This is a genomic window from Neobacillus notoginsengisoli (assembly GCF_003515685.1).
Lineage (GTDB): Bacteria > Bacillota > Bacilli > Bacillales > Cytobacillaceae > Bacillus_D > Bacillus_D notoginsengisoli.
In genome coordinates this window covers 57,672-115,342 of the sequence record NZ_QWEG01000008.1, presented here as the reverse complement: position 1 = coordinate 115,342, position 57,671 = coordinate 57,672, and the positions used below count along the sequence as shown (strand labels likewise).

Sequence of the window (57,671 nt, the reverse complement as noted above, 5' to 3'; positions counted from 1 at the left end):
CGATCGCTGCAGCAAATGTAACCAAGCCGGACGGGACAAAAGGCAAAATGCGCAGGCCAATAATCATTAGGAAGGCATCCTTCCCGCGCGCAGTGAGCAACGTTTGGATCCAGCGTTTAGCAGGCAGCTGCTTTTCCGCCCAGCGTTTAAACCCTTTTCGGTAAAGGAAAAACGAAACAGCGGCACCAGCCGCTTCGCCGATCGCAGAAATCGCCGTCCCGCCTACCGGACCGAATACTACAATATTCGCCGCCGTCAAAAACACACTCGGCACCACGCCAAGGATGCTAATCCCGATATTCAGCAGGATGCTGATGAGCACCGCTGCTTCCCGGTAATTTTGAAAAAGCCCAACAACCCACTCCTGCATCACTTTACCCCATTAAATGAACTTGAATGCATCCTGCGGTAGTAAACCAGAATGAATTCGGATGCTTCCGGTGGCGGAAAATCGCCCGCCGGTAAGCCAAGTATACCTAAAAATGGGGGTGGAATGAAAAGAAATGGATTGAACAGGGTGGGGTTCTTGGCGCCTTTTCAAACGAAAATATATGCGAAAGGTAACCAAGATTGGTTCTTGATGCCTTTTCAAACGAAAAACTTAGCGAAAAGTAACCAAGACGGGGTCTTGGTGCCTTTTCAAACGAAAAACTTAGCGAAAAGTAACCAAGAGTAGTTCTTGGTGCCCTTTCAACCGAATTTTTTTGCAAAAAGTCACCAACAAATCCATTCGCTAACGAAAAACTTATTCCAGCCACACCAAAAAAGACACCGCTCCCTACGAGCGGTGCCTCCCTCCAAAATCATTTCCCATCAAACTTAATTTTCATCGCTTTTGCCATCAATACCGGCAGGTCTGTGTTCTCGTGCAGGCCATGGAACAAGTCAGAGCCTGGTCCGAATGCATAGAGCGGAACGTCCACCCCGGTATGGACGGTGCTTGTCCAGCCGACGCGGGCGCGTTCGGAAACGATTTCGTTAATCGCCATGTCCGGTTTGGAAGCAGTCTGAACCGTTTTGATTTCGGCGTCAGTCAAGTCAAGCCCCGTGTACTCCTTCACGACCGCTTTCACGTTGCTGCGGCTAGCATCAAGCTTGGTAACCATGTAATCTCCTGTCGCGGTTACGTTGCGTAGAATTTCAACATTGGCATCATACACGCCGTAGCCGCCGACGGACATGCCGCCAGTATCATGATCGCCAGCAACGACGACAAGTGTATGCCCGTCTTTTTTGGCAAAAGCAAGTGCCTTAGCGAGCGCTTCTTCAAACGCTGCGATATCGTTCATTGCCCAGGCTGCGTCATGGTCGTGTCCTGCCCAGTCAATTTGGCTGCCTTCGACCATGAGGAAAAATCCATCCTTATCCTTTTTCAACACATTGATGGCCGTATCCGTCATTTCTGCCAGTGTTGGCTCTTTCGTCTCGTCCCTGTCCAGAGAAGGGGCAAGAGCATCATCGGCGAACAGGCCGATTAGCTTATTCGATTTAGCGGCACCCTTAAGTTCGTCACGGCTTGAAATATAGCGGTAACCATCCTTTTTTGCATTGGCAATCAGCGAATCCGGGAAGTATTTTTTCCCGCCGCCAAGAATGACATCAACACCGTTTTCCAGCAGCTGGGGAGCAATTGAAGCTTCATCCGCGCGGGAAGCGACATGGGAAGCAAAAACAGCAGGTGTGGCATGAGTAATGGTTGAGGTCGCGACCAACCCGGTCGACTTCCCTTTTTCCTCCACCGTTTCAAGAATGGTTTTCAGTTCCTTCCCATCCGGGGAGGTGCTAATCATTCCGTTATTCGTTTTTACACCTGTAGCCATTGCAGTGCCGGCTGCGGCCGAATCTGTTACTTCAGAATCCGCCGAATATGTACGATGCATGCCGACGAGGATTTCGTCCATTTGGCTTTCCTTACCTTTAAACCAGCGATAGTTGGTTGCATAGGACGCGGAAAACCCGTCCGGTATAAGGAAGATGACGTTCTTTACTTTTCCGTGATTGTGATTGTAAGTCGAGCCGGCTTCTGCATGGGTGCCTGAAAAATAGGTGCCCGCAAAAGTCCCAATTGCCATTGCCGCGACTGCGGCCACCGCCAAAATTCTTTTCTTTAACATCTTCATTTTGTGAAAATCCCCTCCTGTTTTGTCATACGAACTCATTATAAGTAATACGTATTAAGTTCTTGTTAAAGTAGGGTTAACATTCCGTTAATGGTGGAAACAGGAAGAAACTCCTGCTCTATTTCGACAAATTGCTTCTTAAGGCTCAGATGATTTTGGCGAAATTTCAGCCGGTATCGAGCGTCGGTTTACTTTTGGCTTTGGCTTTCGTTATCACCTTCCGTTGGTACGATTCAGTCAAACTTTTTTTCCGTTAAATAATCAAATCCATCCCGTCATTCTAACAAAGACACCGCCCCCACCAGGGCGGTGCCTCCCATCCAGATTTATTTCCCATCAAACTTGATTTTCGTCGCTTTTGCCATCAGTACCGGCAGGTCGGTGTTCTCGTGCAAGCCGCGGAACAGGTCGGAGCCTGGGCCGTATGCATAGAGCGGAATGTCTACGCCAGTATGCACCTTGCTCGTCCAGCCGATGCGGGCGCGTTCGGAGACGATTTTGTTTATCGCCATGTCTGGTTTCGAAGCGGCTCGCACTTTTCCCACTTCATCATCGGTCAGGTCAAGGCCGGTATACTTCTTCACAACGGCTTTCACATTGCTCCGCCTAGCGTTAAGCTTTGTGACCATGTAATCGCCTGTTGCGGTTACGTTTCGAAGAATTTCGACATTAGCTTCATACAGATCGTAACCGCCGACGGACATGCCGCCAGTATCATGGTCGCCAGCAACGACGACAAGTGTATGCCTGTCTTTTTTGGCAAAAGAAAGTGCCTTTACGAGTGCTTCTTCAAACGCGGCAACATCGTTCATTGCCCAGGCTGCGTCATTGTCGTGGCCAGCCCAGTCAATTTGGCTGCCTTCGACCATGAGGAAAAATCCTTCCTTATTCTTTTGCAAAATATTGATGGCTGTTTCCGTCATTTCTGCTAGTGTTGGCTGATTCGTTTCGGCCCTGTCAAGTGAAGGGGCAAGGGCATCATCCGCAAAGAGGCCGAGCAACTTATTCGATTTGGCGGCACCCTTCAGCAGTTCATCACGGCTTGAAATATAATGGTAGCCACCTTTTTTTGCCTTGGTAATGAGCTGGGCCGGGAAGTATTTTTTCCCTCCGCCAAGCAGGACATCGACGCCGTTTTCAAGCAGTTGAGGCGCGATCAACGCCTCATTCGTACGGGAAGCGACGTGGGAAGCGAATACAGCGGGCGTGGCATAGGTAATCGTTGTTGTGGCGATTAACCCGGTGGCCTTCCCTTTTTCCTCCACCGTTTCAAGGATTGATTTCAATTTCTTGCCATCCGGCGACATGCTAATCATCCCGTTATTCGTTTTTACACCAGTGGCCATCGCAGTGCCTGCGGCTGCTGAATCTGTCACTTTAGTATCCGCCGAGTATGTACGGTGCATGCCCACAAGGATTTCGTCCATCTTGCTTTTCTTTCCTTTGAACCAGCGATAGTTGGTTCCGTAGGAAGCGGAAAATCCGTCCGGTATGAGAAAAATGACGTTTTTCACTTTTCCGTGATTGTCATTGTAGGTTGAATCCGCTTCGGCATTTGGGCCAGTAAAATATGAAACAGCAAGAGTCCCTAAAACTATTGCCGCTACCGCAGCCATCATCAAAGCTTTTTTCTTCAACGTTTTCATTTGTTGAAAATCACCTCCTGTTTTTTAGTATGAGCTAAATGAAGATACGTATTAATTTCGGGTAATAGGCCGCTCTCTTTCATTTTGCCGCCAAAATACATATCCCATTAATTTTGCGGGTATAGTTGGAAAGGAATCTTTTTTGGAGGTGGGTGTGTATGAGGGCTGTTACGTTTCAGGGGGCGAAGGATATTCAGGTGAAAAAGGTGGATGCTCCGCGGATTGAAAAGGATGATGATATTATTGTCCGGATTACGTCGACGGCAATTTGCGGATCTGATCTTCATATTTATCTTGGGGCGATGCCGACGCGTCCGGGTTATGTGATTGGGCATGAGCCGATGGGGATTGTTGAAGAGGTTGGCCCCGCAGTGACGAAGGTGAAGAAGGGTGACCGGGTTGTCATTCCGTTTAACGTCTCGTGCGGGGAGTGTTTCTTTTGCCAGCATGAGATGGAGAGCCAGTGCGACAATTCGAATCCGAATCCGCTTCTCGATACGGGCGGTTTCCTAGGATTTACGGAAAGGTATGGCGATTACCCGGGTGGACAGGCGGAGTACTTGCGGGTGCCTTACGGAAACTTCATGCCGTTTGTCATTCCCGAGTCATGTGAGCTGGAGGATGAGGCGGTGCTTTTCCTGTCGGATGTACTTCCGACAGCTTATTGGAGTGTCGAGAATGCCGGGGTAAAAGCTGGCGATACGGTGATTGTGCTCGGCTGCGGGCCGGTTGGGCTAATGGCGCAAAAGTTCGCCTGGATGAAAGGTGCTGAGCGCGTTATCGCCGTTGACCACGTCCCGTACCGTTTAATGAAGGCAAAACAGATGAACAAAGCGGAGATCTGCAATTTCGAAGACCATGATGATACCGGAAAATTCCTGCGCGAGCTAACAAATGGCGGAGCAGAGGTTGTGATTGACTGCGTCGGGATTGACGGGAAAAAGTCCGCATTAGAGAAGATTGGGCAGAAGCTGCATCTGCAGGGCGGAACGATTAGCGCAATCGAGATTGCCATGAATGCAGCCAGGAAATTCGGCACCATTCAGCTGACAGGCATTTATGCCGCCCTTTTCAACGCATTCCCGCTCGGCCATATTTGGGAACGGAACCTGACTCTCAAAATGGGCCAAGCGCCCGTCATCCACTACATGCCGCTTCTGTTTGACAAAATTGTCAGCGGCCAGTTTGACCCGACCGAAATCGTGACACATAAAATGCCGTTGGATGATGCGGCAAAGGCATACCAGATGTTCAACGATTTCGAAGACGATGTTGTAAAGGTTGTTCTGAAACCATAACCTTTCTTCCTACATCCCCTCATTGTTTTGGATGAGGGGATTTTTTGATTAAAAAATCCCATTTAACATATCGCGGCAATGTTACTTGAAAGTTAGGCATCGGAACCGTCCCGCTGCTTCTTTCGACACCCGAATGAAGCATTAGAACCGTCCCCTGCTTCACTGAAATTTTTAGTTGTTTTGCTGTTTGTTTGTGCTGGTTTTTTTGTTATCTGTGGTAGAATGGGAGGAGGATTATGGGTTAAGGGAACGATGTGGATGGGACCGTTTGCTGTTTCTTTTTTTGGTTCTGATATAAAGGATGGGAATGTGAGACTGGATTTCCGCCGCTATGCGGACGGGCTTGTTTTTGGGCGGCTTAAACTGGTTTCCCTGTTTCTGGTGTTAGCTTATCCACTATTTTTCTTCGTGGACCTTTTTCTTTTAAGGGATTTGGTCAGAATCGAGTATAGAATCAACTTGTTTATAATCCACACGTCTTGTTTCATCGTTTCGGCGATTTTTTTATACTTGCAAAAACGAGTCGACAAACTGCCGAAGAGGGCCATCAATTATACATATATTTCTGTTTATTTGCTTATCGGTGCGATTGCAACCCTGAACAGCCAATTGGTAACAGGGACAATTGCGGCATATTTAATCGTCCTGATCGCATCAGCAGCTACCTTCCCTATCAGGCCGCTTCACTATTTTATAATGGTTGCCGCAGTCCACGGCTTCTTTGTGATTGGCCTGTCGATTATTTTGGAAAATTCCTTTTTAGTTTTGACAAAGCAACTCAATGCTACCGGCGCTGCTGTGATTTCCTTATTGATCTGCTATAGTTTTTACAGTTTCCAAAAACAAAACTTCATCCATGAACACCGACTTAGGAGCAAGGAAGAAAGCTTCCGAAGGCTGTTCAGCATGAATCCGTCACCGCTCATCTTAGCGAATTTTGAAGACAATAAAATTATTTTAATGAACAGGCAGGCTACCGACTATTTTCAGACGGGTGATAAACCGATTTCCATGCTTAACACATCATTCATTTTTCCGAGCCCCGCGGAGCGTCTGACTGTCCTGAAGCAGCTTCAAGACAATGAAAGCGTTCAAAATTTCATCATGGCGTACGAGGATTCACGCTGGGCGGTGCTCAACTTCGAGCGGGTGGAGTATATGGAAGAGCCATGCATGTTAATCGGCGTCTCCGATATCACGGCATTTAAAAAGAAAGAAGAAGAACTTCACAGACACGCCTCCTTGGACGCACTGACTGGCATCATGAACCGGAGATGCGGAATCGAGATTCTTGAGCAGCTTGTCGCATCATCGGAAGGCCGGGCATTCACCCTTTGTTTTGTAGATATTAATGACCTGAAAATGGTCAATGATTTGTATGGCCATGCTGTTGGCGACGAAATGATTAAGCTGATTTGTACTGCCATCTCTGGCAAAATTAGCGCCGACGATGTTTTCTTTAGGCTTGGCGGGGATGAATTTGTGATTCTCTTTATGCAAAAGAACCTTGAGGAAGCCCGCAACGTTCTCGATTCGATTACTGTCGAACTGGAATTGATGAACGTCGATATGCAAAATGACTACCAGCTTTCGGCAAGCTATGGACTTTACCATTATCAGCCGGGCAGTCAGGCAACAGCCGACGAATTAATCGAGTTGGCCGACAAGGAAATGTACAAAGAAAAATCAGTCAAACCTATCTCCAGATAAAAAACTATACATGTTCAAGCCCTGTGTCCAAAGCGGAGCACAGGGCTTTTTGAAGGTTTTTAAGATGCTGCGAGGCTGGAAAACAGCCGCCCTCTTTTATTTTTCTACCCTTTCATGCCCCCGGCAGCTTGCAATGCAGCGGCGTAGCGAAACGGCGACTCACAAATCTTCAAGTAATTTTTTCGGCTAAGTGTTTTAAAGCCGTTAAAGGACGGCCTCGTATTCGCCTCAATAAACCAAAGCTTCCCGTTGACATCGAGGCATAAATCAAGGCCAAATTCGGCAAAGCCGTTTTCAGCTTTATCCATGGCCCGGCAGAACTTTTGGCAAAAATCGAGCAGTTCCTTCTTGAATTTCCGGATGCTATATTTATTCCCGTACATAAGCTTGAGCGCTGTATTAATGCGCAGCGCCCTGCCCCCGGTTGAAATGTTCGTCACGATATGGTCAGGAGCGGCGAGGCGGATTTCAATCCCATGGCACCGCCATTTTTTATCAGCGCCCTTCTGCATGACAACGCGTATGTCCCATGAGCTTCCGTTTATTTTCTTCATCTCGAGATGTTGCTGGACGATGTACTTTTTTGCAAAAAAATAATCCTTTTCCAAAAACTCTTCCAACAAATAAGTCGGGATTTCCATCATTAGCGGGAGGTGGCCCTTCCGATCTTGGTTCAAGGCGATCCGCACGATTCCCGGGTTGATTTCTTCAATGACCATGATGCCGCGTCCGCGCGATAGATCTGCCGGTTTCAGGATGACTTTGCGATGTTTCCGGAGGAACAATAGGAGGGTTTCTATCGTCAACAACGCGGTATCCGGTAAGCATTCCGCAAGCCTCGCATCATTTTGCAAAAGCATATGCATATCATATTTATCAATCTTTTTTGGATTAAATACCTTGATCCCATGGCCTACGGCAAATTGAGTCACCTCTTCATCCCCGTTCAGGAAACTCCTCCGATAAATCACATCCGGAAACGGAAACATCCCGTATTCCCATTTATTTTGCAAAAAATCAAACGCCAGCCCATAAATCTGTTCCCGCTCCCAGTCAATTGATGAGCATTTAAAGCCGTAAATGAGCCCGCCTATTTCCGGGTAAACGCCCATAGCGTCCGAACATTCCGCCATCAGCTGGTCGTTATAAAAATAATGCTGCTCGCCAAGCAGCATCGCGATGACCGGGCCGAACCTGAACTGATTTTCTGCTAGTTTGCTAAGCTTGAAGGTCATTCCTTCCGGCAAAAGCAGCCCCCCCATCAACGAGGGGGAGCAGTACAAAGGGACAGGATTTCTGAAGTCGCTCCCGTCCCCGTCCTCCTCCTCCGGGATGCCGGCCAATTTTACTTCCATGCTCCTCCTGCCAAAATGCAGCCTGCCCCGGCTGACACTTCCACCGGACAGAAGTGCGCCCGGAATAAGGGCAGCCGCCCCGCTTTCTGCTAAATTCCTAATCTTAATCCACATGGCTGACAGCTTCCCGCTCAATCAATCCGCTCATATATAAGAGGAGATTCGCCAGATAGCTTTGGCCCCGTTCGCTTTTTGAAAGTGGAAGGATGAGTGTGCCATTCTGTTCGGCTCCGCCTACGAAATACAGGTAAGGCGAACCATCTTGGTTGATATAAAAATCAAGAAACGCGGTGCCAAGGTTCGGCACAAAGTGGCCTAAATAGGTGATGCATGTTAAAGCGCAATCTGTGACTTTAAGGCTGACTTCCTTATTTTCATTTCCTGTCGCTCTGTCAAAGTGGCTGGCCGTATTATAAAAAGCAAAGCTGCCAGAAGTTTTTGCTATCATATTGACAATGTCCCAATGCTGCCGGTCGTTTTTCTGAACATAAACTCTCACAGTAGCGGGCTCGTTTTCAAAATGAAGACAGTCTTGGCCATCGATAAGATAGCCGGTTCTCGTGCCGATTTTCTTTTGCAAATCATCAAAGAGGTTCTCCCCATCAGACAGCATCTTCCGGTTTTCTTCACTAATGACCCATTCGTTTTCGCGCAATTTTTCGGCTGTAATCAGCTGGGTGTCCCCCGCAGGTCGATCCGGCAGCAAATATAAAAGCCTTGATTTGGCAGCGAATTCTTGGAGGTTTTGCTTATTGAACAAATGAAAAGCAGGCAAAAACTTATCAGCGCCTGGGAGTGAAGAAACCATTTCGAGTAAATGCAGCTGTCTGAACCGGTTGACAGGATTCACAATCTGGATCGTCGCTGACTTTTGCAGCGCCCGGATTTTCCGGACACTCGCCGGTTTTGTATGGACAGCCAGGTTGTAAATCGTTCCGGGGATGTGCGTTAGCGCCTCCGTCTGGACTTCGCCGTTTTCGATGAGGATGCCCTTAATGATGTTGTTTTCCAGATCCATTTCACTAATCGGAAAGATGACGACCGCGACCCGCTCGACGAGTGTAAGCGCCACAACCTCCTCGATCAACGCTGGCAAAATTCCGGCATGCCTTTTTGAATGGTAAATCATCCCGTATGTCACCTTTTGCAGCTGTTTATAATGGCCATAAAACGCTTCCAGCCTCTTTAGCAGGAGTTTGTTTTCCTCGAGATTCGGCAGGAAGTGGTTCAGCTGGCCTTTAAACTGCTCAGGCAAATTCTCCATCTCAAGTAATTTTGCAAAAAGCATCTCCTCTTCAAGGGTAAGCTTAAGCTTTTTTTCGTTATTCACATAAAGTAAATGGACAAGATGAAAAAGATTATGATCAATCACAAAACCCCTCCTCCTCAGACCGCTCATCCGCAAAATGGTTCCATATAGTATATGCACGGAATACAAGGGTTCATGACAGATGTGGCCGCGGGAGGGCGGAATGATTCGCGTTTCCCTGTGGAAGGAAGAAAGGATGAAATTAAACAAGCACCTGCCGGCTGGAATGCTGGCGGGTGCTTGTTTTTGATATTATTTCTTGTCCAATTCGGCGGGGGTACCGGCGAATATTCTTTATTTACCGGCCAATTTGGTGGGTTTATCGGCCAAATCTGGAAGTTTACCGGCCAATTTTCTCTGCCTATCGGCCAAATCCCGACGCTAATCGGCCAATCGCTAAACTAGCAACCCCTGCCTAATTAAACCGTTGCAGATCCCGCTTTTTTGTCGCCCCGGTTGAAGAAAATTTTCATCATTGGAGGCGTGACAATCGTTGTAATCAGGATGACGACAACGAGAGCGGCAAATAAATCCTGGGCCAAAAGCTTTGTATTCAGCCCAATCGCGGCAATGATCAATGCTACTTCGCCACGGGAAACCATCGCAGAGCCAATCCCGAGGGAGCTGTTCCAGCCAAAGCCGGACAGTTTCGCGCCAAGCCCGGCACCAACCAATTTTGTCAAAACAGCCAGAATGGTCAGGACGGTAATCATCCAGAGATGGCCCTTAAGGCCGCCGAAGTCGGCAGAAACCCCGATGGATGTAAAAAAGATCGGGACGAAAATTGAATAACTGATTGTTTCAACCTTGTCATGAACTTCATCCTTGAAGTTTGTTACACTGATTGCAATTCCGGCAATGTATGCACCGATAATCGCCGCCACTCCTGTATATTCAGCAAGATACGCAAACACAAAACAAATGATAAGGGCAGCGGTAATGACCGTTTGCGATACTTTAAGCGACTCGAACCTCCGCATGAAGACCGGGACGATCTTCCAGCCGACAAGAATGGCACCTGCAAAGAACAATACTTTTTTCAAAATCATCGTGGTGAGATTGACATCTCCTCCAGCAAAGCTCATTAAAAAGGCGAGGGCAATAATGACAACGACATCGTCAATGACTGCCGCCCCCATGATTGTCATCCCTTCACGTGTCTGAAGCTGGTTCAGCTCCTTTAACGCCTGTACGGAAATACTTACACTCGTTGCCGACAGAAGCAGGCCGAGGAACCATGATTCAAACGAATTCAGGCCGAACATGCCACCGATAAAATATCCTCCGACGAGCGGCAGGATAATTCCGCCAAAGCCGACGAGAGTAGCGGCAATGCCGGACTTTTTGAAATCTTGAAGATCCGTCTCAAGCCCGGCGATGAACATGAGCAAGATTACACCAATTGTACTTAACTCGGTCAAAGTGGCTGATTCAGTCACAAGCCCAAGAACGGATGGACCGAGGATGATTCCGACCAGCAGCTTTCCAAGGACGGAAGGCTGTCCAAATCGTACACTCAGGCTCCCAGCCACTTTTGACGCAATTAAAATAATTGCCAGTTGCAAAATTAACATACTATTCCATCCCTTTCCCTTACAATCGTAGTTAGCGTGTCCTTTTTTGCCATATTCTTATGGCAATCGTTCATTTTTTGTCTGCAGCAGGGAATCCCCCTTATGCCTCCATCCCCCCTGAATGCAAAAAGAGCCTCCACCAAATGGGCATACTTCTCCCAGGGTGACAGGCTCCTCCAAAAACGAATTATTTTTTTATCCTCTTCCTTTATACCATAACTTTAAAACTATTTCACTATTTTTTTATTTCCTTTTTTCATTTATCTGAATTGGCAATCAAATCTAAACCGGTTTCGATGTAATGATGATGCCTTTTAATGGTTTTTCGACTGTTGCTTTTTCGCCAGCAGGGCTTTCGTCAGCCTGTGTTTTCGGCTTCGGATGAAACAGGCTGTACAGCACTGGCACGATAAAGAGCGTCAGCAGTGTAGATGTTGCCAGCCCGCCAATGACAACGACGGCCATGGATGAAGAGACAATTCCGGCATGGCTGGAAATCGCCATCGGCAGGAGGGCGCCGACTGTGGCAATCGCGGTCATCAGGATCGGCCTGATCCGGATGACGCCCGCTTCAAGCAACGCCTCTCTAGCCACGAGCCCCTGCTTCTCAAATTGCTTGACCTTGTCGACGAGAACGATCGCGTTTGTGACAACTATGCCGTTCAGCATCAGCAGCCCGATCATCGCCGGCATCCCGATTGGCTCCTTCACAATATACAAGCCAACCAGTGCGCCAATCAACGAAAATGGAATCGAAAACAGGATAACAAACGGCGCTTTCCCTTCACCGAAGGCAATGACCATGACAAGGTAAACGAGGAGGATGCTAACTCCAATCGCAAGCGCCATGTTCTTAAACCCTTCCTCCATCATCGCCGAAGCGCCTTCCTTGTAATAATGGACACTACCCGGCAAATCCAAGCCCGCAATCGCTTCATCGGCTTTTTTCGCAATATCGCCCGTTTTGCTGTCGGTAATCTGGGCAAAAACCATCACATACTCATTCTGGTTCAAATGGGTAATCACCATCCGGTTGCTCGCACGCTTCAATGTGCCAATTTCCTTCAGCTTCACCGGCATTCCCATCATATTGGTGATTTGCTGTTCGCCCAAATCATCGAGCGAAGAAATCTCATTCATCTTCAAGCCAAGTCTGACATCCGTTTTCGTATCCTCCATCGACATGGTTGTCACAACATCACCGTTAATCAGTTCGCGCAGGCTCTTTCCAACCATTGCCGGCATCAGCCCATTTTCAGCGAGCTTCTTTTCATCCAGATCGATTTGAATTTCCGGCTCATCCCCTTCAAGCGAGGATTGGACGTCAGCCATGCCGTCTATTCCTTTTAGCTCTTTCACAATCTCTTTGCTTGCCGACTTGATGTCTTCAAAATTTGACCCATTCACAACTAAGGTGTATTGAGACTGTCCGCCGCCCGCTAAACCGCCGATTCCGGTAACGGATATTTCTTTTGCCACAGACAGCCTCGAGAATTGCGCACGCAGGTCTTTCAAAAACTGGTCGGCATCTTCAACTGAATTTTTTATTTCAAACATAATCGACGCATTTCTGAATTGTCCGTTCACACTCGTGCTAACCAGCTTCACTTCTTCTTTTGCCAGCAAAATGTCTTCGACCACACTCGCTGCCTCACTTGTTTTTTCAGCTGACGCGCCTTTTTCCATCGTAATATTCACATCAAAATTGGTCACCCGCTCCTGCGGCAGGAAAGTCGTCCCGAGTTTTGGCGCAATCAACGCAACTGTGCCTGCAAGGACCGCAATGGAAACGATGAGCGTCAGTGCCCGGCGGCTCAGGACCCATGACAAGGTGGAACGGTACACTCTTTGGATTAGCCCTTCTTTATACTCCCTCGGCGTCAGCTTCAGGAGGAACATTTTTGACATAAGCGGCACGACCGTAATCGCGACAATGAGTGAAAACAGTAATGAAATGACAATCGTCCAAGCAAGCGGCGCGAAGAATTTCCCGATGACCCCAGGGACGAAAGCCATTGGCAAAAATACAGCGACCGTCGTAATCGTCGACGACGTAATCGCCTTGGCGACCTCCCTCGTTGCTTCTTCAACTAGCCCATCGTTCCGCTCTTTTGAGGCGCGGACTCTTCTAAACACATTTTCAATGACAACAATCGAGTCATCGACGACCCGGCCGACCGCAACAGCAATTCCGGCAAGCGTCATGATATTCAGCGTATAGCCAAGCATGTTCAAAACCGTAAAGGATGCGAAAATCGACAGCGGGATTGAGATGATCGCAATAAGCGTCGAGCGTATATTCCTCAGGAAAAGGAATGTAACAATGACCGCCATCAACGACCCGAGCAGCGCTTCGCGAAGCATCGCGTAAACCGAATCCTTAATTTCGATTGACTGGTCCCTGAGCACTTCCATTTTCACGCTTGCCGGGAGCTCTGCCTTTTTCATTTCTTCCCTGGCTTTTTCAACGATCGAAACTACGTTGGCACCGCCTTCCGCGACAATGCCGACGCGAACGCCTTCCTTCCCATTAATCCTCGTAAAATCGCTCTTGCTTTCACTGTCATAGCTAATGTCAGCAACCTCGCCGAGTTTTACCTGTTCCAATGCCTGCGCACCCGGCACAAAAAGTGTCACTTCTTTCACGTCTTCCAGCGATGTTAATTCCTTGCTGACCCGTACTGGCAGCGTGTTTCCGGAAAGATCAATGTCCCCTGTCGGAATCGCCATATGATTGGCTGAAATCGCCGTCTTCACCTGATCGAGCGTGATGCCGCGTTTCTTCATCTCTTCCGGCAACAGACGGATGTTGACGCTCTTCTCATCAATGCCGCCGGTTAACACTTTACTGACACCGTCTATCATCTCAAGCCTTGGAATCAGCCTCTCTTTCACAACTTTCTGGACATCAGCATGCCCGTCGCCCGCATAAGCACCGATTGCAAAGATGGTCGGGTCAGGCTCAGGCCCTTGCAAAATGAACTCCGGCTTCTTCGCCGTATCGGGCAGCGCTATTTTATCAACCGCCGCCTTTGCCAGCTGTTCGGCATCCTTCATATCAACAGCCATATCAATCTCCATTGTCGAGTAAAAAACATTGGCCGCCGCATCGGTATAGATATTTTTAACCCCTTCAAGATTCATCAATTCCCGTTCAACCGGCTCGCCAATCTCCTTCATCACCTGCTCCGGCGAAGCGCCCGGATACGGGATGACAACCGTCAAATACGGAATATCCACATTCGGATACTTCTCGACATTGATTTCTTTCAGAGAAAAGATCCCCCCTGCCAATATCAGCCCCATCATCAAAAACAGCGCAACACCATTCCTCATACTGAATTGAATCACTTTTTTCATCTTTTCATTCTCCCATTCCTTTTATTCTCCAGAGGAACCCCCTGGAATTAGCTCCTCTTTATGGTAATTTGTTTACCAATTTAAGGATTGGTGCTATGGAATGAAATTCCTCTAAGACTTGAGGCGGAGGAGGAATGGGCAAAATGAAACGGGGGTACGACCAGATTCCGGCCCTTTTGGGACAGAGAAACCTAGTTTGAATAATTTATTGTCGCGTATCCGCCCCTTTCGCGACAGAGAAACCATGTTTTGACGGCGGGCTGTCCCGATTCCAGTGCTTTTGGGACAGCGAAGCCACTTTTTGACTGCGGCTGTCTCGTATAGGAATTTTTTGCGATAATAACGGCTATTTTTAATGGTTTGTTGTTGGAAATCCGGCCTTTTTGCGAAAAAGAAGCCGCTTTTTTAGGGGTTGCGGTGGATAACACCTCCTGGACCTGTCATGCACACCCAAAAAGCGGAGGGTTTCTGCTCCGCATCAATGATTCGTCCAGATTCGAAGGAGATTCGTCCAGATTTGAGGTGGATTCGTCCGGAACCCAATGGGATTCAGCCGAATCGGGTACTCATTCGTCCGAGCTCGGACTATTCGTCCGGATTGGGTGGTGATTCGTCTGAATTGAATGAGCATTCGTCCGGATTCAAAGGGCATTCGTCCAAATCCCGAATCCATTCGTCCAAGAGGCACAGGTTGGCGGCTGACGATGTGCGGGACCCCCCCGAAAGGCATTCCTTTGACAACGTCCCTTGCCCATCTGAATCTGCAAGTAACACTTCGATCATTTAAAGGCTTTTTCGACAGCTATTAATTATGAAGGCAGGCGCGCAGGCGCTCGCTTCTTTTACTCTTTTTTACTGGCAAGACTTTTTTTTACATACTCTTCCTTGAAGTTATGGCTGTCTGCTTTGGCCTGATGATATAATCCAACTCTAGGACCCGTACACCAAACAAGTATGAGGCGTGGTACGCTTTTATGCACCCGTCTTCCGTCCAGACGTCAATTGTTTCATTAATAGGGATACGGAAGCATTTTTGCCAAAGGGTCAGGTAGACGCCGTTATGGTCCGCCCTCTTTTCCTCTGAAAAGGAGGTAAGAGTCACCCCTTCTTCCCCGTAATGCGAAATCCTCAGAACGCTCGTCATGCCGCCGAAGGGCAGTGGGAAGAACACATTGTAAAACCGTTCCCCGACAGCATTCACATGCGTCGAATAAGCGGCAACATAGATCGCTTTTCGGGTTCGTTTGTCGCTGCGCACCCAGGCTCGTACATTCTCGCGGCTGTCCTTCCGGTCGACGAGTTTAACCATTTGGCTGTCAATCTCTGTATGGAACTCTTCCTCCAAGATAGGAAAGTTCATTTGTTCCATTACGATTGATAGTTTTTTATAAAGGCGCGCGACGGGATAGAAAAACCGCCTCCAGCGCGGCTGGACGTCCATATCATAGCCAATCGTGTTTATGTAGAAATCCGCGATACGGGGGCTAATTTTGCCAGGGGAAAAATCACTTCTTGCAAAATCGGCCATGGAATCGACCATGCCTGCCGGGTGCGTAGCTGTGTTCGCAACAAAGGCATTGCGACTGAAAAAGTCCGTGCCAATTCTTCCTTGTCCCGCAATGGCCGAAAAAGGAATTGCCGCCAGTGGAAAGTGGCTTTCCGGCTTTAGCTGTGAGTAACCCACAAGTCCGAAGCCAGTGAATAAAAGGGCGTTCACGAGCCAATGGAAATAGACCATGAACGGTATGTCGACCAGCCTGAGCGCATAGAGCGCGGAAAGCAGCATCGTAAAAAGCAATGCAACCGAAGACAGCATGACGGATACTTTCTTTGTCTTGAAGGAATACAAGCAATATGTATAGAGCGCTGCGGCAAATAAAAGGACTGCCGCTATTTCGATGGCTCTCGAGTAGGTGATGCCGATTGCCACCGCTAATGGCGAAAGAATAAATATTAGCATGGCCGCTTTATATACCCGCGGAATCCCGTGATTGTCCTTCAGCCACCTGCCGAGCAGGCCGGAAAACAAGAGGCCAAACAGGCTTGAATAATGGAAATGGATGGCTGTCAGAAGGGCGAGCATGCCTGTAAAGCCGAACAGATTCCATTCATGCTGATAAACGGTGAACCAAATGCCGCCGATGGGCAGATAAATCATCGAAAAGTCAATCAGGCTTTCCTCAAGATAAAAACCGCCTCTTTCAAAAAAACGAAGCGCACCGTACACGCCAATCAACAGGCAATAACCGAGCCAGGCAAATGACAGGGCCGAAATGAAAAATGAAGCAACCGCTGCAGCCGCGAACAGGGGGTGGCTTTTTTTGAGCAAAAGGAAGAACCGGCTCCGGTCTCCTACGAGGCGGAAATAGATCGGCAGATATATGGCAATTGACAGACAAAGAATCACTTTCAAAAAAGTGAGAGTATCCAATATGTTTGTTCTCCCTTCTATGGTGTGGCACTTACGTTAACTAATTCTTTATTGCTTGGTGAATTCCTCTACTGCTTTGAAAATTAGACTACAATTATCTGCGTTGGATCTTCGGGAAATCCAGGGCTTAGTGACCGAACAGCGGCTGGCGGACGGGCCTTCGGGCGCTAAATGAGGGCTTAGTGACCGAACGGCGGCTGGCGGAATGGCCTTCGGGCGCTAAACGAGGACTTAGCGACCGAACGGCGGCTGGCGGAATGGCCTTCGGGCGCTAAACGAGGACTTAGCGACCGAACGGCGGCTGGCGGAATGGCCTTCGGGCGCTAAACGAGGACTTAGCGACCGAACGGCGGCTGGCGGACGGGCCTTCGGGCGCTAAACGAGGACTTAGCGACCGAACGGCGGCTAGCGGAATGGCCTTCGGGCGCTAAACGAGGACTTAGCGACCGAACGGCGGCTGGCGGACGGGCCTTCGGTTAATAAAGGCACACTTAGTAATTGAAGAACCACCGGAAACATGGCCTTCGATTAATAAAGACACACTTAGTAATCGAAGGATCACCGGAAACATGGCCTTCAATTAATAAAGGCACACTTAGTAATCGAAGGACCACCGGAAACAAGGCCTTCGATTATTAAAGGTATGCTTAGCGACCGAACAGCAATTAGCGGACCGGCCCTCGGGCTCTAAAGGCGTTTTTAGAATGTTCGATAAGGAAGTTCGTTAATATAGCTTGTACAAAATACACGTTAAACCTAAGAAAAAACGCCCCTTCCTGCCCAGATAAGGTGGCGCTGGCTAGCATTCATTACGCGAAACTTGCTCTAATACCCCTTTCTCCTCCTTCGCGCGAGCCGGTTGTAATTTCTAATCGAGGTGATTCTTTTGTGCATCCGGTCATCTTCGAGGTCACGGAAGGGATTGTTTCCGGGGTTGGCATTTACTTCGATGATTTTCACTTGAAAGGAGTGGTTGACTCCGATATCCAGTCCCCACATTGTTTTATCTGGGAAAGCTTCCTGGAGTTTTTCCGCCGCCCGGATGCAGACCTTGTCCATCGCTTCAAGAATTCTTTCCCCATCGCGCCATGTAAATTGCAGTGCGGCGAGCGCTTCATCTATGGACATAAGCCCCGCTCTGTGATATTTCAGATTTGTGACGATGAAGCCTTCTTTTGCCACCTTCCCGAACTTTCCTGTTACTTGCCATTCCGATGAATCGATTCTCCTTTGCACAATAGCCCGAAAATCGACCGGATTCCCATCCACAGTGAGAAGATCAATTGCCTCCTGAATGATATATGGCCTTGAAAAGCCAAAGGTGGACTCTTCAATAAAAGCGAAAGCCTCCCTTTTGTTCCGGAACACGTTTCGTTTGTCTCTGTGGTGCACTTCTATTCCGCGAGACAGTTTTATTACCTTATAAATCTCTTTTCCCCCGCCGGATGAAACAGTCGGCTTGACGATAATTGACTCGTAGTAGTCCAGCATTTCGCTAAACGCTATTTCGTTGAGCCCGACTGTATAAGGCAAGCATTCATTTAACAGTTTATCCTTACTCAGAAACCAGTAAAAATCCAATTTATTTCCTTTCCGCATACCATCCGCCCCTTACCGGTATCGTTCATTTTCCACAGCTTATGCCTTGTAGAAAAATTTGCTTGTTCAAAAGCCCGATTTTCGGGTAATTGTATTCGTAACCAGCCACATCTTTTTTACGTTCATATAATGAATGATTGAACATCTTTCGAAATGGAGGTAACTAGAAAACAGATGGATATCGCACCTACTTTAACGTTAAAAGATATATATGGGCCACAGCTCGTTTTTAATCCGAGGGTATCATTCGAGGGGATCGGTTGGATTCCAAAGGACACGATCCTCGATGATTTCCGGACAGGCGCCCTACTGCCAATCGCCGGTGACATGCCTTTTGTCTGCAATGACCGGACAGTGACCGAGGAAGCGCTGAATCTGCTAAAGACAGCAGGTATTTCTCCCGCGCCAAATCAGCTCGTTTATGATGGCAAAAATAGTTTTTACGGCCTTCTGGAATCGCTTAGCAGCGGCCAGCAAAAAAAGGTGCTGAACCAGCCGCTGCCCGACTCGGAAGTCCCGCCGGAAAAGTATTGGATTGATAAGGAAGTATTTTCGTATTTAAATAACAAGGCAAATATGGGAGAAATTGTACCGAAAGAGCATCTGCCGAAACGGATGGTCGTCAGCCCCGACGAGCTCGTGACAGTGAGAGAAAAATGGACATTGCCATTTGTCATGAAAGCGGGAACGGATTTACCGAACGGGGGCGGATTCGATGTCGTTCTTTGCCATACTGAAGAGGATTTCAAGCGAGCCTCCGAATTGCTGAAAGACAGCCAAAGCATCGTGATTGAAGAGTTCATCGAGAACAAGAAAAATTACTGCCTTCAATTTGCAAAAACATGCGACGGCCAGATTCTTTATCTCGGCGCGGGGGAGCAAATCATTTCGGTTTCAGGCAGGTATAAAGGCAACTGGATTTCCGCGGAGGACAGCCCTCCTAAGAGTGCTATCAACCTCGGCAGGACGATCATGGAAAAAGCCTGCCAGCTTGGATACAAAGGCATTGCCGGGTTTGATATTCTGATCACCGAGGATAACAGGGTTTTATGTATTGACCTGAACTTTCGACTGAATGGCTCGACTCCCGCCCTTCTGCTGAAAGATAGTATTTTTAGCCGCCACAATAATCAGGATATGATGTTCAAAAGCTGGAAAATCGACCGTCCTTGGGACGAATTCCACGACATCTGCAAAAGCCTGGTGGAAGACGGATCGCTCATCCCACTCGCCATCTATCATCCAGAAACGAGCGGGGATTCGGAAAACAAGCCGTTTATTAACGGAATCCTCATCGGAAACTCAAAGGAAGAAATTTTGCAAAAAGAACAATATTTAACCGAGCATGGCTGGAAATAAAGATTTTTCGCAGACGATTCCGATTGCGGTGGCAAGCGTGAATGAATGCCGCTGTTAGCAGGAAACTGATTTATTTCCTCCTCCCCTTCTACCTCCCACAGGATTATTCAGGCAGTTTCTGTGCAAAACTAAGTGGGAAGTGATGGGGGTGGAGGATTTGTTTGTGATTGATTTTTACCAGAGCCAAAGTAATCTTACTGCCTTGGAGTGGGTTCTCAGGGCCGTCGTGGCTTTTGTTTTTTTGGTGATTGTCGCCAAGGTTCTCGGGCAGCGGGCGATTTCCCAGCTGAGGCTGCTCGATTTTGTGATCGCGTTGGTGATAGGGAATATCATTGCCCACCCCTTATCTGAAGAGCAGTTGGGGCTGCAAGGGTCTATGATTTCAACGACTGTCCTGGTTGCGCTTTATTCTGGCGGGGTCTTTTTAATCCTGAAATGGCCTTGGTTCAGAAGCCTTGTCAATCATCCGCCGATCACGATTGTCAAAAATGGAACTATTGTATATGATGGCTTGAAAAAGGCTCGAATTTCCCTCGACGTTGTTCTTGAGGAAATGCGCGAGAAAAAGATTACAGATGTAAAAAAAGTCGCCTTGGCGGTTTGGGAAGCGGACGGGCGGATGTCCTTCTTTCTTGATCCGAAATATGAGGCGGTTACCCCCGCGGCATTGGGATTGAACACGGAGCCATTCAATTTGCACCGGGTGATCATTAAAGAAGGCGTGTTTAATGTTCAAGAACTCAGGAAGACCCAGAAGGATGAAGAGTGGGTCGTTTCACGCCTTGACCGCATCTATCAGGCAAAAGTAAAGGACGTTCTCCTCGCTACCCTCGATCACAACGGGAACCTGAGTGTGTTTTTTTATCAAAATAGATGAAGCATAACCGCCATTGCTGCAGGCGGTTATGCTTTTTTTGGTGTTGGTGACTTTCGAGGCGATTTTACAGCTCAAAGTTTACCAAGCCTGCCTATTGGTCCGAAGATGGGGCACCTTCGGACAGCACGAGCCTCAAATAATGATTCGCTGTCCGAACATGGGGTAACTTCGGACAGCACGAGCATAAAAAAAACAGTTCGCTGTCCGAACATGGGGGACCTTCGGACAGCACGAGCATAAAAAAACAGTTCGCTGTCCGAACATGGGGTACCTTCGGACAGCACTAGCCTAAAAAAAACAGTTCGCTGTCCGAACACGGGGCATCTTCGGACAGCACTAGCCTAAAAAAACAGTTCGCTGTCTGAACATGGGGCATCTTCGGACAGCACAAGCCTCAAATAATGGTTTGCTGTCCGAACATGGGGCACCTTCGGACAGCACAAGTCACATAAACCAGTTCGCTGTCCGAACTCCCCCCACCCTACAGTCGCCAAGACTGCCAAACCTAAATCAATCCCTCTCCCCTCAAGTAATCAATCACCTGCCGGGCGGACTCCGCGACCTCCCCTAAAGCTGTATCAATGATGAGCTCCGGCTTAAGCGGTATTTCATACGGAGAACTAATCCCGGTAAATTCCCGGATTTCACCTCTCCGCGCTTTTAGATACAAGCCTTTCACATCCCGCTGCTCACAGACTTCCAGCGGACATTTTATGAATACTTCAATAAATTCCCCGGGCTCAAATAGTTTTCTCACCTGTTCCCGGTCTTCCCGTAACGGCGAAATGAACGCCGTCAATACGACCTGGCCGCTATCGACGAACAACCGTGAAACTTCGCCGATTCTGCGGATGTTCTCAATCCGGTCCTCCTGACTGAAACCAAGCCCCTTGTTCAATCCGTGGCGGATGTTATCACCATCAAGGACATAGCTCTTTACGCCAAGCTTATAAAGCTGCCGGTCCACCTCGTTTGCAAGCGTCGACTTACCAGAACCCGACAGGCCGGTAAACCAGAGAACAAAGCTTTTATGGCCGTTGAGAAGCTGGCGGTCCGTTTTCGTCACCAAAGATGGGTGCCAGACGAGATGCTCCGTCATGATTCTCCCACCTTTTCCCGTATCGCCTGCTCCTGCTTCATCCCCTCGATCAAAATCGCGGCTACTTCCGGTCGGCTGAACTCGGGTGGCGGCGCATCGCCTTTTTGCAGCATCGCTCGTACCTTTGTCCCTGAAAGGGCGACGTGATGCTTCTTCCCATGCGGACATGTTTTAACAGACGCCATATTCCCGCATACTTCGCAGTAAAAGCTATTTTCAAAGAACAGCGTCTGGATGCCGATTTCCTCTTTTGCAAAATGGGAGAAAATCTTCTGCGCATCATACGTTCCATAATAATTGCCGACTCCGGCATGGTCGCGGCCGACGATAAAATGGGTACAGCCATAATTTTTCCGGATCAGCGCATGAAAAATCGCTTCGCGCGGCCCGGCATAGCGCATGGCCGCCGGGAAAACGGATAATAGAACCCGGTCGCCAGGATAATATTTTTCCAAAAGGGCTTTGTAACTTTTCATCCGGATCTCACCCGGGACATCGTCGGCTTTCGTCTCGCCGACCAGCGGATGGAGGAAGAGCGCATCGACTTGCTCGAGGGCGCACTTCTGGATATATTCGTGTGCCCTGTGGACCGGATTCCTCGTCTGGAACCCGACGATTGTTTTCCAGCCGCGCTCACCGAATAATTCCCTTGTCAGAGCCGGATCCCTTTTTTCATTCGCATAAGGGCTATCTGGCCGTTTGACCATCGTAACCGGTCCGCCCAAGTACACTTCGCCGCGGTCAGCGAGCTTTTTCACGCCGGGATGCGCCAGCTCTTCCGTCGTGTAAACCATTCTTGCTTCCCTTTTTTTATCGGGAATAAAGATGTCCGTTACCTCCATGACCCCGTAAACTGACCCTTCCGATTCCAGATTAATCGTATCGCCTGGCGCAATTTGTGCGGCAATCTTTTTTGAAACCGGAAGCGTAATCGGAATGCTCCAGACGATGCCGCTCTGAAGGCGCATCCTTTCCACGACGGATTCATAGTCATTTTTGCCCATAAATCCAACAAGCGGGCTGTAGGCGCCAATCGCAATTAGTTCCAGGTCGCTCAACGCCATCGCGTCCAGCTCGACCCCGAGGTTTTTACCGTCGATTTTCATGGTCTCTTTCACTCGGTTGACCAGGACTCCTCCGTGAGGATTAATCATATTCATTTTCCTCCTTGCAAAAGTATACTTCGGACTCAGCCGGCTATGCATTTACCTGGTGCGCTCACTTAGTAGAGACCGGTCATTCGGTTATCTGTTGCGCTCTGATTGGTAAAGGCCGGCCTTCCGTTTATCTGCCGCGTTCCGCCTGATGGATGCCGCATTCCGTTTTGCCTGTGTTGGCCCATCTGCCTGCGCGAAAATCAGCTCCCTCTGCCACAGGCCGGGTGCATGGCCGGCAGCCGATGCTCGGGTAATTCTGGTCGTGGAGCGGGTTATAAGGAAGATTATTGAGCCTGATGTACTCCCAAATATCGTCCCATTTCCAATGAATGAGCGGACAGATTTTAATATTTTTGAAGTTTTCATCTTTATTAATGAACTGAACGTGCTTCCTCGTTTCCGACTGCTCCCTGCGAAGGCCGGAAATCCACGCTTTCAAAAGGCCAAGCTCCTTGGCAAGCGGCTCCACTTTCCTTATTCGGCAGCACAGATTCGGGTTGCACGACCAAAGCTCCTGGCCATGAAGCTCCTCCTGCTTCTCCAAAGACAATACAGGTTTTACCATCTTCACATGAAGTGCTGGGTACCTTTCCCTTACCTTCTCAATCAATTCGTGCGTCTCGGCAAAATGGAGGCCGGTATCCAGAAAAAGCACGTTCGCTGTCTTGTTTATTTTTGAAATCAAATCAAGCATAACCATGCCTTCTGCGCCAAAGCTGCATGCATAGACAACCTCATTGCCATATTCGCGGTAGGCCCATTTCAGTACATCGATTGGTTCGAATTGTTTCTCCAGCAACACGTTCGCTTTTTCTTCCTCCCATGTTTCATAGATCAACACATTTCCCATTTCCCTTCCCATTTCATTTAATTGCTCCGCAACTGATTTATAGGTTAAAACCTATGTACAAAGTATTCAGGCGTCCCTCTAAAAGTTCATGGGGTAAAAGCCTATTTCCGGAAGGGCAGGCGCCCATTTTGCAAAAATGGGCAAAAACGAGGGGATAAGGTACCGCTTTTGCGTACTGGGCATATACTTTCTTGCAAGGTTTTTTTGGACATTTCCTGTAAGGAGCAATGAAATGAACATAACCATTCATCAAGGCCGCACTCCAGTTTTGCCAAGGTCGGACGTTAATATTGTTATTGATGTCATTCGGGCGTTTACGGTTGCCCACTACGCTTTCCTCCGCGGAGCAAAGGCATTAATTCTCACAGCCACAACGGATGAGGCTTTTCTTTTGCAAAAAAAGAACCCGGGTTATTTGCTCGCCGGAGAAATTAACGGGCTTCCCATTCAAGGCTTCGACTTTGATAACTCGCCGGCCAAGATGGCGACTGCGAATGTCAGCGGAAGAACGATTGTGCAAAAGACGACGAACGGGGTAAAGGCCGCTTTGCATGCACTGGACGCGGATGCCGTGTTTGTTACCGGTTTTTCAAATGCAAGGAAGACGGCGGAATGTGTGGGTAAGCTCTGGAGTGCCGATGCAACCATCAATCTGATTGCTTCCCATCCTGATGGCGATGACGACCTGGCCTGCGCGGAGTATATAAAAGATATTCTCCTCGGCAAGGAGGAATTGTCGATTAAGGACGTTGCCGAAAGAATCAGAAGCTGCGGGCCTGCGGAAAAGTTCTTTGATGAAGGCAGACCGGAGTTCAATGCTGAGGATATAGAATTTTGTACAAAGGTAATTGCCGGAGATTTTGTCATGTACGTTGACAGTTCTGGAAAATTCCCGATGATCGTGAGGGTGAACGAAGATGAACTTTACAGGATTGGACCTGCCAGAGAGAGAAGGAAAGCCGAGGTCTAAGGGATTGACCGTCCTAATCGATAACGGCGTTCCCGAAGGATTATTCCGGGATACAATCAACAGCGCTGCCGCCTATATCGATTTCGTTAAATTCGGCTGGGGCACGTCAGTTGTGAGTACGAACCTCGAAAAAAAGATTGATATTTTGAATGAGAACAAGATTGAATACTTTTTTGGCGGGACCCTTTTTGAAAAATTCCTCAGCCAAAATAAAGCGGATCGCTACAACGATTATTGCAGGCGCTTTGGCTGCCGGCATGTTGAAATCTCAAACGGCACACTGCCAATTCCAAACAAAGAAAAAGCAACGTATATTCGTGAGTTCGCGAAGGAATTCACCGTCTTCAGCGAGGTTGGCCATAAAGACAGCACTGTTTCGGCATCTTCCTCCGAATGGCTCGAGTCGATTGCGGAGGATTTGGAAGCGGGTGCGGCAAGAGTGATCACCGAGGCGAGGGAAAGCGGCACGAGCGGCATTTGCCGGGCCGACGGGGAGCTAAGGCTGGACATTGTTGATGAAATCCTTTCGTCTGGCATCCCTTTGGAGCGGATTGTATTTGAGGCGCCGACGAAGACAATGCAAACCGCCTTTATCAAGCTGGCCGGCCCGGACGCCAATCTCGCCAATATCCCGTTTAGTGACGCGATTGCCCTTGAAACGCTCAGGCTTGGTTTGCGCTCTGATACGTTTTTTATTTTTGATTAGGTATGGTCGCGGCAGGCATACCAGAGACATTTAAAGGAGGCACAAACATGAGAGAGACAAATAAAGTGTTCCATCTTGCAATCCCGTGCAAGAATCTTGATGAAACCGTTGATTTTTATGAAAAACTAGGCTGCAGGCTGGCTCGAAGATACCACGACCGGGTTACCTTTGACTTTTTCGGCGACCAGGTCGTCTGCCACCTAAACCCCGATCAAATCGATCCGGCCCCGAAAATGTATCCGCGCCATTTCGGGATTACTTTTTTGAACAGAGAAGAGTTTGACGAGGCGCTCGAACATGCAACGAAATATGAACTGTCTTTCTTCCAGGAACTGATGGTCCGATTTGCAGGCAAGCGCGAGGAGCATGTCACCTTCTTCCTCATTGACCCTGCCAATAACCTGCTGGAATTTAAGTATTACCATGATGAAGGGATGGTTTATTAGCCTCGCTGCCCTCTTTGAAGGGTTGCGAGTCGTTAATTGTGGCGGGATACACTATGCTTGCGACAATTCATACCCAAGATTCAGGAAAAGAGCTCTTGATTGTCGCGCATGGCCACGATTCGCGACAAAGAATCTAGGTGAGCTGTCCCAACATAATGCACCTTGGGACAGTAGGGGTTAAAAACCCTGGCGAACTGTCTCAACCTAATGCACCTTGGGACAGTTGGGGTTAAAAATCCTGATGAACTGTCCCAACATAGTGCAGCTTGGGACAGTAGAGGTTAAAAACCCTGGCGAACTGTCTCAACATAATGCATCTTGGGACAGTATGCGCTATGGATCCTGCTGAACTGTCCCAACTTAGTCCATCTTGGGACAGCTTTCGCTAAAAATCCTGATGAACTGTCCCAACATAGTGCATCTTGGGACAGTTGGGGTTAAAAATCCTGCTGAACTGTCCCAACCTAATACATCTTGGGACAGAGATTTTGCAAGAGGCCCGTGAAGTAGCGCGCAAGCCTTCGATTCTCTACAATAATTCCGAAAAAAGGTCCGCTCCCTAAAAAGGGCATGCGGACTTTTTGCTGTTATTTCCTTCCGAATAAAACTCTCCTGGCAAAAGAACCATAAGAACAAAAGAATGTCGAAAGAAGGGTCAGCATGAGCATCAGAAAGAAGGATTTTGTAAACAAAACACGATTGGTCTGGAAAATGGCGATTGCGTCAGCGATTTCGTGGGAGCTGGCCAAGTTTGCGGGCTCGGATCATCCTTATCTCGCCCCGCTCTCGGTTATTTTATGCCTCCAGACAACGATCGATCGTTCCATCCGCTTTTCCATCCACCGGATTGCCGGAACGATTGTCGGGGTTCTGCTCATTGCCTGGGTAGTGACTCATCTTCCCTTTAATGGCTGGTCTCTAGGCTTGTTGTTGCTCGCCGGGACGCTTGCCGCCAAATGGCTGAAAATGGACGAGACCGCGCTCCATCAAGTCGCAATAACAGTTCTGCTCCTCTTCGCCTTCGAGCGAAAATCCGGTGACTACGGGTTCGACCGCATTGTGGATACACTCATCGGGGCCGCCGTTGCTGTAGCCATCCACACCCTCCTGCTCCCTCCCAATTTTACGAAAGAGGCTTCCCGCTCCTGTCAACAGGCAGCCCGGCAGCTATCCGGGCTTTTGCAGGAAATGGCCGGATGGGTTCAGTTGGAATGGGGCAAAAGTGAAAAATACGAACTTGAAGAGAGACTAAAAAACTCACTGAACAGTCTCCACACGGCAAAAGAAACCCTTCAGGTCGCGACAAATAGCCTGAAATTCAATCCACTTAGCAAAAAACAAAAAAGTATGCTGAATACAACCAGACAGCAGCTTCAGGTTCTCGCAAAAGGGTACGAATATGCCTCAACAATCCTTAATACCCTTCGAGAATGGCAAAAAGAAGCCACGCTTACCCCTTCGGACAAAACGGTGATTGGGAATGACTTGGCTCTACTTGGCGATTTTTTTCGGAAGGTTGGCCTGCCGGGATTTACCGATACGGTGCAAAAAAGCGAGATTGACTTCCTTTTTGCAAGAAAGGCCATCCATCAAAAGCCTACTTCCGCGGAATTCAGAAGTTCCTTTGAGCTTGAAACGCGAAAACTGCTGAAAAGCTTGAAGTAGACCGTCCGTAGGCCCTTCGTTAATAAACTGCCAGCCAAGGCGAAAGAGAATTCATTGATACTGGGAGCTTGTCCCGCCTGAGGCGGCATCACCGCCGCCACTTGCGCGCCATTCAATCCGATCAACTGAGGCTTTGGCGCGAATCCAAGCCTTGTGCGCCATTCAACCCGATATTAAACAAGACTTTGGCGCGAATCCAAGCCTTGCGTGCCATTCAATCCGATTTTAACTGTAGCTTTGGCGCGAATTGCAACCTTACGCGCCATTCAATCCGATTTTAACTGTAGCTTTGGCGCGAATCACAGCCTTGCGCGCCATTCAACCCGATTTTAACTGTAGCTTTGGCGCGAATTGCAACCTTACGCGCCATTCAATCCGATTTTAACTGAAGCTTTGGCGCGAATCACAGCCTTGCGCGCCATTCAACCCGATTTTAAACAAGACTTTGGTGCGAATCCCAGCCCTGCGCGCCATACAACCCGATTCTAAGCAATAGTTTGGCGTGCAGCATCACCATGGGCGGCAGTTTCCTCCTCTTAACAGTGGGATAAATTTTTGCAAAAGAGAATATCCATATAGAGATGTGATATGGCACAAAAGCGGGAGAAACTGATGGATACTTTCAATCATTTGCTCGATATCGTGGTCCAATCGCCCCATCGCCAAATGGCACTGGCTACAATCATTGATGTGACAGGTTCCGCCTACAGGAAGGAAGGGGCCACAATGCTCATCTTCGAGGACGGATCAAAAGTCGGGATGCTTTCAGCGGGCTGCCTTGAGGAGGATGTAGCGGAACGGGCTAAAAAGGTTATTGATTCAGGCGAAGCTTATACAATCAAATACGATACTTCTGCTGAAGATGACTTTTCCTGGGGCCGGGGCGCCGGTTGCAACGGGGTTATAACGATTCTGATTGAGCCGGTTAAAGGGACATTGCTCTCAAATCTTATAAAAGCGAAAAAATTCCTTGATCGGAAAAAGACTGTTACAAGGGTGATTCAGCTCAGCCGCGACTTTGAAATTTTGGATGACTTTTTTGTCATGGAAGACGAGCTGGCAAAAGGCAGCGAATGGAACTTAGACGAACCCCGCCTTTCAAATTTTGTAACCGGGTTTGGTTATCACAACAAAGCAGACGCGCCATTTTTGGCAACCGTGCTTCACCCTTATCGAATAATAGACGCGCCAATCTTGAAAACGGGTCTCTATTATGACAACAAAACAGACACACACTATTTTATCCATCGCCTCTCTCCAAGGCCTAGATTAATTGTTTTCGGGGCGGGTGAGGATGCGAGGCCGGTTGTTTCACTTGCGGCGCGAACTGGGTTCAATGTTACGGTTGCAGACTGGCGCCCTGCTCTCTGCACGGAAGAATTCTTTCCTGAAGCGGCCAGACTGGTTACAGGTTCGTCGGAGCAAATATGGAGGAAAATTTCCTTAACACGAGAAGATTTCGCGCTTGTTATGACTCACCAATTCCAGAAGGATCAAACTCTTATCGAAGGAATTTTGCAAAATGGACCTTTAACCTATCTCGGAGTACTTGGACCTGCCGACAGGACAGCCCGTCTGCTTAAAGGCGCACGAAAACCGGAGTGGCTTCGTTCGCCAGCCGGGTTTTCAATTGGCGCACAAGGGCCGGAGGAAATCGCCGTGAGCATTGTTGCCGAGATGATCGCCATGCTCCGCGAAAAGGAAACTGGGAGATGAAGATCTTTGGAATTTATCTGGCTGCCGGCAAAAGCAGGCGGATGGGAGCTGATAAACGGAAGCTTCCGCTTGGCGGAGTTCCGCTTGGCAGCATAGCCCTTAACCAAGCTCTTATCTCAAAATTGGACCACATATTCATCGTAACTGCTTTGGGAGATAAGCTGGATTGGCTTCAGGCTTCCTTTTTTTTATATCCGGCAAAAGAAAGATGGTCGCTGCTTGAGTGCCCAGATGCGGAACAGGGCCTCGGTTCATCCCTTAAGTACGGAGTGAAACATGCGGCGGTTTCAGGTGCGGATGCTGCAATGGTCCTTCTTGCAGATCAGCCATTTGTTCGAAGTGAGGTCATCAATAAATTAATAGATTGCTATCAAAGCGCCCCTTCCCTTTTTATAGGAGCTGAAGGGGATGAAGGTTTTGCCAAGCCCCCCATCTTGTTCTCGAGTGAATGTTTCCGTTATGTTGAAAAGCTTGGTGAAGACCAGGGGCTTCGAGCCTTTGTGCGAAAGGAATTTAGGACACGAGGAAAAACGATTGATTTTCGGGTACCACTTTTATTTTGTGATATAGACACAAAGGAAGATTATCATTCTTTGATGGAAAAATTCCGCTGATGAGGGTGGGTGGTTGCATTGGAGGTAATCGGAAAAAGCGTCATCCGCAAGGAAGCGAATGATAAAGTGACCGGAAGAGCCAAGTACACAAACGACTTTCAGGAAAAAAGCACACTTCATGCCAGGATGGCCATCAGCCCCTATGCCCATGCCAACATTATCGGCATGGACTTTTCGGAAGCGCGGAAGGTTCCGGGTGTGAAGGTGATTTTAGGAAATGAACCGTTTCCGCTCGTCGGGGAGGAAATCAAGGACCGCTCGCCGATTGCTTATAAACGAGTCCGATATCATGGCGAGCCGGTTGCTGTCGTGGTCGCTGAGACACCGGTCCAGGCAAAACAAGCCGCCGATTTAATAAGAGTAACCTATGAGCCGCTTCCGGTTGTCAACTCGCCGAGTGAAGCTTTTCAAAAAGACGCCCTCCTCGTTCATGAAAAATTAGGCGATTATGAAAAGCCCCCAGGCGTCTATCCAATTCCGGGTACAAATGTTGCTAACCTCGACAAAATTAGGAAAGGCGATATCCAAAAGGGCTTCCAGGAGAGCGAGGTTACGGCAGAGTTCCAAATTTCGTTCAGGCCGTCAGACCATGTTGCGATGGAAACGAGGGTATCAATTGCCGAAATCCTTCCTGACGGGTACGTCCGCATCACGACGACATCCCAGGCCCCTTTTGCCATCAAAAAGCTGTTTAAATGGTATTTCGATATCGATCCTGGCAGGGTGATTGTTTATACCCCCCTTGTCGGCGGGGCATACGGCGGGAAGGCGGCAGTCCAGCTCGAGGTCATTGCGTACCTGGCCTCGAAGGCAGTCGGTGGAAGGCCGGTCAAGCTTTTTAATTCACGTGAGGAAGATATGATTACTTCTCCCTGCCACATCGGCCTCGATGCAACGGTCAAGCTTGGCGCGAGGAAAGACGGCATGCTGAAGGCGGCGGAAATCCAGTATCTCTGGGACGGGGGAGCCTATTCCGATAAGGCGGTGGACATTAGCCGCGCGGGGGCGGTGGACTGTACCGGCCCTTACGATATTGAACATATTTATTGCGATTCGTATTGCATGTATACGAATCATCCATATGCCAGCGCCTTCAGGGGCTACAGCCATGCCGAGGTCCATTTCGCCTTTGAGCGGACGATGGATGTGCTTGCGGAGAAGTTGGCGATGGATCCTCTTGAACTCCGGCGCAAAAATTCGATCATGCCCGGGGACACGACACCGACTCAGGTTCTGCTGAATCGGAGCACGGTTGGGAATCTCCCGCGCTGCATCGACAGGCTGAAGGAGCTGATGAACTGGGACGGCGAACCGAAAGTCGAGAGGAAAGGCCGCTTGATCAGGGCAAAAGGAGCATGCTGCATTTGGAAGACGTCCACTTTTGACACGAATGCAACGTCGGGCGCCATTTTAACGTTTAATTCCGATGGGAGCATCAACCTCATGTCCGGAGTCGTTGAGCTTGGCACGGGCACGAAAACAGTCCTGGCGCAAATTTTGGCGGAACGGATGAAAATGCCCATCGACAAAATCCATGTCAAAATGACGATCGATACACAGACGACGCCCGAGCATTGGAAAACAGTCGGCAGCCGGGGAACATTGATGGGCGGAAGAGCGGTCCTGGCAGCAGCCGAGGATGCCATCCGGCAAATAAAAGAACGTGCCTCCTGTATTTTGCGGGTCAATTCGCATGACCTCGAGGTTGCCCATGAAAAGGTTTATTATATCGACGACCCGACAATCAGCATGGACGTAAAAGATCTCGCCTATGGATATCAGTTCCCGAATGGGGAAACTCTCGGCGGGCAAATCGTCGCGACAGGATATTATACATCCAATTGGATCACCAAGTTGGATCGGGAGACAGGCAAGGGAAGGCCGGGACCCGAGTGGACAGTCGGCGCCGAGGGCATCGAACTCGAATTGGATACAAGGGATTTTACGTACAGGATTTTGAAAGCGTACGCTGTTTTAGATTTCGGGACAGTGTTGAACGAGAAAGCTCTTCTTGGCCAAGTGATGGGGGCGATGAGCATGGGGATTGCCTTTGGCGGGAGAGAATCGTTTATTTTTGATACGGATGGAAGAGTGTTGAATCCGCAGCTGAGAACGTATCGGCCGCTTCACTTCGGGGAACAGCCCGAATATGTTGTTGAGTTTGTGGAAACCCCCCATTTGGCCGGTCCATATGGTTCGAGGGGCGGCGGGGAACACGGGCTGCTCGGCATGCCTGCCGCGCTTGGGAACTGCCTGTCTACGGCATTGGGTGTTCAGCTGCAAAACCTCCCATTGATTCCGGAACTTTTATGGCGCGCTTCAGGGGGAATGAATGATGTTACCGTTTAATTTCCGCTATTCAAAACCAACTACAGCCCAGGAAGCGGTTGGAATTTTTGAAAACGTTAAATTAGGGGGAGCAGTTCCCTTTTACTTCTCAGGAGGAACCGAACTGATCACACTCGGGCGCATCGGCTTGGATTATGCAGATGCCGTCATTGATTTGAAAGGGATTCCCGGATATGAAGGGGCTTTTTCCCATGACAAGTATTTGGTCATTGGCGGGGGAACGACATTGACGTCGATAAGCGAACACCCCCTGTTTCCCCTGCTTAGCAAAACTGTCAGTGAAATCGCCGACCGGACGGCCCGCAATAAGATTACCCTTGCCGGAAATATTTGCGGGAAGATTTTTTACCGCGAAGCCGTCCTGCCTTTGCTGCTTACGGACTGCCTTGTTGGAGTCTTCGGCCGCGACGGGCTTTCCTACAAACCGATCCTGACAGTGTTCAACCAGAACATTCTCTTAAAAGATGGAGATTTTGTGTTTAACATTTTGATAGAAAAAGATTTTGCAACCCTTCCGTATTTTACGCAAAAAAGGCGGAAGCAGTGGGATGTCGGCTATCCGCTCATTACCTTGGCCGCTTTGAAAAAGGACGGGGAAATCAGAATGGCCATAAGCGGACTGTGCCCCTTTCCGTTCCGTTCTTCGGAGTTGGAGAGTGTACTGAATGAACAGGGTCCTTCTGTGGAGGAAAGAGCCGAAAGAGCGATGGGAGCCCTCCCTTCACCCATTCTTGATGATGTCGAAGGTTCTTCAGAATTTCGTAAGTATGTATTGAAAAATATGATGGCAGATGCCATTCGCGAATTGGAGGGCAAACAGGATGGCTCCGAATCCCAAAGTTAATCTCCTGCTTTCGGTAAATTCCGAAGCGACGTCGGTGATTGTCAGGCCAGCCGATACGTTACTTTATGTGATTCGAGGCCAGCTCGGCTTAACCGGCTCGAAGCCCGGCTGCCTGAATGGGGATTGCGGGGCGTGCACGGTCATCGTTGACGGCATCCCGCAAAAATCATGCCTGATGCTCGCTGTTGAAGGTACGGGGAAGGAAATTACGACAATTGAAGGCTTAAAGGATACGCCGATTCAGAGGGCTTTCGTCGAAAAATTCGCCTTTCAATGCGGTTACTGCACCTCAGGTTTCCTAATGAACTGCCAGGCCCTTGTGGAAACGAAGCCTGATGCAGACGATGCTGTGTTGAAGGACTGGCTAGAATCCAATATTTGCAGATGTACCGGGTATAGGGAGATCAGAGAAGCGGTTTTGTCTGTTTTAGGCGAGGAGCCGGCAGTGCAACGAAATCAAACGGGCGAGAACTAGTGAGGTTTTGCTAGTTATTTAAAAGGTTACAGGCTTTCTTTAAGGAAAATGACTAGTCTAATACAGACACCTTACTAGCCCTTTTTTGAAAAAATCAGCAAAATAACTAGTTAGCCTCTGAGGATGGCTATTGGCATATAGTTATGTTCTAGCACTTATTCACTATATTTATACTCTTATTAGTATCTAATTACTATCCGTAACTACGTATAAAACCATCCTATTTAACTAGTTAACCTTGGCCACCCACCTCGTTCGGTTCAATATTTTTTTAAATGATAAACTCCCTTAAAGGGTACGTCCATGTTTTGCTGAATAATGACAAGAAAAAGGATTCACGCCTACTAGTTTCAGGTGTGAATCCTTTTTACATGACAGAACTTGTGGCAATTCGCACCTAAATTGTGACGATATGCACCCTATTCCGAAGATATGCACCCAAACTGTGACGATTTGCACCAAAATCCTAATCATATGCACCTTTCCAAGGCATGATACCCTTTTGCAAAAATAACAACAAAAGACACCAATCAAAAATATTTTGATAAAATAAATCATTTTTATTTAAAAATTCTGAATTGTACAATATAATACTTTTTGTATGACAGACTATTGAAAAGGTGGGGAAATGTTATCAAGGCGTTAAAATCGATTATAGTTTGGGGTTTGGTATCTGCTTTGGGGGCTGCGGCATTTGGGGTTCTTGCACTGAATAATGGGGAGACAATCAATGCCATCTGGCTTGTCACCGCAGCCATTTGTGTGTACGCAGTCGCTTATCGGTTCTACAGCAAGTTTATCGCCAGTAAAGTGTTCGAGCTGGATGATAACCGAAAAACGCCGGCGGAAGTCAACAACGATGGAAAAGACTATGTCCCGACAAACAAATGGGTACTGTTCGGGCACCATTTTGCCGCCATTGCCGGGGCCGGTCCGCTTGTTGGACCAATTCTTGCCGCCCAAATGGGGTATTTGCCGGGAACACTGTGGATTGTCGTCGGGGTTGTCCTCGCAGGCGCGATCCAGGATTTTATCATTCTGTTCGGCTCGATGCGCCGCAACGGAAAATCGCTTGGGGAAATGATTAAGGAAGAAATCGGCCCGATTACAGGAATCATCGCCATGGTCGGCATTTTAGGAATTATGATTATATTATTGGCCGTATTGGCATTGGTTGTTGTAAAAGCACTCGTAGGAAGCCCGTGGGGAATGTTCACGATTGCGGCAACGATCCCAATCGCGGTCCTGATGGGCTTTTATATGCGCTATATTCGCCCGGGCCGGGTTGGCGAAGCCTCGATTATGGGGGGAATCCTGCTCCTCCTCTCCATTTATGGAGGGCAATACGTTTCCCAGCATGCCGAGTTCGCAAAAATGTTTACGTTTTCAGGCGAAGCAATCGCCATCATGATGATTGTTTACGGCTTCATAGCATCCGTCCTTCCAGTCTGGATGCTGCTGGCGCCTCGTGATTATTTGAGTACGTTCCTGAAAATAGGGGTTATTTTCGGACTGGCCCTTGGCATTCTGATCGTTGCACCTGATTTGCAAATGCCGGGCGTGACGAAGTTTATTGATGGAACAGGCCCGGTATTCGCAGGCAACTTGTTCCCGTTCCTGTTTATCACGATTGCCTGCGGAGCCGTTTCCGGTTTCCACTCACTCATTTCGTCGGGTACAACGCCGAAAATGATTGAGCGTGAATCACATGCCCAGCCAATCGGCTATGGCGCGATGCTGACGGAATCGTTCGTCGCTGTCATGGCGATGATTGCGGCCTGCGTGCTGACGCCAGGGATTTATTTTGCGATCAACAGCCCTCCAGCCGTGATTGGGACAGATGCCGTTCAGGCTGCAACTGCCGTTTCCGCGATGGGATTCACGATCACGCCTGACGATTTAACCGCGCTTGCCAATGATGTCGGAGAGCAAACGATCCTTTCCCGAACAGGGGGAGCGCCTACCCTCGCAATTGGGATGGCTTACATTTTCTCTGAGGTCATTGGCGGAAAAGCGCTGATGGCGTTCTGGTACCATTTCGCCATCCTCTTTGAAGCTTTGTTCATTTTAACAACGATTGATGCCGGAACACGGGTCGGCCGCTTTATTATTCAGGATCTGCTCGGCAATGTGTACAAGCCTTTTGCAAAAACAGATGCCCTAATCCCGAATATCATCGCGACAACACTTTGCGTCACATTCTGGGGCTACTTCCTGTATCAAGGGGTTATTGATCCACTCGGCGGCATCAATACACTTTGGCCGCTGTTCGGTATCGCCAACCAGATGCTGGCTGCGATTGCGCTTCTGTTAGGCACGACGGTCCTTTTCAAAATGGGCAAAAAAGCGTATGTATGGGTGACGCTTATTCCAACAACCTGGATTCTGATTGTGACGATGACGGCCGGCTGGCAAAAGCTTTTCCATGAGAATCCGAAAATCGGTTTCCTTGCCCATGCCAAGGTATTCAGCCAGGCGATTGATAATGGGGAGGTCCTTGCCCCCGCAGCGAACATGGCACAAATGAAACAGGTTCTTTTCAACGACTATATTGATGCCGCCCTTTGCGCATTCTTCATGGTTGTCGTCATTGCTGTCCTGATTTCAGCCCTCCGGATTTGGATCAAGGTGCTCCAGAACCATAAGCTCGAACTGCACGAATCACCATATATTCCGCGCGAAGAGGGAGACTTAAAACGTTATGCTTAATAAACTAAAAGACATACTCGCCTACCGGAAACAATTCATTTCACTGCTTGTAGGAGTCCCGAGTTATGAAAAGTATGTCGAACACATGATGGCCCAACATCCCGGCCAGCCTGTCAAAACAAGAAAAGAATTTTTCTGCGAAGCACAGGACGCCCGCTACAACGGCAAAGGCGGAAAAGTATCAAGGTGCTGCTAACGAAAAAAGCGGAAGCGGCTGGTCAGGGGCGACAGGCTTAAGACGAGACGTCCAGAAGGCGGTTTTTGCCTTCTTGACGGATTGGCTTAAGACCCCGAGCCCCTAGCCGCTGGAGCTGGATTATACTAAAACTTTTTTGAGTTATACACGAGGTCGAATTTTATAATTGCATAATGTAGCAAAAGAAAGCCCGTATCCATTTTCATTTGGGTACGGGTTTTGTGTTTCAGTCCTAATTATACAGGAATACCATTACTAGTCCTCTCTTACAAGAAGAGGTATACTGGTCTTGTATCACAGGATACGATTTCCCCCAGAAGGAGTTGAGAGTATGCTATCCAATATCGGTGTACCCGGAATGATTTTAATCCTTGTCGTTGCACTTATCGTGTTCGGGCCTAATAAAATGCCTGAAATCGGCCGGGCATTAGGAAGATCTATACGGGAGTTTAAGCGTGCCTCCGAAGGACTGACTGATGAGATTAAGAAGGAAATCAATAAAACAGATGATGATCAGGACAAGAAAAAATAGACTGCTTGCAAAAATGGAAAAAGACCGTTAAATTAGTGGGCGCCATGCCTCGTATTGCGTTCCGCCTTCTGGATGGCGTTCACTCCCATCACAACTGCGATGAATTCATAAATATCAAGCCCATTGTCAAAACTGGTCAGCTGAAAAGCGGCAGAAGAGAAGAAGCCGCTAATTTTCTCAAACCTGCCAGCCTCGTTCCGGTTTTCATCATAAACAAGATACAGGCTTGAAAATGCCTCCGACTCAATCTCAAAAATACGGCCGTCAGAGGTGCTATACTCATACCTTTTTGAAAAGAACGCGAATCTCGCCCTCAGCTCGCCCATTTCCCGCCCCTCTGAATCGGTTACGATCCATCTCCGGCTCAAAAAAGGAAATCTACCGTTAACAATTACCTTCCCATCCAGGTTCAAAACATCCAATTCAGCCGTGAACATACTCTTCAAATCAATTACCCCGACCTTCTCCTCTGCTTCATTGAAAATATCCGTACTTCCTGTTGAGAAAAAGTTGTCGGAAACAATCAGCGTTTGTTTTTCCATTGGATCACCCCTTCCCCTTTATACGGAAAGCGGGATTGGAAGTTACAAAGTTTTATAGAAATTCTTTCGCGAGCTTTTTTAAATAGGGAAAACCCAGGTGCTGTCACTCAAATAGATTTTGCGTGACAATAAATAGCCCTTTCACAGGATTGTTGTCACTCAAATGGGTCTTGCGTGACAATGAATAGCCCTTTCACAGGAGTGTTGTCACTCAAATGGGTCTTGCGAGAGAAATACACATTAGCTGTCATATTACGAATTACCCGATGCTGTTCACAGGCGTCATGATCGCCTCCGCGCCAATGGTTATCGCCTATTTTTTCATGCAAAGGTACTTTGTCGCCGGGATGACAGCCGGTTCGGTGAAAGGGTAAAGAGCTAAAATTTAAAAGGCGGCCGAATTTATCTTATTCGGCCGCCTTTTATTCATTTAGGTCATTTTTGCAAAATTACACCGCTAAGCCTTTCTATCAGAAAGAACGCTCTGACTGGACGAACCCCTCCTGCAATACATTTTGCAAAAACGGGCTCGGTTCCCCTACGCTGTAAAGCTGCAAAGCATGCATCGCCCTCGTGCAGGCAGTGTAGAAAAGTCTGCGCAGGCTTTCATCCCCGTATACTTGCTCCGATGCATCATAAATGATAACAGCCTCGAATTCGATCCCCTTTGATAGATACGACGGTATGACAACGACTCCCTGCTCATATTCCATCGAGTTGCTCCTTAAAAGTTTTATTTCATCGATGCTGGATAGCCCTTCATATGCACGGATACTTTCCTCAGCAGATTTGCAAATGATCGCAATACTATTAAAACCTAGACTCCGCATCTCTGCGACTTTGGAGGAAATGCTTCTATGCAGTTCTCTGTGATCGGCCACTTGTTTTAGCACCGGCCGCTCCCCGTCGCGCTCAAAAGGGATGATGTTTTCACCGTTAGGAACGAGCCTGCGTGTAAATTCGATGATCGGTTTTGTGGATCGGTAGCTCCGCGCGATATTGATAACTTCTGTTTCATCCGGACCGTAAAGACTTGTAAGTGTTTTGAAATCAACCTTTTCGCTGGCGTGAGCGAATATTGCCTGATTAAAATCGCCGAGCACTGTCATCCTTGCCGCAGGAAACAAACGCCTTAAAAACTCGAATTGAAATGGGGAATAGTCCTGAGCCTCATCCACCACGATGTGTTTGATAGCGCTGTTCGTCTGAAAACCTTGAATCAGCTCTTTCAAAAGCAAAAACGGAGTCGCATCCTCATAAAATAATTTATCTTCATCCAGCATTTCCGGCGTCGTTCCACAAACAGCCGCCCATTCCCCCGGGGTCTCCCCTTCCATCCAATGGTTGATCTTTAGTGGATCAGCATAAAGCTGCCTGTATATCCCCTTAAAGTCGACGAAACGAAATGCCCGGACCCGTTTTCGTAACGTCTTCAATTTTTGGAAAACAATCAATCGGGCTAGTGCTTCCGGCTCAACCTCATAGTCGGCAATCGATTCTTTTTTATAGCCTCTCTTTTTGGCTAAGAAGATACGTGCCTTATGGTACTCATCCTCGCTAAGCAGCTCGATTTCCTCCTGTACCCATGCCTTTGTCCCTTCTATTCTTTGGACCTCATTTATTTTTTTCAAAAGCCAATCCTTCAATTTTTCAAGTCTATTATTGAAGCGAAGTGACGTGTCATGGCTATAAAACCTGTCAGCGATTTGTTGTGCCGTCACGATTGGCTTCCCTCTGAAGGTAATGTCCTTAAATAGATCCCTGAGCCTTCAAGTGATTGTCTATAAGATTGCATCGCCTCAAAGAAGCGGGTAGATGCTTTAAAACGGATACTCGCAAGCCTTGACCTGTACGAAGGACTATCCTCCGCTGTTAATACATACTCTAATTGCTCATATGGAGTTTCAACCTGAAACTCTTTACTCAGACGATGATCCAAGTATTCCTGAAACGTGACCTGTTGCATATTTTCTTCACCAAGCTCTGGCAGGACATTGGACACGTAACTGCTAAACATGGAATTAGGTGAAAAAAGAATGATTTGTTCAGCATTCAGATGGCCTCGATATTTGTAAAGCAAATAAGCAATTCGCTGCATGGCGGCCGATGTCTTGCCACTGCCGGCCGCTCCGTGAACAATGAGCAGCCTCCCGTGATCATGACGGATGATCCGGTTTTGCTCCTGTTGAATGGTCGCTACGATACTGTGCATTTGTTTGTCGGTCCCTTTGCCCAGAACCTGCTGTAAAATCTCATCCCCAATCGTAAGACTCGTATCAAACATAGATTGAAGAACGCCGCCGCGGATAAGATATTGCCACTTTTTCTCCAAAGTGCCATGGATTGTGCCTCCAGGTGTTTCATACTTAGCCGGACCAGGCTGGTAATCGTAATAGACACTCGAGATTGGAGCCCTCCAGTCATAAATCAAGAAGTTTTCTCCACTAGGATCAGTAAGTGAGGAGATGCCAATATAAATCTGTTCCTGAGCTGAAGTCCCTTCTTCAACAAAATCAATCCGGCCGAAGTAGGGAATCTCCTCCATTCGGCGCAGCGTGGCTAAACGCTTGGATGAATGTCTATGAGTGCTGATGTTCACGGACAGAGCCTGAGCTTCTTGCCGTAAGCCGATAATGGTCTCAAGGTAATCATCAAAGCTATCCGTATTCACCTTGACCTCATCCGAAAAGTTTTTGCGGATCTGAACCACTTCGTCCTTGCGCCTGGCAGTTTCTTTTTCCAAACGGTTGATTTCTCCCGTAATTCTCCCCAATACCCCGTCTACTCGTTTTTGCTCCTGCTGAAATTCCGAATTCATGCAAACACTCCTTAAAAAAGTTTATGAAAAGAGTTGACTTATGCATCAATTACATTGTATAATTATAATAGGGATAATAGACTCAAACGTAATTAAGCGATGCGTATCTATATAAACTTACCACAATAGCGTATGTTTTTCAATGGATTGGACTAAACTCCATGATTTATAGTATTTATAAAAGGCGGCCGAATCATCCTACTCGGCCGCTTTTTTTGATCTATTTAATTTCTCTCCATCACCGCAAAATAATTTTCCTCTTCATCCGCGAAATTGATGACTCTTCCATTTGGCATGTTTACAATTCCCTTAATTATTTTTTGAAAAGTCAAAATAATTTATCCCAAACTCCTTTTATTCTGTATAATGGGATAATATCACTATGCACATTCAAAGGAGTAAACGATGAAATCAAAATTTTTGTTCCTATCTTCCATGGTCATTTTCGGTACGGTTGGCGTATTTGTCAGATACATAGATTTATCATCGAGTGAAATTGCCTTATTGCGCGGGTTCATTGGCAGTTTGTTTTTAATGACAGTCATGTTCATCATGAAGAAAAAATGTTCATGGGTACTCGTGAAGGCGAATGCTCTCATCTTAGTCCTTTCCAGTCTGGCATTGGGCTTTAATTGGATTTTCCTCTTCGAAGCATACAAGCATACAACCATTTCCAACGCGGCACTCAGTTATTATTTTGCGCCCGTGTTCGTCCTGATGCTGTCTCCACTTGTCCTTAAGGAAAAATTAACCGCAAAAAAGATCATCTGTATTGCCGTTGCGATGCTCGGCATGTTGCTGATTGTTGGAAACAGTAATGAAAATACTGCTGGATTCAATCATTTACTTGGCATTGGCTATGGATTAATGGCAGCTGTGCTCTACGCTTCATTGATGCTCTTAAACAAGTTCATCAAAAACATGGACGGAATGCAAACGACGGTCATCCAGCTCGGAATCGCTACTGTGCTTCTTTTGCCATATGTATTAATAACTGAAGGGTTTGGCCTTTTGGAAGTATCCGGTTCTTCCATTCCATTTATATTGATCCTCGGTATTGTCCATACCGGCATCGGCTTTCTCTGCTTCTTCTCAGGCATGCAGAAATTAAAAGGCCAAAGCATCGCTGCATTAAGCTATACCGACCCGATCACCCAATTAGTCATTTCCGCTGTGATCCTGCAGGAGCAGATGACTTTCATTCAATTGCTTGGCGGCGTATTCCTATTAGGCGCGACTTTTGTCAGCGAAAATCAATCGATGAAACTTCCAAACCGATTTATGAATAAGCTGGCAAAATAAACGGCAAAACAGCGGGGTGCATTCGTTTCCCGCTGTTTTTATTTTTAGATTAAGTCAAAAAGCCAAGCCCATTACCAGGGGGCTTGGCTTTTAATGTTGGTTAACTTTAAATTCCTATTAAATGTGCAAAAGTTATACTGTCTTTGAACTTTCCAGCCGGCTTTTCGTTCAATTTAATTGGTTTGCCGGGAATATACCGGCTCACTTACTCTATTCGAAGAAACTTTTTAAGCGATCCACATGTTTTCAACCTTTATTAATAGTATCCCCTTAATTTTAATCCATAAATTAGAATGTGGCACAGCGGTTTCTTACCTAATTTTCGTATATCAAAAAATTCCGGGCAGATATCAATAAATTTTAGGATATATCGAAAAATTCCAGGCATATATCAATAAATTTTTCAATATATCGGAGTCTGTCAAAAATCTGTCACACTTTCACCCCGGCAACAGACCCCAATCTTTAACTATTCCCCAAAAAATGACGTGTGCCACCCGCACACGTCATTTTCTATCGCTTATCAATTAAATTAAGAACATCTTCCTTACGAGGAAGCGCCGAAATTGCACCTTTGCCCGTGGCAGTCAAGGCTCCGCTGGCGTTGGCAAATTGAAGGATTTCATCGTGCTTTTCTTTCAAAAGTAATTCCAGGTTCCCGGGAGTCGCTCCCGCTTCAAGGAGCTTGTACAGAAATCCGCCGATAAATGCATCTCCGGCACCCGTCGTATCCTGGACCTCAACCTTATATCCACGGGATTCCCATTTCGCCCCGCCCCTCACGTATAGGTCCGCGCCGGCAGCACCCTTCGTATAAACGACTGCTTGGACATCGCCGGTAAAAAGGGATTGAATGGCCCCTTCCACCTCATTCATTCCGGTGATGAATTCTAGCTCTTCATCCGAAATTTTCACAAGATGAGCGAGTGGCAAGAACTCCAGGATCGCTGAACGGCAATCATCGGGATGATCCCATAATGGCAGTCTTACGTTCGGATCGAAGCTGATCAATCCGCCTTTTTCCTTCATCAAGCGGATGGCGCGGAAATGTGCCTGCTTCATTGGACCTTCAACAAGATCGACTGAACAGAAGTGCAAAACATCGGCTTGCCCAAACCATTCGGCCTTCACTTCTTCCTCGCTAAAAAGCAGATCCGCCGACGGCTTGCGATAAAAGGAAAAATCCCGTTCCCCGTTTTCTTTTAAGGAAACAAACGCTAAACCCGTATTCGCTTCGTCTGTACGAAGGATTTTATCCGTCTGGACACCGGCCTTCTCAAGCTGTTCGACGAGAAAATCGCCAAAGGCATCTTTACCGAGCTTTGTAATCATCGATGCCCCATGCCCATACTTGGCCACAGCGGCCACGACATTGGCAGGTGCCCCGCCGGGAGCCCGTTCAAACGATTCGACATCCTTTAACGCAGCGCCCCGCTTAAGAGGGATAAAATCAATTAAAACTTCTCCGATTGAAAATAGTTTCGTCATGAGCTCACCTCTAAATGGAAATGCCTTGCGCCAGCTTGTGCTTTTGATAGCTTACCTTTAGTTTGCCATCTCCGAACACCGTAATGCCCTTCGATTCACTTTTCGGAAAGACGCGCGCTGTGAAAACGACTTCTCCGCCATTAATGAAGATCTCAGCAATGCTGCGATCGACAAATACTTGAACCTTCACTGATTGATTGATCTTAAGCGGGGAGGTCCGCACAAAGCCGTATTCGCCGCCAAAAGCAGCCTCGAACTTCTCACGATTGAGGCTGACCGTCTGCGCAGTCCGGTCCATCTCCAGGACAAGCCCTTCTGTTTCAGAAACAAACAATTCCAGCCCAAACTGATTGGATTCAATATCTGCAAAATCAACTTCAAGCTCAAACTGGTTCGTATTATTTTCAATTGCCTTGCTTCCAACAACAATCGCCTCGTCTGTTTCTGTCTTCGTTCTCAGCTGCTTCAATTCATGAACAGGCTTTTGAAGCAGTCTGCCGTTTTTAACGGAAAGCTGGCGCGGAATAGATAAACAGTGTGCCCATGACTCCTGATCAGTCGGGTAATCCACTTCTCCCATGCCGGCCCAGGCGAACAGCAGTCGCTCATTCTTTTTGCCAGAAAAGGTCTGTGGTGCATAAAAATCAAAGCCCTTATCAAGTTCCTGATAGTGGTCCACTTCAAATGTTAGCGAATCGAGATCGAGTTTGCCCAAAACATAAATCACATTATAGAGGTTTTGGTAGTCATGGCCGTCCGCCTTCAACCCTTGAGGTGAAACGACCAACACATCATGGTCATCCAGCTCAAAAACGTCCGGGCACTCCAGCATGTAAACGGAGTCTGGCAAATCGAGTTTAAGGTCCAGTTCTCCTTTAAAGGCCCAGTCAATCGCATTGTCTGATTCATATACAACGATCGCGCCGGTCAGATCTGAACGCTGCGCACCGAGCAGCATGTAGAAACGGCCATCACGATTGAATACTTTCGGATCGCGGACATGGCCAGTATAGCCGTCCGGAACGCCTTCAATGAGCGGATTGTTTTCGTATTTTGTAATCGTCCCATCCTGATCCATGATTGCTAGGCACTGATTCGCCGATCGTTCCACCCGGCCATATTTTATATTTCCTGTATAGTACAAGTGTAGCTTCCCGTCCACCTCAAGCGCATTCCCTGAATACGCACCGTGCGATTCATACTCCTCGACTGGGACAAGCGCAACCGGCAGCCGCTCCCAGTTTACAAAGTCAGCCGATTTTACATGGGCCCAATGCTTCATTCCATGGATCGCATCAAACGGATACCACTGGTAAAACACATGATATTCCCCATTAAAATACGCAAGCCCATTTGGGTCATTGAGCAATCCGAACTGGGGATGGATATGATAGGCTGGCTTCCAAGGTGAGTTTGCCGATTTTTCCTTAAGCCTCTCCAATTCATTTTCTTTTGCATCAAAAAGCGTTCTATATTTTGGTTCCGTGTATCTCGTCATGTTGATCCCTCCCGATGAAATAGCGATGAGAGGAATCGCTTCCTCTCACCAGAATTGTATTTAGGAAAATCTGATTAATCCAAAACCGGCTTTTTTACTTTTAAATATACCACCGTTAACACAGCGCCAACCATAAGTGCCAGTAAATTCGCAATCACATAATTGACATGGCCTCCGCCCTGTGCGGCGACGATTGCAAAACCTGGCACAGCGGTTGCTCCAAAGCCAAGAGCCTTAATTCCAGTCAAATACACATAAGCTCCTCCGATTGTGCCGCCAATGCAGCCCATGACCAACGGGAATTTATAGCGTACGTTGACACCAAATAGCGCCGGTTCTGATATGCCGAATAGTGTCGATGCGAAAGCCGATATGCCGATTTGCTTCGCCTTATCGTTCCTCCACAATCCAAGCGTATAGCCAAGTACCGCTCCGCCCTGTCCCATTAAAGCAACAGACATCAATGGCATGATAAAGTTAAAGCCTGTATCCGCAATGAGCTGCGCTTCAACAGCACCGATAACATGATGTAGGCCGGTGATGACAATGACCTGCTGGATTCCGGCAAAAAGCATGAAACCAACGATTCCAAGGTTATCAACTGACCACATTAGGCCATTTGTGATGCCTGCGGATAGCAAGCGACCGAATGGACCAACTGCAGAGAACAATAGAAAGCCCGAAACGACAATTGTTAAAAAGGGAGCAAGGAACAATTTTATAATATCTGGAACTGTCCGACTGAAATACTGGTCTAGTTTTGCAACGACAAATCCCATCATCAACGCAATAATGATGCCTCCCTGAAAGGCAACAAGGGAAACTTTCAATCCAAAAAGGCTAATGACTTCTGGTTTAACAGAGCCACTGCCAACTGCATAAGCATTCGCCAAGTCCGGATGGAGCATGATTGCCCCGAGAACTAAGCCCAATACCGGATTTCCGCCAAATCGCTTAGTTGCCGAAAAGACGACGAGCAATGGCAAAATCGTAAAGATTCCCGTCGACATAATCGAAATGAAGCGGTTAAAACCTGCAATCGCAGGAAACATTTCCACAACGGATTGTGCCCCAAAGATCCCCTCTTGGCTCAGCAGGCCAGTTACACCCATCAGCAATGCCGCAGCTAGCAAGCCCGGGATGATTTCAACAAACACATCTGATAAAGCTTTAATTCCTCTTTGGAATGCATTCTGCTTCTCGGCAGTCTGCTGCTTTACATCACCAAGCGACATCCCCTGGATGCCCGCCTCTTCCGTAAAGACAGCGTATACATCATTTACCGTACCAGCTCCAATAATGATTTGAAGCTGGTCGCCGGCGAGGAATGAGCCTTTTACATGATCAAGCTTGCCAATTGTATCGGTGTCAGCCTGATCATTATCTTTCAGAACAATGCGCAATCGTGTCGCACAGTGGGCAGCCCCTTGAATATTTTCTTTTCCGCCGATTAAACGAATCATTTCTTTAACGGTAGGCAGGTATTTTGTCTTGATTTTAGAATTAGCCATGCTCTAATTCCCCCTCATTTGATTTGGAACCGGTTCCAACAGCATGTAAAAAAAATTATAATAGCAAAAACCATCGGAATCGGAACCGGTTCCACAAATTCATTCTAATACAGCTTTTCGAATTTAGCAACCCTTTTCTGAAAACGCTCTCATCCCTTTGCTTTTTTCACGCTTTCCCCTTCAATAAACGTATAGCTTGAAACTTGAAGCCGCGGTACCTCTTCCCCATCCGTCATTTTGATAATCGTCTTTGCCGCCATTTTGCCTGTCGCTTCATTATGAAACCGGATCGTGGTCATCGACGGGTGGATCACTTCAGAAATGGTATAACCGCCAAAGCCCGCAAGCGATACATCTTCAGGCACCTTTTTGCCAAGCCGTAAAAGCGTCTTTAAAGCACCGAAGGCAATCGTGTCTGTTGCACAAATGATGGCTGAAGGTTTAAATCCATCGAGCAGCTCCTGCGTAACTCTTGAAGCATCCTGGAAATTGAACTCTGTTAAGAAGGTTTTGATATCTCTTACTCCACCCTCTGTAAGACCCTGAATAACACCTTGTTTCCGCTTTTGCCCAACAGCTATATCACTCTCGGTCACACCTAGATACGCAACAGATGTATGCCCTTTTCCACCAATGTATTTGCCCATCTCAAAGCCCGCCTGATAATCATCATTGATGATGCAATTGAATTGATCCGCTTCCTGGGCAACAATCAGAACCGGAATATCAATCGAATGAATCGTCTCAATATGCTTGTCAGTGACCCCCGTCGCAACCAGGATGATCCCATCGACCTTTTGGCGCGAAAGGCTGACGAGGCTTTCAATTTCCCGGTCCACATGCTTGCTAGTACTAATGATCAGCGTCGAATAATCACGTTTTCTCAATTCCTCATCAATCGCCATCAAAACAGTAGACGTAACAAACGAATCCAGCGTCGGTGCAATGACACCAATGAAGTTCGTCTTTTTCGCTTTCAGACTCTGGGCAAACGAATTCGGCTCATAATTCGTTTCCTCAATGACTTTGCGAATCCTTGCCTTCGTCTTTTCACTCACATTCCCGCCATTCAAATAACGCGAAACCGTACTCTTCGCCACCCCCGCCAGCTCCGCGATATCATTAATCGTAACACTCATTCTATCAATCACCTGTCTCCCGCTCATTTTCGATGCCTCTATTATATAGCAACGAGTAAGCCGTGTGAACTTGGGGACGATTCCCGTATTCCACTTGCAACTCATTCTCCAGGTTATTTTGGCAAAATAAAGGGCAGAACAGCGGGAAGCGCTCGTTACCTGATGTGGCGGTTATTAAGAAAAGTTAAATTAATATAAAACAATCAGAAAAGCCAAGCCCATTATCGCCGGGCTTGGCTGTTACCTACGCCATAGTATATCTGGGGTGAATTTAAAAATACTCAGTTGTGGTGTTAGTAAAAAGAAACATCTCGAACAAGTAGACGGTTAAGCTATGTTGACGATTTTTAAAGTTAATTTTTCGCTGTCATATAAAGTATGGACAAAGTCTCGATCTAATGTTGCAAAATAATGATAATAATTATATTGAGAACTTGCTAAATGCATTGCATCAAATATTTCAAGTTGAAAAAGGGTCATATAGGATTCGGCTATATCTGTGATATTCTGGTCCAATACTAGCCATTCAACTTTAAAACCAAAATCATTGGTTAAGGTACTTATAAACTGATTCATTTTATCAAGAGCAGACTTATAAATAGAAGTTAACGATGGGCGAGACTTTGGAAAAATCTTTTTATATTCCTTCAAGATATTTGAAACAGGTACGGAAGCTCTTCTGCCATTAATAATTTCAGTTATGGTTTGCATTGGAGCAAATCTAAGTAAATCTTGTGTAACTTTTTGCCCACCAAAAAGCCTTTCTTCCTCGGTCAGACTATACTTTATTTTCCTGCTTTTTATCTGATTTAGCTGAAACTTTTTCGCAGCGACCAATGCTTTTATTACATTATTTTTAAATAGGTTATGTATAACTTCACTGTGCACCTGATAGGGGATACCGATTTTTTCTACCCCGTCAGCTTGCCACTTAGCCATTAGGTTACCTACCGCATCGCCACGAAAGTCATTACTGTCTAGAAAAGCCAAAATAAAACAAGCATCAAGACAAATGGATGCTTGTCCAAAATCAATACCCAGCGCTTCTTCATATTCTAGGACATTTTTCAAGGCTATTTTCCCTCTTTATAAAGTTCTACCAACGAACTCCCAGGCAGAGTAGTAACGGCGAGTTTCCTACGGATAGCGGTCACATCAATTTTTTTCGGCTCTTTTACAGAAGGATCTGTAGTTACCCTCTCTAAAACGTCCAACTGTGACATATCAATCACCTCAATTTCCAATTTATTCTTATTATAAAGCCATTTATTCAATCCGTCCATGTTTTTCCACCTAATAATTCCTATTTTTTGTTATCATTCCCTAAATTGATTATATGCAAACTGAGCATTTATGTTTATTTGAAAAAGTATCCAATGCCTTGCTTTAATTTTGATAAAATTGTCCCTATTAATTTTTTTCTAAATATATAGGGTATTTACCTAGACCGTCACCAATATCATAAAATGCCATTGGTGGTCCAAGTATGTATAGTTGATTTACAGCATTTCGGTAAGTAAAATGTAGGCATTCTTTTAATAAAGTCTCATGTAGCGCTTTTGAAAAAGAAGGGGTAAATGAGTAAGGCAAAAAGAAAGGGAATTCTATGAATGGTTATTTACTATTAGCAATCTCGATTGTCAGTGAAGTGTTTGGCAGTTCGATGCTTAAGGCGACAAACGGCTTCAAAAAAATATTGCCTTCTGTTGGGTTAATCGTCGGGTATGGCATTGCTTTTTATGCTTTATCGTTATGTTTAAAGACGGTACCGCTTGGAGTTGCTTATGCGATTTGGTCAGGAGTCGGAACCGCACTTACAGCATTAGTTGGGATTGCCATCTATAAAGAGAGTTTAAATGGCAAAAAGCTCTGTGGGTTAATCTTTATCATTTGCGGAGTGATTTTATTAAATATGTAAGAAAGAGGAAGAAATATGAAGGGTTCTATATATTTAACGATTGCAATTATCACAGAGATTTTTGCTACAACCATGCTCAAAGTATCAGAGGGATTTACAGTCCTCATTCCGTCTGTCGCGGTCGTTGTTGGTTATGCACTCTCGTTCTATTGCTTATCATTGTGCCTGCGTACCATACCGTTGAGTATCGCATACGCTGTTTGGTCAGGAGTAGGAACAGTGATCACTGCTGTCATAAGTGTCATTGTGTGGGGCGAAGTTTTTACAGACTTTAAGGTTTTAGGAATCATCTTCATTATAGGTGGAGTTGTTTTATTGAACACTGGTAAAAATACAGTAACAGAGAATGACCCTTCAGGCTAAATATGCTTGGCAGTCCCATTGAAGAGAAAACATAGACAACTTTTTCGAATATGGTATTCTTTTGGTATGTTTAAAGATTGAAAGGTTGAATTTGATGTACAAGAAACAAGATTTATTAAATCATCTTAAAGAATTGGGAATTGACGGAAATGGAACATTACTTGTTCATTCATCAATGAAAAGTATCGGGCAGGTAGAGGGTGGAGCGGATACTGTTCTTGATGCACTTTCAGAATATATGAAAAGTGGTCTTTTGGTTTTTCCTACCCATACATGGTCGTATATTAATGCGGAAAATCCTCGGTTTTATGTCAATGACTCACCATCTTGTGTTGGGTTACTAACAGAACAGTTTCGAAAACGTCCGGGGGTTGTTCGCTCATGGCATCCAACACATTCGGTAGCTGCCTTGGGAAAAGGGGCCCATGAATTTATTACGGGTAATGAACAATTTGACACACCTTGTGCACGAGAATCGAGTTGGGGGAAATTACTCGATCAGAAGGCAACCATCTTGTTAATCGGAGTCGATTTACGAAGATGTACATATATTCATGGAGTCGAGGAATGGCTTGATATACCAGGCCGATTGACCGATGCTCACGAAATGCTTTACACAATATTACCGGATAAAACGGAAATTCCCACACCGCAAAGAAGACATATCGGCCAAACCTCTGAAAAATACGATCGGGTTGAAGATATTCTTCTAAATAATCAAGTTATGTACAAAGGGACATTCGGCGATGCAACAGTAAGAGTATGTGACACAGTAAAAATGACGGACTTGCTATATCCCTTACTAAAAGAAAAACCAGAATTATTTTCTTGATTTATAGGGACGGATTTCGTGCATCATTTGCATTTTTAAATGATACATGAGAAACGTCTCCTTATATTAAAAATGATTACAAAAAAGAAAAAACCACCAATTATGTATTGGTGGAGACGGTGGGACGTGCTATTCCATTCTTTCGATATGGCACTGACTATATCTTCGACCTTCTGATGAAGGCCGTCTGGCGTATTATGCATAATGCAGATTTGCCCGGTTCCCGGACAGATTATGCATCCTAGTACTACCCAGTGGGCAGCCTATAAGTCGATACACGGCTGTTGGATTGCTCCACATACCGCTCGGCATTGCCTTATCGCAAGTGTTGCGACTTAGGTTTCACCGATAAAGCCAGATTTTCACTTGCATATTGCTATGCAAGGCGACTATTTCCTAATCGAACCCACGTCCAAAGATATCGGCACTTAGGCTTCTACGAGTGTAGTCGACATATTCGCGATTCGCTGAGCCATTTGCCTGTCGACAGGCGTTTGGTCAGCTAGCCTGGTTGTTCTCTTCCTTCTCCCTCAGACAGTGGGATCCGGCGTAGCCTACTAAGAGTGAGTCCGCTACCCTACCACATAGGCGATGGAGGGGCGAACAGCTATGCAGTTATTAAGCTGCGAAAGCTAGGTTGTTGTTAGTTTTGCCAGTTATAGGCGTTGACGTTTTTACGAGGCCGATCCCCTCGACTCGCAACCTAAGCTCAAACTATCCCTGTCGAATCCGTAGCGTCCCCATTTATTATATGTGCGGCAATTGAATCTCTTGCCGGACGTCGGAAAAGCTCAGAGCATGAGCTTAAGTTATGCGTCGCAATCTCCTGCGACAATTCTTATTATAGCACAAACAGCGATTTTTTCAACAGGAAGGACTTTCCCTTACATTTTCTGGCGTTCGCGGAAGGCGCGTTCGATATCGCGTTTTGCCTCTTTCTGCTTCAAGTCTTCACGCTTATCGTATTTCTTCTTCCCTTTTGCCAGGCCGATCAGCACTTTGGCATAGCCGTTTTTCAAGTACATTTTCAGCGGAACAAGCGCATATCCGGATTCCTTTGTTTCGCCAAGCAGCTTCATTATTTCCCTTTTGTGCAAAAGAAGCTTCCGCGGCCTGACCGGATCATGGTTATAGCGGTTCCCTTGTTCATACGGGGAAATATGAACACTGTACAGGAACATCTCGCCGTTATGAATCCTCGCATATGAATCCTTCAATTGAACCTTGCCGGCGCGGATTGATTTAATCTCCGTTCCCTGCAGCACAATTCCGGCCTCATATGTTTCTTCTATAAAATAGTCATGGTACGCTTTTTTATTTTGTGCGACCGTTTTTCCAAACCCTTTAGGCATGCACACTCCCCCTTACTTCTTTATTTTAACAAAAAAACTCTCTTCTCACAATGAATGGGCCTTTGTACAGGGCTTAATCGTCGGGTATTCCGGTAAAAATCATCCAAATTTATCACGATTCAACATCATAAACAGCAGTAGCCAGTTTTCGCCTTTATTAACCGGCCTTTCATTCACTTGAATTTGGAGTTTCCGGTTCTTATTGCGAAATAAATATGTTTACCAATTTCGTCTTTGTATTAGCGAAATTTCGCTGTTTATTATCCAATTAGGCCCTTTTATTATCCAATTTTTACGTTTTATTATCCAATTCCGTACATTTATTATCCAATTCATCCAAGGCACCGTTTTTGCAAAAAGAGAACGAAAGAGAGCCTCAATGAGGCCCTCTATCTTTCCGCTAAAATGCCAGCAGGCTCTTACCGCTTCTTCCGCTTCGCGCCCTTATTTTTCGGGGCGTTTTCGTAGAATTTACGTTTCTTTTTCTTCTTGGCTTTATCGCCTTCCCCGGAAGCACCAGGTTCTGTGCGGCCAATGCTTTTGGAAGCCGAACCGCCAGAACGGCTTTTACCTTCTTTCCCTCTGGCAGGCTTTTTATCGGAACCGCTCGTCCGGAAGATGCGGCCTTCCCCGCTTCGTTCGCGCCTTGTGCCTTTCATGCCGACGATTTCAAAATCGATCGACCGCTCGTCTTTGTTGACGTTGATGACGCGGACGGTAATCTCGTCGCCGATCCGGAACACGTTACCGGTCCGCTCGCCGATCATCGCAAAATGGCGCTCATCATAGCGGTAATAATCGTCCGTCATATAGCTGACATGGACAAGGCCTTCAATCGTATTCGGCAGTTCAACAAACATACCGAAGTTTGTAACCGACGATATGATGCCGTCGTATTCCTCGCCGATTTTGTCTTCCATGTACTCCGCTTTTTTCAGTTCGTCCGTTTCGCGCTCGGCATCGACGGAGCGGCGTTCCATTTTGGACGTATGCTCGGCAATCTCCGGCAATCGTGCATTCCATTTCTCGCGTGTTCTCTCATCAAGTTTTCCATTGATCAAGTACGTCCTGATCAGCCGGTGGACGATCAAGTCCGGATAACGGCGGATCGGGGACGTGAAATGCGTGTAAAATTCGGTTGAAAGCCCAAAGTGGCCAAGGCTTTCAGGATAATATTTCGCCTGCTGCATCGAACGGAGCATGACCGTCGAAACGACCATTTCTTCCGGCTTGCCCCGGACTTCTTCAATAATACTCTGAAGGGCGCGCGGATGGACATCGTTGGCTGTTCCCCTGACAAAATAGCCGAAGTTTGTAATGAACTCGAAGAACCTGCGCAGCTTGTCTTCCTTCGGATCTTCGTGAATCCGGTAAATGAATGGAACTTCCATCCAGTGGAAATGCTCGGCGATTGTTTCGTTTGCTGCCAGCATGAACTCCTCAATCAGTTTTTCAGCAACAGAGCGCTCGCGAAGAACGACGTCAGTTGGCTTGCCATCCTCTTCCACCAGCACTTGCGACTCTTTAAAGTCGAAATCAATCGCGCCGCGGTCCATTCTTTTTTTGCGCAAAATGGAAGCAAGCTCCTCCATCTGCTCAAACATCGGGACGAGCGTTTCATAACGGCCGCGGGTTTCCTCGTCTTTCTCGACGAGAATCTTGTTCACGTCGCTGTACGTCATCCGTTCCGTTGTCTTAATCACGCTCTGGAAAATCTCATGATTGACTACATGACCGGTCGAATCAATTTCCATTTCACACGACAGTGTCAGACGATTCACCTTAGGATTCAGGGAACAAATGCCGTTCGACAGCCGGTGCGGAATCATCGGGATGACCCGGTCAACGAGGTACACACTCGTCCCGCGCTCCTCCGCTTCCAAATCAATCGGCGAGCCTTCCGTCACATAATGGCTGACATCGGCGATATGGACGCCGAGCTTGTAATTCCCGTTATCGAGCTTTTTCACTGTGACAGCGTCATCAAGGTCTTTCGCATCGGCACCGTCAATCGTGACAATGACTTGATCGCGCAGGTCACGGCGTCCGTCGAAGTCGCTTTCGCTAATTTCATCCGGCACCGAGTTTGCCTGCTCGAGCACTTCTTCAGGAAATGCGAGCGGCAGCCCATGCTTATAGATGACTGACAGGATATCAACGCCCGGGTCATTTTTATGGCCGAGAATTTGAATGACTTCACCCTCGGCACTCGTCCTGCCTTCCGGATAGTTGACGATTTTCACGACAACCTTGTGGCCTTCGACAGCACCACCATTCGCCGCCTTCGGAATGAAAATATCACCAGTAAATTTCTTCTCGTCCGGAATGACGAAGCCGAAGCTCTTGCTTTCGACGTATGTCCCGACCATTTGGGTGATGCCGCGCTCAAGGATGCGGATAATCGTCCCTTCGCGGCGCTCGCCTGATGTTTCGGATGAAATCCGGACGAGCACGATATCGCCGTGCATCGCGTTGTTTGTTTCCGTCGGCGGAATGAAAATATCATCCATGCCCGGCTCCTCCGGCATAACGAACGCAAACCCTTTCGCATGGCCGGCAACCTTGCCGCGAATCAAATTCATTTTTTGCGGCAGGCCGTAGCGGTTCGCGCGGGTCCTGACAACGAGTCCCTTCTCCTCCATCTGGACGAGTGCCTTGACGAAGATCTTAAAATCGGCCGAATCTTCAATCCCGAATGCTTCTTCAAGCTCCTGGACCGTGAGCGGCTTGTAGGCTTCCTCTTTCATATATTGCAAAAGCTTGTCTATATGCGCTTGAATAATCTCTTCCAAGCGAATCCCTCCCTTACAGGGTCTTTCTCATTATTCTTTCCAATCCAGGCCTTCCAGAAACGTATAAACGTCCTCATGAAGCTGGTCTTTTTCCTTATCGAGCGTAATAACGTGCCCCGATTCCTCGTACCACTTGATTTGCTTGTTGACAGACTCCGCCTGGCTGTAAATAATATTGGCACTGTCGATATCCACCATATGGTCAAGCCGCCCTTGGACAACGAGCAGCGGTGCGTAAATCATGTCAACATGGTCCCGGACATCCAGGATTAATTGCTGCAGCGACTTCAGCGTTTTCATCGGCGTCTGGCGGAATTCCGCCATCTCCTGATTGATTTCGTATTCTGTTTTGCCCTCATGCTGCTTGAACTCGCGGGCATATGCCAGCACGCCCTGGTACAGCGTTTCCTCACTCTTGAAATCCATCGGCGCACACATCGGAATAATACCCTTTACAGGTACAGTGTAACCCAGCTTCAAGGAGAATACCCCTCCAAGCGACAGGCCGGCGACCGCAATCTCGTCATAACCCTTATCTTTCAAAAATTGATAGCCGTCTAACACGTCCTGCCACCAGTCTTCGGGACCGGTTTTCACAAACTCCTCCGGCGGCACGGCATGCCCCTTATAATGCGGCGCGTGGCTTGTATAGCCTTTTTTCTCAAGAAACCGGCCCAGCATACGGACATCCGCCGAGCTTCCCGTAAATCCGTGCAGCAATAAAACCGCCCGCTTGCCAGCTTCGAACGTAAACGGTTTTGGTAATTGTACTTTCATTTATATAAACTCCTTCTTTGCATATCTTCCTTTAGTTTAAGCAAATCAGGAGTGCACATTCCAGAAATAAGGCTCAGCCCTCTTGCATAACACTTCAAACGCATTTTCTGAATTCTTTGGGCGAATCGCTACCTTGCACGTCATTCAATCTGTTTTCAAACGGGGCTTTGGCGCGAATCGCAGCCTTGCGCGCCATTCAAATCGCTTTTAAACGAGATTTTGACGCGAATCGCAGCCTTGCGCGCCATTCAAATCGCTTTTAAACGAGACTTTGACGCGAATCGCAGCCTTGCGCGCCATTCAAACTGCTTTTAAACGAGACTTTGGCGCAAATCGCAGCCTTGCGCGCCATTCAAATCGCTTTTAAACGAGACTTTGACGCGAATCGCAGCCTTGCGCGCCATTCAAATCGCTTTTAAACGAGACTTTGGCGCGAATCGCAGCCTTGCGCGCCATTCAAATCGTTTTTAAACGAGACTTTGGCGCGAATCACTGCCTTGCGCGCCATTCAAACTGCTTTTAAACGAGACTTTGGCGCGAATCACTGCCTTGCGCGCCATTCAATCTGCTTTTAAACGAGACTTTAGCGCAAATCGCAACCTTGCGAACACTTCAACCGCTTTTTGCAAAACCACTGTCGCAAATCGCATATAAGTTGAAAAAAAAAAAAAATAAAGCCCGGCACGAAGCCGGGCTCAATTTTTGAGATTGATTAAAGCTTAAAGTATGTTACGGCAGCGGTTAGGACAAAGAACAGTACCGCGAGGACAACCGTAATCCGGTGAAGGATCAGGTCGATACCACGGGCTTTTTGCTTACCAAAAAGTTGTTCTGCCCCGCCGGAAATCGCGCCGGAAAGTCCTGCGCTACGGCCTGATTGTAGTAATACAACAACGATTAGTCCAATTGATACGATCACTAAAAGCGTTACGAGCAGTGCATGCATGAAGGCTACCTCCTGTTAGGCGTTCGTTTACAGTATTTCTAATTTAACATATAATCCCGGTTTTCACAATAGCGGGATTTGTGGAGGTTTTAAGCAAAGCGCTATTCGAATTGCCCCCATCTAATTTTAAACCCTCATCTTCGGTGTTTTCTCTGTGACCGAATTCATGTCTAGCAACTCCTTTTGGGCTTAGAGAACCTGTCTCTGTGACCAAATCCATGCCCAGCAACCTCATTTGGGCTTAGAGAACCCGTCTCTGTGACCAAATCCATGCCCAGCAACCTCATTTGGGCTTAGAGAACCCGTCTCTGTGACCGAATCCATGTCTAGCAACCTCATTCGGGCTTAGAGAACCCGTCTCTGTGACCAAATCCATGTCTAACAACCTCGTTCGGGCTCAGAGAACCAGCCTCTGCATGCATCCCAATGTTTACCTCACCACCGAGGCAGCCATCCTGATATACGTGTGGCGTTTGCCGCGGACGACGATGGAGTAGGCCATGATGTTTTCTGGAAGGGCGATGCCGTGGGCGCCGGCGTCTCCGATATGGTACAGGTCGGCACCGGCCATCTTGCTATTGAGGGCGATTTGCCTGACGGTGGCTTCGTCAGACCCTTCCTGGCTTGTCCCGGTCGTAAGGATTGCTAGTGCGCCCTTTTTATGGACGATATCGACGAGCTTGGACGTTTTTTCAACTGTAAAGCCCGGAACCGTTCCCGGCGATGGAATCAGGATGATATCGGCTCCTGCCTCAATAAAGCCGTGCAAGGTTTCTTCGCTCATGATGGTGCTTCCGGTTTCTCCTGCGACACCGGCGCCATGCATTTTTCCGGCGATGATCAGGCCTTCAGGGCCAAACACTTCGCGTCCGACGGAAATTGCTTTCGTTATTTCTGTATTGGAAACCCCTGTTTTCGGATTGCCTGTCAGGCAGACGAAATCGAAACCAAGCTCTTTCGCGCGGCGAATCGATCGTTCCGTTGCAATCCGGCCTTCTGGCAGCTCTGTAAGTTTCTCCAGCTTTTCCGCGGACATGTCAACTGGTTCAAGGTTCAAGCCAATAGGCCGGCCGACAAGCTTCTTCAAATCTCGGATAATTTCTTCAGGATGATCATTCGGCATTCCCTGCATTTCCGGATTGAAGACATCAAAGAAGTTAACGAGAATTAAGTCTGCCCCGAAGGCTGCCGCCATTTCAGCGTTTGTGACGGCCGGGTAAATTGGCGTGAACGCACCGATGACTTCTGATAAGAGTGTTCTTCCTTCAGAGGCAATGATTGATTTTTTAATATCCTGGCCGGTCATTTTGGCAAAATCGGACGCTGTACAGTCAAGGATTCGTTTCAACGTTATCAGCCACCTTCTCAATTTGTAGTTAAAAACTTCCTGTTACCGCCATTTTTTCATAAGTTGAACAGGAATTCAA

At 47.3% G+C, this 57,671-nt stretch carries 45 protein-coding genes, 1 other RNA gene and 3 pseudogenes (1 of these 49 only partly in view); 22 read left to right on the top strand and 27 right to left on the bottom strand.

The annotated features are described in order from the left end of the window. From D1B31_RS13475 to D1B31_RS13460, 3 genes are all read right to left on the bottom strand, one after another. Positions 1 to 370: the 5' portion of a TVP38/TMEM64 family protein gene (locus D1B31_RS13475; RefSeq protein WP_118921308.1), read on the bottom strand. The gene continues 176 nt to the left of window position 1, outside the view; the window shows 370 of its 546 coding nt (coding positions 1-370); the start codon lies at positions 368 to 370; its stop codon lies beyond the left edge, outside the window. A 433-nt stretch (positions 371 to 803) separates the two neighbouring features. Then, on the bottom strand, positions 804 to 2,114 hold the full coding sequence (locus tag D1B31_RS13465; RefSeq protein ID WP_118921503.1) for an alkaline phosphatase: 1,311 nt from the start codon (positions 2,112 to 2,114) through the stop codon (positions 804 to 806). A 332-nt stretch (positions 2,115 to 2,446) separates the two neighbouring features. Continuing rightward, positions 2,447 to 3,766 (bottom strand): alkaline phosphatase, encoded by a 1,320-nt coding sequence (locus tag D1B31_RS13460; RefSeq protein WP_420846108.1) that lies wholly within the window; start codon positions 3,764 to 3,766, stop codon positions 2,447 to 2,449. A gap of 158 nt (positions 3,767 to 3,924) precedes the next feature. Here D1B31_RS13460 and D1B31_RS13455 point away from each other — a divergent pair, with 158 nt between their 5' ends. Together D1B31_RS13455 and D1B31_RS13450 are read left to right on the top strand one after the other, a co-directional pair. Then, positions 3,925 to 5,064 carry a zinc-dependent alcohol dehydrogenase gene (locus tag D1B31_RS13455; RefSeq protein ID WP_118921306.1) on the top strand — a complete coding sequence of 380 codons (1,140 nt, stop codon included), beginning with the start codon at positions 3,925 to 3,927 and terminating at the stop codon, positions 5,062 to 5,064. A 258-nt stretch (positions 5,065 to 5,322) separates the two neighbouring features. After that, positions 5,323 to 6,774 carry a sensor domain-containing diguanylate cyclase gene (locus D1B31_RS13450; protein WP_158587540.1) on the top strand — a complete coding sequence of 484 codons (1,452 nt, stop codon included), beginning with the start codon at positions 5,323 to 5,325 and terminating at the stop codon, positions 6,772 to 6,774. Between the two features lie 104 nt (positions 6,775 to 6,878). Here the strand turns inward: D1B31_RS13450 and D1B31_RS13445 are convergent, their stop codons facing one another. Together D1B31_RS13445 and D1B31_RS13440 are read right to left on the bottom strand one after the other, a co-directional pair. After that, complete coding sequence (locus D1B31_RS13445; protein ID WP_118921304.1) at positions 6,879 to 8,243, bottom strand: YheC/YheD family endospore coat-associated protein; 1,365 nt, start codon at positions 8,241 to 8,243, stop codon at positions 6,879 to 6,881. Beyond that, a complete protein-coding gene (locus D1B31_RS13440) occupies positions 8,233 to 9,501 on the bottom strand; it encodes a YheC/YheD family protein (RefSeq protein ID WP_118921303.1) in 1,269 nt (422 codons plus the stop codon). The genes D1B31_RS13445 and D1B31_RS13440 overlap by 11 nt, the downstream gene beginning before the upstream one ends. Before the next feature lie 51 nt (positions 9,502 to 9,552). Here D1B31_RS13440 and D1B31_RS13435 point away from each other — a divergent pair, with 51 nt between their 5' ends. Beyond that, positions 9,553 to 9,843, top strand: a complete 291-nt coding sequence (locus D1B31_RS13435) for a hypothetical protein (protein ID WP_142922589.1) — start codon at positions 9,553 to 9,555, stop codon at positions 9,841 to 9,843. A 14-nt stretch (positions 9,844 to 9,857) separates the two neighbouring features. Here D1B31_RS13435 and D1B31_RS13430 read toward each other — a convergent pair whose 3' ends face one another. The 4 genes from D1B31_RS13430 to D1B31_RS13405 all read right to left on the bottom strand — a co-directional run bounded on the left by D1B31_RS13430 (position 9,858) and on the right by D1B31_RS13405 (position 18,402). Beyond that, complete coding sequence (locus D1B31_RS13430) at positions 9,858 to 11,012, bottom strand: cation:proton antiporter (protein WP_118921301.1); 1,155 nt, start codon at positions 11,010 to 11,012, stop codon at positions 9,858 to 9,860. A 282-nt stretch (positions 11,013 to 11,294) separates the two neighbouring features. Next, positions 11,295 to 14,372: an efflux RND transporter permease subunit gene (locus D1B31_RS13425; RefSeq protein ID WP_118921300.1), complete on the bottom strand. Its 3,078-nt coding sequence runs from the start codon at positions 14,370 to 14,372 to the stop codon at positions 11,295 to 11,297. A gap of 871 nt (positions 14,373 to 15,243) precedes the next feature. Beyond that, a complete protein-coding gene (locus tag D1B31_RS13410; protein ID WP_240035273.1) occupies positions 15,244 to 16,779 on the bottom strand; it encodes a YndJ family transporter in 1,536 nt (511 codons plus the stop codon). 849 nt (positions 16,780 to 17,628) lie between these two features. Further along, positions 17,629 to 18,402, bottom strand: coding sequence for a YheC/YheD family protein (locus D1B31_RS13405; RefSeq protein WP_118921297.1), 774 nt, complete (start codon positions 18,400 to 18,402; stop codon positions 17,629 to 17,631). Positions 18,403 to 18,555: 153 nt separating this feature from the next. Between D1B31_RS13405 and D1B31_RS13400 the strand changes: the two genes are divergently transcribed. Then, positions 18,556 to 19,761 (top strand): ATP-grasp domain-containing protein, encoded by a 1,206-nt coding sequence (locus tag D1B31_RS13400; protein WP_118921296.1) that lies wholly within the window; start codon positions 18,556 to 18,558, stop codon positions 19,759 to 19,761. Between the two features lie 166 nt (positions 19,762 to 19,927). Next, positions 19,928 to 20,638: a DUF421 domain-containing protein gene (locus tag D1B31_RS13395; protein WP_118921499.1), complete on the top strand. Its 711-nt coding sequence runs from the start codon at positions 19,928 to 19,930 to the stop codon at positions 20,636 to 20,638. Between the two features lie 505 nt (positions 20,639 to 21,143). Here D1B31_RS13395 and cysC read toward each other — a convergent pair. The 3 genes from cysC to D1B31_RS13380 all read right to left on the bottom strand — a co-directional run bounded on the left by cysC (position 21,144) and on the right by D1B31_RS13380 (position 23,744). Further along, complete coding sequence (cysC, locus tag D1B31_RS13390) at positions 21,144 to 21,737, bottom strand: adenylyl-sulfate kinase (RefSeq protein WP_118921295.1); 594 nt, start codon at positions 21,735 to 21,737, stop codon at positions 21,144 to 21,146. Beyond that, positions 21,734 to 22,897, bottom strand: coding sequence for a sulfate adenylyltransferase (gene sat / locus D1B31_RS13385; protein WP_118921294.1), 1,164 nt, complete (start codon positions 22,895 to 22,897; stop codon positions 21,734 to 21,736). The genes cysC and sat overlap by 4 nt, the downstream gene beginning before the upstream one ends. 124 nt (positions 22,898 to 23,021) lie before the next feature. After that, entirely contained in the window at positions 23,022 to 23,744 is a 723-nt protein-coding gene (locus D1B31_RS13380; protein ID WP_118921497.1) for a phosphoadenylyl-sulfate reductase, read from the bottom strand. Between the two features lie 232 nt (positions 23,745 to 23,976). On the opposite strand from D1B31_RS13380, the gene D1B31_RS13375 reads away from it, so the two are divergent. The 12 genes from D1B31_RS13375 (at position 23,977) to D1B31_RS13320 (ending at position 36,966) form a co-directional block, all read left to right on the top strand. Next, entirely contained in the window at positions 23,977 to 24,714 is a 738-nt protein-coding gene (locus tag D1B31_RS13375; protein ID WP_118921293.1) for a 2-phosphosulfolactate phosphatase, read from the top strand. Further along, entirely contained in the window at positions 24,662 to 25,420 is a 759-nt protein-coding gene (locus D1B31_RS13370; RefSeq protein ID WP_118921292.1) for a phosphosulfolactate synthase, read from the top strand. The genes D1B31_RS13375 and D1B31_RS13370 overlap by 53 nt, the downstream gene beginning before the upstream one ends. Before the next feature lie 47 nt (positions 25,421 to 25,467). Continuing rightward, positions 25,468 to 25,866 carry a VOC family protein gene (locus tag D1B31_RS13365; RefSeq protein WP_118921291.1) on the top strand — a complete coding sequence of 133 codons (399 nt, stop codon included), beginning with the start codon at positions 25,468 to 25,470 and terminating at the stop codon, positions 25,864 to 25,866. A 660-nt stretch (positions 25,867 to 26,526) separates the two neighbouring features. Continuing rightward, positions 26,527 to 27,531 carry an FUSC family protein gene (locus tag D1B31_RS13360; protein ID WP_118921290.1) on the top strand — a complete coding sequence of 335 codons (1,005 nt, stop codon included), beginning with the start codon at positions 26,527 to 26,529 and terminating at the stop codon, positions 27,529 to 27,531. A 588-nt stretch (positions 27,532 to 28,119) separates the two neighbouring features. Next, positions 28,120 to 29,247: an XdhC family protein gene (locus D1B31_RS13355; RefSeq protein WP_240035262.1), complete on the top strand. Its 1,128-nt coding sequence runs from the start codon at positions 28,120 to 28,122 to the stop codon at positions 29,245 to 29,247. After that, positions 29,244 to 29,861 (top strand): nucleotidyltransferase family protein, encoded by a 618-nt coding sequence (locus tag D1B31_RS13350; protein WP_118921289.1) that lies wholly within the window; start codon positions 29,244 to 29,246, stop codon positions 29,859 to 29,861. Before D1B31_RS13355 ends, D1B31_RS13350 begins: the two co-directional genes overlap by 4 nt. An 18-nt stretch (positions 29,862 to 29,879) precedes the next feature. Next, positions 29,880 to 32,210 (top strand): xanthine dehydrogenase family protein molybdopterin-binding subunit, encoded by a 2,331-nt coding sequence (locus D1B31_RS13345; RefSeq protein WP_118921288.1) that lies wholly within the window; start codon positions 29,880 to 29,882, stop codon positions 32,208 to 32,210. Then, entirely contained in the window at positions 32,197 to 33,054 is an 858-nt protein-coding gene (locus D1B31_RS13340; RefSeq protein WP_118921287.1) for an FAD binding domain-containing protein, read from the top strand. Before D1B31_RS13345 ends, D1B31_RS13340 begins: the two co-directional genes overlap by 14 nt. Next, positions 33,032 to 33,529: a (2Fe-2S)-binding protein gene (locus tag D1B31_RS13335; protein ID WP_118921286.1), complete on the top strand. Its 498-nt coding sequence runs from the start codon at positions 33,032 to 33,034 to the stop codon at positions 33,527 to 33,529. The genes D1B31_RS13340 and D1B31_RS13335 overlap by 23 nt, the downstream gene beginning before the upstream one ends. Positions 33,530 to 34,162: 633 nt before the next feature. Beyond that, positions 34,163 to 36,238, top strand: coding sequence for a carbon starvation CstA family protein (locus tag D1B31_RS13330; protein ID WP_118921493.1), 2,076 nt, complete (start codon positions 34,163 to 34,165; stop codon positions 36,236 to 36,238). Beyond that, a complete protein-coding gene (locus D1B31_RS13325; protein ID WP_118921285.1) occupies positions 36,231 to 36,434 on the top strand; it encodes a YbdD/YjiX family protein in 204 nt (67 codons plus the stop codon). The genes D1B31_RS13330 and D1B31_RS13325 overlap by 8 nt, the downstream gene beginning before the upstream one ends. 331 nt (positions 36,435 to 36,765) lie before the next feature. Beyond that, a complete protein-coding gene (locus D1B31_RS13320) occupies positions 36,766 to 36,966 on the top strand; it encodes a twin-arginine translocase TatA/TatE family subunit (protein WP_118921284.1) in 201 nt (66 codons plus the stop codon). A 32-nt stretch (positions 36,967 to 36,998) separates the two neighbouring features. Here D1B31_RS13320 and D1B31_RS13315 read toward each other — a convergent pair whose 3' ends face one another. Beyond that, complete coding sequence (locus D1B31_RS13315) at positions 36,999 to 37,508, bottom strand: LURP-one-related family protein (RefSeq protein WP_118921283.1); 510 nt, start codon at positions 37,506 to 37,508, stop codon at positions 36,999 to 37,001. 248 nt (positions 37,509 to 37,756) lie between these two features. Between D1B31_RS13315 and D1B31_RS13310 the strand changes: the two are divergent. Then, positions 37,757 to 37,882, top strand: a pseudogene (locus D1B31_RS13310) (carbohydrate ABC transporter permease); the annotation flags it as partial. 96 nt (positions 37,883 to 37,978) lie between these two features. On the opposite strand, the pseudogene helD reads toward D1B31_RS13310, so the two are convergent. Then, positions 37,979 to 40,326 (bottom strand): annotated as a pseudogene (gene helD, locus D1B31_RS13305) (RNA polymerase recycling motor HelD). A 224-nt stretch (positions 40,327 to 40,550) separates the two neighbouring features. Then, positions 40,551 to 40,631: pseudogene (locus D1B31_RS24880) on the bottom strand (VOC family protein); the annotation flags it as partial. Between the two features lie 100 nt (positions 40,632 to 40,731). On the opposite strand from D1B31_RS24880, the gene D1B31_RS13295 reads away from it, so the two are divergent. Next, positions 40,732 to 41,628, top strand: coding sequence for a DMT family transporter (locus D1B31_RS13295; RefSeq protein ID WP_118921282.1), 897 nt, complete (start codon positions 40,732 to 40,734; stop codon positions 41,626 to 41,628). A gap of 513 nt (positions 41,629 to 42,141) precedes the next feature. Here the strand turns inward: D1B31_RS13295 and D1B31_RS13290 are convergent. The 6 genes from D1B31_RS13290 to D1B31_RS13265 form a co-directional block, all read right to left on the bottom strand. Next, on the bottom strand, positions 42,142 to 43,116 hold the full coding sequence (locus tag D1B31_RS13290; RefSeq protein WP_118921281.1) for a carbohydrate kinase family protein: 975 nt from the start codon (positions 43,114 to 43,116) through the stop codon (positions 42,142 to 42,144). Between the two features lie 10 nt (positions 43,117 to 43,126). After that, the gene (locus D1B31_RS13285) at positions 43,127 to 44,614 is read right to left on the bottom strand and encodes a glycoside hydrolase family 32 protein (RefSeq protein WP_118921280.1); all 1,488 of its coding nucleotides are present in this window, start codon (positions 44,612 to 44,614) and stop codon (positions 43,127 to 43,129) included. Between the two features lie 74 nt (positions 44,615 to 44,688). Then, positions 44,689 to 46,125: a PTS transporter subunit EIIC gene (locus D1B31_RS13280; RefSeq protein ID WP_118921279.1), complete on the bottom strand. Its 1,437-nt coding sequence runs from the start codon at positions 46,123 to 46,125 to the stop codon at positions 44,689 to 44,691. Between the two features lie 149 nt (positions 46,126 to 46,274). Next, on the bottom strand, positions 46,275 to 47,291 hold the full coding sequence (locus D1B31_RS13275; protein WP_240035261.1) for a LacI family DNA-binding transcriptional regulator: 1,017 nt from the start codon (positions 47,289 to 47,291) through the stop codon (positions 46,275 to 46,277). Positions 47,292 to 47,591: 300 nt separating this feature from the next. Beyond that, entirely contained in the window at positions 47,592 to 48,335 is a 744-nt protein-coding gene (locus tag D1B31_RS24875) for a hypothetical protein (protein WP_240035260.1), read from the bottom strand. 2 nt (positions 48,336 to 48,337) lie between these two features. Beyond that, on the bottom strand, positions 48,338 to 48,547 hold the full coding sequence (locus D1B31_RS13265) for a hypothetical protein (protein ID WP_118921278.1): 210 nt from the start codon (positions 48,545 to 48,547) through the stop codon (positions 48,338 to 48,340). A 323-nt stretch (positions 48,548 to 48,870) separates the two neighbouring features. On the opposite strand from D1B31_RS13265, the gene D1B31_RS13260 reads away from it, so the two are divergent. The 3 genes from D1B31_RS13260 (at position 48,871) to D1B31_RS13250 (ending at position 50,377) form a co-directional block, all read left to right on the top strand. Next, on the top strand, positions 48,871 to 49,182 hold the full coding sequence (locus tag D1B31_RS13260) for a DMT family transporter (protein ID WP_118921277.1): 312 nt from the start codon (positions 48,871 to 48,873) through the stop codon (positions 49,180 to 49,182). Positions 49,183 to 49,197: 15 nt separating this feature from the next. Next, positions 49,198 to 49,545 (top strand): DMT family transporter, encoded by a 348-nt coding sequence (locus D1B31_RS13255; protein ID WP_118921276.1) that lies wholly within the window; start codon positions 49,198 to 49,200, stop codon positions 49,543 to 49,545. A gap of 94 nt (positions 49,546 to 49,639) precedes the next feature. Beyond that, positions 49,640 to 50,377, top strand: coding sequence for an AAC(3) family N-acetyltransferase (locus tag D1B31_RS13250; protein WP_118921275.1), 738 nt, complete (start codon positions 49,640 to 49,642; stop codon positions 50,375 to 50,377). Positions 50,378 to 50,774: 397 nt separating this feature from the next. Here D1B31_RS13250 and ssrA read toward each other — a convergent pair. The 6 genes from ssrA to D1B31_RS13220 all read right to left on the bottom strand — a co-directional run bounded on the left by ssrA (position 50,775) and on the right by D1B31_RS13220 (position 57,592). Further along, positions 50,775 to 51,111, bottom strand: a transfer-messenger RNA (tmRNA) gene (gene ssrA / locus D1B31_RS13245). 150 nt (positions 51,112 to 51,261) lie between these two features. Further along, positions 51,262 to 51,729 carry an SsrA-binding protein SmpB gene (smpB, locus tag D1B31_RS13240; protein ID WP_118921274.1) on the bottom strand — a complete coding sequence of 156 codons (468 nt, stop codon included), beginning with the start codon at positions 51,727 to 51,729 and terminating at the stop codon, positions 51,262 to 51,264. Positions 51,730 to 52,148: 419 nt separating this feature from the next. After that, entirely contained in the window at positions 52,149 to 54,521 is a 2,373-nt protein-coding gene (gene rnr / locus D1B31_RS13235) for a ribonuclease R (RefSeq protein ID WP_118921273.1), read from the bottom strand. Between the two features lie 30 nt (positions 54,522 to 54,551). Further along, a complete protein-coding gene (locus tag D1B31_RS13230) occupies positions 54,552 to 55,298 on the bottom strand; it encodes an alpha/beta hydrolase (protein WP_118921272.1) in 747 nt (248 codons plus the stop codon). Between the two features lie 712 nt (positions 55,299 to 56,010). Then, the gene (secG, locus tag D1B31_RS13225; protein ID WP_118921271.1) at positions 56,011 to 56,244 is read right to left on the bottom strand and encodes a preprotein translocase subunit SecG; all 234 of its coding nucleotides are present in this window, start codon (positions 56,242 to 56,244) and stop codon (positions 56,011 to 56,013) included. Positions 56,245 to 56,674: 430 nt separating this feature from the next. After that, positions 56,675 to 57,592, bottom strand: coding sequence for a DUF7916 family protein (locus D1B31_RS13220; RefSeq protein ID WP_118921270.1), 918 nt, complete (start codon positions 57,590 to 57,592; stop codon positions 56,675 to 56,677). Positions 57,593 to 57,671: the final 79 nt, after the last annotated feature.

Excerpts from the sequence above, each read along its gene's own strand:
- D1B31_RS13465 (WP_118921503.1), bottom strand. The coding sequence starts at position 2,114 with ATGTTAAAGAAAAGAATTTTGGCGGTGGCCGCAGTCGCGGCAATGGCA.
- D1B31_RS13460 (WP_420846108.1), bottom strand. The coding sequence starts at position 3,766 with ATGAAAACGTTGAAGAAAAAAGCTTTGATGATGGCTGCGGTAGCGGCA.
- D1B31_RS13455 (WP_118921306.1), top strand. The coding sequence starts at position 3,925 with ATGAGGGCTGTTACGTTTCAGGGGGCGAAGGATATTCAGGTGAAAAAG.
- D1B31_RS13450 (WP_158587540.1), top strand. The coding sequence starts at position 5,323 with ATGGGACCGTTTGCTGTTTCTTTTTTTGGTTCTGATATAAAGGATGGG.
- D1B31_RS13445 (WP_118921304.1), bottom strand. The coding sequence starts at position 8,243 with ATGTGGATTAAGATTAGGAATTTAGCAGAAAGCGGGGCGGCTGCCCTT.
- D1B31_RS13435 (WP_142922589.1), top strand. The coding sequence starts at position 9,553 with ATGCACGGAATACAAGGGTTCATGACAGATGTGGCCGCGGGAGGGCGG.
- D1B31_RS13430 (WP_118921301.1), bottom strand. The coding sequence starts at position 11,012 with ATGTTAATTTTGCAACTGGCAATTATTTTAATTGCGTCAAAAGTGGCT.
- D1B31_RS13425 (WP_118921300.1), bottom strand. The coding sequence starts at position 14,372 with ATGAAAAAAGTGATTCAATTCAGTATGAGGAATGGTGTTGCGCTGTTT.
- D1B31_RS13405 (WP_118921297.1), bottom strand. The coding sequence starts at position 18,402 with ATGCGGAAAGGAAATAAATTGGATTTTTACTGGTTTCTGAGTAAGGAT.
- D1B31_RS13400 (WP_118921296.1), top strand. The coding sequence starts at position 18,556 with ATGGAGGTAACTAGAAAACAGATGGATATCGCACCTACTTTAACGTTA.
- cysC (WP_118921295.1), bottom strand. The coding sequence starts at position 21,737 with ATGACGGAGCATCTCGTCTGGCACCCATCTTTGGTGACGAAAACGGAC.
- sat (WP_118921294.1), bottom strand. The coding sequence starts at position 22,897 with ATGAATATGATTAATCCTCACGGAGGAGTCCTGGTCAACCGAGTGAAA.
- D1B31_RS13380 (WP_118921497.1), bottom strand. The coding sequence starts at position 23,744 with ATGGGAAATGTGTTGATCTATGAAACATGGGAGGAAGAAAAAGCGAAC.
- D1B31_RS13375 (WP_118921293.1), top strand. The coding sequence starts at position 23,977 with ATGAACATAACCATTCATCAAGGCCGCACTCCAGTTTTGCCAAGGTCG.
- D1B31_RS13370 (WP_118921292.1), top strand. The coding sequence starts at position 24,662 with ATGAACTTTACAGGATTGGACCTGCCAGAGAGAGAAGGAAAGCCGAGG.
- D1B31_RS13365 (WP_118921291.1), top strand. The coding sequence starts at position 25,468 with ATGAGAGAGACAAATAAAGTGTTCCATCTTGCAATCCCGTGCAAGAAT.
- D1B31_RS13360 (WP_118921290.1), top strand. The coding sequence starts at position 26,527 with ATGAGCATCAGAAAGAAGGATTTTGTAAACAAAACACGATTGGTCTGG.
- D1B31_RS13355 (WP_240035262.1), top strand. The coding sequence starts at position 28,120 with ATGGCACAAAAGCGGGAGAAACTGATGGATACTTTCAATCATTTGCTC.
- D1B31_RS13350 (WP_118921289.1), top strand. The coding sequence starts at position 29,244 with ATGAAGATCTTTGGAATTTATCTGGCTGCCGGCAAAAGCAGGCGGATG.
- D1B31_RS13340 (WP_118921287.1), top strand. The coding sequence starts at position 32,197 with ATGTTACCGTTTAATTTCCGCTATTCAAAACCAACTACAGCCCAGGAA.
- D1B31_RS13335 (WP_118921286.1), top strand. The coding sequence starts at position 33,032 with ATGGCTCCGAATCCCAAAGTTAATCTCCTGCTTTCGGTAAATTCCGAA.
- D1B31_RS13325 (WP_118921285.1), top strand. The coding sequence starts at position 36,231 with ATGCTTAATAAACTAAAAGACATACTCGCCTACCGGAAACAATTCATT.
- D1B31_RS13320 (WP_118921284.1), top strand. The coding sequence starts at position 36,766 with ATGCTATCCAATATCGGTGTACCCGGAATGATTTTAATCCTTGTCGTT.
- D1B31_RS13315 (WP_118921283.1), bottom strand. The coding sequence starts at position 37,508 with ATGGAAAAACAAACGCTGATTGTTTCCGACAACTTTTTCTCAACAGGA.
- D1B31_RS13295 (WP_118921282.1), top strand. The coding sequence starts at position 40,732 with ATGAAATCAAAATTTTTGTTCCTATCTTCCATGGTCATTTTCGGTACG.
- D1B31_RS13290 (WP_118921281.1), bottom strand. The coding sequence starts at position 43,116 with ATGACGAAACTATTTTCAATCGGAGAAGTTTTAATTGATTTTATCCCT.
- D1B31_RS13285 (WP_118921280.1), bottom strand. The coding sequence starts at position 44,614 with ATGACGAGATACACGGAACCAAAATATAGAACGCTTTTTGATGCAAAA.
- D1B31_RS13280 (WP_118921279.1), bottom strand. The coding sequence starts at position 46,125 with ATGGCTAATTCTAAAATCAAGACAAAATACCTGCCTACCGTTAAAGAA.
- D1B31_RS13275 (WP_240035261.1), bottom strand. The coding sequence starts at position 47,291 with ATGAGCGGGAGACAGGTGATTGATAGAATGAGTGTTACGATTAATGAT.
- D1B31_RS13265 (WP_118921278.1), bottom strand. The coding sequence starts at position 48,547 with ATGGACGGATTGAATAAATGGCTTTATAATAAGAATAAATTGGAAATT.
- D1B31_RS13260 (WP_118921277.1), top strand. The coding sequence starts at position 48,871 with ATGAATGGTTATTTACTATTAGCAATCTCGATTGTCAGTGAAGTGTTT.
- D1B31_RS13255 (WP_118921276.1), top strand. The coding sequence starts at position 49,198 with ATGAAGGGTTCTATATATTTAACGATTGCAATTATCACAGAGATTTTT.
- D1B31_RS13250 (WP_118921275.1), top strand. The coding sequence starts at position 49,640 with ATGTACAAGAAACAAGATTTATTAAATCATCTTAAAGAATTGGGAATT.
- smpB (WP_118921274.1), bottom strand. The coding sequence starts at position 51,729 with ATGCCTAAAGGGTTTGGAAAAACGGTCGCACAAAATAAAAAAGCGTAC.
- D1B31_RS13230 (WP_118921272.1), bottom strand. The coding sequence starts at position 55,298 with ATGAAAGTACAATTACCAAAACCGTTTACGTTCGAAGCTGGCAAGCGG.
- secG (WP_118921271.1), bottom strand. The coding sequence starts at position 56,244 with ATGCATGCACTGCTCGTAACGCTTTTAGTGATCGTATCAATTGGACTA.